The 56,379-nt window shown below is 70.4% G+C and carries 57 protein-coding genes (1 of these 57 only partly in view); 34 read left to right on the plus strand and 23 right to left on the minus strand.

Translation table 11 applies throughout. From position 1 onward, the window contains the following. Positions 1 to 191: 191 nt before the first annotated feature. Entirely contained in the window at positions 192 to 1,337 is a 1,146-nt protein-coding gene (locus ACIG5F_RS33195; RefSeq protein ID WP_396523878.1) for a DUF222 domain-containing protein, read from the minus strand. A 629-nt stretch (positions 1,338 to 1,966) separates the two neighbouring features. Next, positions 1,967 to 2,884: a 2,3,4,5-tetrahydropyridine-2,6-dicarboxylate N-succinyltransferase gene (dapD, locus tag ACIG5F_RS33200; RefSeq protein ID WP_396523879.1), complete on the minus strand. Its 918-nt coding sequence runs from the start codon at positions 2,882 to 2,884 to the stop codon at positions 1,967 to 1,969. A 23-nt stretch (positions 2,885 to 2,907) separates the two neighbouring features. Between dapD and dapE the strand changes: the two genes are divergently transcribed. The 4 genes from dapE to ACIG5F_RS33220 all read left to right on the plus strand — a co-directional run bounded on the left by dapE (position 2,908) and on the right by ACIG5F_RS33220 (position 7,438). Continuing rightward, a complete protein-coding gene (gene dapE / locus ACIG5F_RS33205; protein WP_396523880.1) occupies positions 2,908 to 3,996 on the plus strand; it encodes a succinyl-diaminopimelate desuccinylase in 1,089 nt (362 codons plus the stop codon). Beyond that, positions 3,993 to 4,757 (plus strand): TIGR00730 family Rossman fold protein, encoded by a 765-nt coding sequence (locus ACIG5F_RS33210; protein ID WP_396523881.1) that lies wholly within the window; start codon positions 3,993 to 3,995, stop codon positions 4,755 to 4,757. The genes dapE and ACIG5F_RS33210 overlap by 4 nt, the downstream gene beginning before the upstream one ends. An 82-nt stretch (positions 4,758 to 4,839) precedes the next feature. Next, a complete protein-coding gene (locus ACIG5F_RS33215; RefSeq protein ID WP_396523882.1) occupies positions 4,840 to 6,081 on the plus strand; it encodes a S8 family serine peptidase in 1,242 nt (413 codons plus the stop codon). A gap of 91 nt (positions 6,082 to 6,172) precedes the next feature. After that, entirely contained in the window at positions 6,173 to 7,438 is a 1,266-nt protein-coding gene (locus ACIG5F_RS33220) for a S8 family serine peptidase (RefSeq protein ID WP_396523883.1), read from the plus strand. A gap of 43 nt (positions 7,439 to 7,481) precedes the next feature. Here ACIG5F_RS33220 and ACIG5F_RS33225 read toward each other — a convergent pair whose 3' ends face one another. Together ACIG5F_RS33225 and ACIG5F_RS33230 are read right to left on the minus strand one after the other, a co-directional pair. Next, entirely contained in the window at positions 7,482 to 8,972 is a 1,491-nt protein-coding gene (locus tag ACIG5F_RS33225) for a CocE/NonD family hydrolase (protein WP_396523884.1), read from the minus strand. A 159-nt stretch (positions 8,973 to 9,131) separates the two neighbouring features. Continuing rightward, complete coding sequence (locus tag ACIG5F_RS33230) at positions 9,132 to 10,166, minus strand: hypothetical protein (protein ID WP_396523885.1); 1,035 nt, start codon at positions 10,164 to 10,166, stop codon at positions 9,132 to 9,134. Positions 10,167 to 10,556: 390 nt separating this feature from the next. Here ACIG5F_RS33230 and folP point away from each other — a divergent pair, with 390 nt between their 5' ends. The 6 genes from folP (at position 10,557) to ACIG5F_RS33260 (ending at position 15,173) form a co-directional block, all read left to right on the plus strand. Continuing rightward, positions 10,557 to 11,435, plus strand: coding sequence for a dihydropteroate synthase (folP, locus tag ACIG5F_RS33235; RefSeq protein ID WP_396523886.1), 879 nt, complete (start codon positions 10,557 to 10,559; stop codon positions 11,433 to 11,435). A gap of 1 nt (position 11,436) precedes the next feature. Then, positions 11,437 to 12,411 (plus strand): glucosyl-3-phosphoglycerate synthase, encoded by a 975-nt coding sequence (locus ACIG5F_RS33240; RefSeq protein ID WP_396523887.1) that lies wholly within the window; start codon positions 11,437 to 11,439, stop codon positions 12,409 to 12,411. Beyond that, on the plus strand, positions 12,408 to 12,728 hold the full coding sequence (locus ACIG5F_RS33245; RefSeq protein ID WP_396523888.1) for a DivIVA domain-containing protein: 321 nt from the start codon (positions 12,408 to 12,410) through the stop codon (positions 12,726 to 12,728). The genes ACIG5F_RS33240 and ACIG5F_RS33245 overlap by 4 nt, the downstream gene beginning before the upstream one ends. Next, complete coding sequence (locus tag ACIG5F_RS33250; RefSeq protein ID WP_396523889.1) at positions 12,725 to 13,276, plus strand: DNA-3-methyladenine glycosylase I; 552 nt, start codon at positions 12,725 to 12,727, stop codon at positions 13,274 to 13,276. The genes ACIG5F_RS33245 and ACIG5F_RS33250 overlap by 4 nt, the downstream gene beginning before the upstream one ends. Before the next feature lie 211 nt (positions 13,277 to 13,487). Then, positions 13,488 to 13,655 (plus strand): DUF3117 domain-containing protein, encoded by a 168-nt coding sequence (locus tag ACIG5F_RS33255; RefSeq protein WP_184861929.1) that lies wholly within the window; start codon positions 13,488 to 13,490, stop codon positions 13,653 to 13,655. Positions 13,656 to 13,736: 81 nt separating this feature from the next. Then, entirely contained in the window at positions 13,737 to 15,173 is a 1,437-nt protein-coding gene (locus ACIG5F_RS33260) for a leucyl aminopeptidase family protein (protein WP_396523890.1), read from the plus strand. Between the two features lie 159 nt (positions 15,174 to 15,332). Here the strand turns inward: ACIG5F_RS33260 and ACIG5F_RS33265 are convergent, their stop codons facing one another. The 3 genes from ACIG5F_RS33265 to glgA form a co-directional block, all read right to left on the minus strand. Continuing rightward, complete coding sequence (locus ACIG5F_RS33265) at positions 15,333 to 16,226, minus strand: LysR family transcriptional regulator (RefSeq protein ID WP_396523891.1); 894 nt, start codon at positions 16,224 to 16,226, stop codon at positions 15,333 to 15,335. Continuing rightward, positions 16,223 to 17,704: a hypothetical protein gene (locus ACIG5F_RS33270; RefSeq protein ID WP_396523892.1), complete on the minus strand. Its 1,482-nt coding sequence runs from the start codon at positions 17,702 to 17,704 to the stop codon at positions 16,223 to 16,225. The genes ACIG5F_RS33265 and ACIG5F_RS33270 overlap by 4 nt, the downstream gene beginning before the upstream one ends. 84 nt (positions 17,705 to 17,788) lie before the next feature. Continuing rightward, complete coding sequence (gene glgA, locus ACIG5F_RS33275; RefSeq protein ID WP_396523893.1) at positions 17,789 to 18,940, minus strand: glycogen synthase; 1,152 nt, start codon at positions 18,938 to 18,940, stop codon at positions 17,789 to 17,791. Between the two features lie 39 nt (positions 18,941 to 18,979). On the opposite strand from glgA, the gene glgC reads away from it, so the two are divergent. Continuing rightward, positions 18,980 to 20,197, plus strand: a complete 1,218-nt coding sequence (gene glgC, locus ACIG5F_RS33280) for a glucose-1-phosphate adenylyltransferase (RefSeq protein WP_396523894.1) — start codon at positions 18,980 to 18,982, stop codon at positions 20,195 to 20,197. A gap of 268 nt (positions 20,198 to 20,465) precedes the next feature. Here the strand turns inward: glgC and ACIG5F_RS33285 are convergent, their stop codons facing one another. Continuing rightward, complete coding sequence (locus ACIG5F_RS33285) at positions 20,466 to 21,134, minus strand: O-methyltransferase (RefSeq protein WP_396523895.1); 669 nt, start codon at positions 21,132 to 21,134, stop codon at positions 20,466 to 20,468. 140 nt (positions 21,135 to 21,274) lie between these two features. On the opposite strand from ACIG5F_RS33285, the gene sigE reads away from it, so the two are divergent. The 4 genes from sigE to ACIG5F_RS33305 are packed head-to-tail and all read left to right on the plus strand — an operon-like array spanning position 21,275 to position 24,512. Then, positions 21,275 to 21,880, plus strand: a complete 606-nt coding sequence (gene sigE, locus ACIG5F_RS33290; RefSeq protein ID WP_396523896.1) for an RNA polymerase sigma factor SigE — start codon at positions 21,275 to 21,277, stop codon at positions 21,878 to 21,880. Then, positions 21,877 to 22,506, plus strand: coding sequence for an anti-sigma factor family protein (locus ACIG5F_RS33295; protein WP_396523897.1), 630 nt, complete (start codon positions 21,877 to 21,879; stop codon positions 22,504 to 22,506). Before sigE ends, ACIG5F_RS33295 begins: the two co-directional genes overlap by 4 nt. A gap of 31 nt (positions 22,507 to 22,537) precedes the next feature. Beyond that, positions 22,538 to 24,109 carry a trypsin-like peptidase domain-containing protein gene (locus tag ACIG5F_RS33300; RefSeq protein WP_396523898.1) on the plus strand — a complete coding sequence of 524 codons (1,572 nt, stop codon included), beginning with the start codon at positions 22,538 to 22,540 and terminating at the stop codon, positions 24,107 to 24,109. A gap of 10 nt (positions 24,110 to 24,119) precedes the next feature. Beyond that, positions 24,120 to 24,512 (plus strand): sec-independent translocase, encoded by a 393-nt coding sequence (locus tag ACIG5F_RS33305; RefSeq protein ID WP_396523899.1) that lies wholly within the window; start codon positions 24,120 to 24,122, stop codon positions 24,510 to 24,512. 162 nt (positions 24,513 to 24,674) lie between these two features. Here ACIG5F_RS33305 and ACIG5F_RS33310 read toward each other — a convergent pair whose 3' ends face one another. Beyond that, a complete protein-coding gene (locus tag ACIG5F_RS33310; protein WP_396523900.1) occupies positions 24,675 to 25,154 on the minus strand; it encodes a MarR family winged helix-turn-helix transcriptional regulator in 480 nt (159 codons plus the stop codon). Positions 25,155 to 25,261: 107 nt separating this feature from the next. Between ACIG5F_RS33310 and ACIG5F_RS33315 the strand changes: the two genes are divergently transcribed. The 6 genes from ACIG5F_RS33315 (at position 25,262) to ACIG5F_RS33340 (ending at position 30,744) form a co-directional block, all read left to right on the plus strand. Next, entirely contained in the window at positions 25,262 to 26,398 is a 1,137-nt protein-coding gene (locus ACIG5F_RS33315; protein WP_396523901.1) for an Mrp/NBP35 family ATP-binding protein, read from the plus strand. A 267-nt stretch (positions 26,399 to 26,665) separates the two neighbouring features. Beyond that, positions 26,666 to 27,220, plus strand: coding sequence for a response regulator transcription factor (locus tag ACIG5F_RS33320; protein ID WP_396523902.1), 555 nt, complete (start codon positions 26,666 to 26,668; stop codon positions 27,218 to 27,220). A gap of 96 nt (positions 27,221 to 27,316) precedes the next feature. Continuing rightward, positions 27,317 to 27,865, plus strand: coding sequence for a hypothetical protein (locus ACIG5F_RS33325; protein ID WP_396523903.1), 549 nt, complete (start codon positions 27,317 to 27,319; stop codon positions 27,863 to 27,865). Positions 27,866 to 28,003: 138 nt separating this feature from the next. Continuing rightward, a complete protein-coding gene (locus ACIG5F_RS33330; RefSeq protein ID WP_396523904.1) occupies positions 28,004 to 28,876 on the plus strand; it encodes a hypothetical protein in 873 nt (290 codons plus the stop codon). A 61-nt stretch (positions 28,877 to 28,937) separates the two neighbouring features. Beyond that, the gene (locus tag ACIG5F_RS33335) at positions 28,938 to 29,780 is read left to right on the plus strand and encodes an ABC transporter ATP-binding protein (RefSeq protein ID WP_396523905.1); all 843 of its coding nucleotides are present in this window, start codon (positions 28,938 to 28,940) and stop codon (positions 29,778 to 29,780) included. Further along, a complete protein-coding gene (locus ACIG5F_RS33340; RefSeq protein ID WP_396523906.1) occupies positions 29,761 to 30,744 on the plus strand; it encodes a hypothetical protein in 984 nt (327 codons plus the stop codon). Before ACIG5F_RS33335 ends, ACIG5F_RS33340 begins: the two co-directional genes overlap by 20 nt. On the opposite strand, the gene ACIG5F_RS33345 is transcribed toward ACIG5F_RS33340, so the two are convergent. Both ACIG5F_RS33345 and ACIG5F_RS33350 read right to left on the minus strand, forming a co-directional pair. Beyond that, entirely contained in the window at positions 30,745 to 31,314 is a 570-nt protein-coding gene (locus ACIG5F_RS33345; protein WP_396523907.1) for a DUF1003 domain-containing protein, read from the minus strand. After that, positions 31,307 to 32,581, minus strand: coding sequence for a magnesium transporter MgtE N-terminal domain-containing protein (locus ACIG5F_RS33350; protein WP_396523908.1), 1,275 nt, complete (start codon positions 32,579 to 32,581; stop codon positions 31,307 to 31,309). The genes ACIG5F_RS33345 and ACIG5F_RS33350 overlap by 8 nt, the downstream gene beginning before the upstream one ends. A gap of 31 nt (positions 32,582 to 32,612) precedes the next feature. On the opposite strand from ACIG5F_RS33350, the gene ACIG5F_RS33355 reads away from it, so the two are divergent. Beyond that, a complete protein-coding gene (locus ACIG5F_RS33355; RefSeq protein WP_396524021.1) occupies positions 32,613 to 33,431 on the plus strand; it encodes a PhzF family phenazine biosynthesis protein in 819 nt (272 codons plus the stop codon). An 8-nt stretch (positions 33,432 to 33,439) separates the two neighbouring features. On the opposite strand, the gene ACIG5F_RS33360 is transcribed toward ACIG5F_RS33355, so the two are convergent. Beyond that, positions 33,440 to 34,294: an aminoglycoside phosphotransferase family protein gene (locus ACIG5F_RS33360; RefSeq protein WP_396523909.1), complete on the minus strand. Its 855-nt coding sequence runs from the start codon at positions 34,292 to 34,294 to the stop codon at positions 33,440 to 33,442. Further along, the gene (locus ACIG5F_RS33365) at positions 34,266 to 34,631 is read right to left on the minus strand and encodes a hypothetical protein (RefSeq protein ID WP_396523910.1); all 366 of its coding nucleotides are present in this window, start codon (positions 34,629 to 34,631) and stop codon (positions 34,266 to 34,268) included. The genes ACIG5F_RS33360 and ACIG5F_RS33365 overlap by 29 nt, the downstream gene beginning before the upstream one ends. Positions 34,632 to 34,688: 57 nt before the next feature. On the opposite strand from ACIG5F_RS33365, the gene ACIG5F_RS33370 reads away from it, so the two are divergent. From ACIG5F_RS33370 to ACIG5F_RS33420, 11 genes are all read left to right on the plus strand, one after another. Next, positions 34,689 to 35,690, plus strand: a complete 1,002-nt coding sequence (locus tag ACIG5F_RS33370) for an HpcH/HpaI aldolase/citrate lyase family protein (RefSeq protein ID WP_396523911.1) — start codon at positions 34,689 to 34,691, stop codon at positions 35,688 to 35,690. Positions 35,691 to 35,807: 117 nt separating this feature from the next. Then, positions 35,808 to 36,863 carry an AAA family ATPase gene (locus ACIG5F_RS33375; protein ID WP_396523912.1) on the plus strand — a complete coding sequence of 352 codons (1,056 nt, stop codon included), beginning with the start codon at positions 35,808 to 35,810 and terminating at the stop codon, positions 36,861 to 36,863. 4 nt (positions 36,864 to 36,867) lie between these two features. After that, positions 36,868 to 37,524, plus strand: coding sequence for a DUF4276 family protein (locus ACIG5F_RS33380; protein ID WP_396523913.1), 657 nt, complete (start codon positions 36,868 to 36,870; stop codon positions 37,522 to 37,524). A gap of 173 nt (positions 37,525 to 37,697) precedes the next feature. After that, on the plus strand, positions 37,698 to 37,859 hold the full coding sequence (locus ACIG5F_RS33385; RefSeq protein WP_396523914.1) for a hypothetical protein: 162 nt from the start codon (positions 37,698 to 37,700) through the stop codon (positions 37,857 to 37,859). A 114-nt stretch (positions 37,860 to 37,973) separates the two neighbouring features. Continuing rightward, a complete protein-coding gene (locus tag ACIG5F_RS33390; protein ID WP_396523915.1) occupies positions 37,974 to 39,170 on the plus strand; it encodes an acyl-CoA dehydrogenase family protein in 1,197 nt (398 codons plus the stop codon). A 71-nt stretch (positions 39,171 to 39,241) separates the two neighbouring features. Next, positions 39,242 to 39,772, plus strand: a complete 531-nt coding sequence (locus ACIG5F_RS33395; RefSeq protein WP_396524022.1) for a general stress protein — start codon at positions 39,242 to 39,244, stop codon at positions 39,770 to 39,772. 229 nt (positions 39,773 to 40,001) lie between these two features. Further along, positions 40,002 to 41,279 carry an ABC transporter substrate-binding protein gene (locus tag ACIG5F_RS33400; protein ID WP_396523916.1) on the plus strand — a complete coding sequence of 426 codons (1,278 nt, stop codon included), beginning with the start codon at positions 40,002 to 40,004 and terminating at the stop codon, positions 41,277 to 41,279. Continuing rightward, a complete protein-coding gene (locus ACIG5F_RS33405; protein WP_396523917.1) occupies positions 41,276 to 42,220 on the plus strand; it encodes a carbohydrate ABC transporter permease in 945 nt (314 codons plus the stop codon). Before ACIG5F_RS33400 ends, ACIG5F_RS33405 begins: the two co-directional genes overlap by 4 nt. Further along, positions 42,217 to 43,053 carry a carbohydrate ABC transporter permease gene (locus ACIG5F_RS33410; protein WP_396523918.1) on the plus strand — a complete coding sequence of 279 codons (837 nt, stop codon included), beginning with the start codon at positions 42,217 to 42,219 and terminating at the stop codon, positions 43,051 to 43,053. The genes ACIG5F_RS33405 and ACIG5F_RS33410 overlap by 4 nt, the downstream gene beginning before the upstream one ends. Before the next feature lie 7 nt (positions 43,054 to 43,060). Beyond that, positions 43,061 to 44,245, plus strand: a complete 1,185-nt coding sequence (locus ACIG5F_RS33415) for an ABC transporter ATP-binding protein (RefSeq protein ID WP_396523919.1) — start codon at positions 43,061 to 43,063, stop codon at positions 44,243 to 44,245. 166 nt (positions 44,246 to 44,411) lie between these two features. Then, on the plus strand, positions 44,412 to 45,377 hold the full coding sequence (locus tag ACIG5F_RS33420) for a hypothetical protein (RefSeq protein WP_396523920.1): 966 nt from the start codon (positions 44,412 to 44,414) through the stop codon (positions 45,375 to 45,377). Here ACIG5F_RS33420 and ACIG5F_RS33425 read toward each other — a convergent pair. Beyond that, positions 45,357 to 46,205: a chromosome partitioning protein ParB gene (locus ACIG5F_RS33425; RefSeq protein WP_396523921.1), complete on the minus strand. Its 849-nt coding sequence runs from the start codon at positions 46,203 to 46,205 to the stop codon at positions 45,357 to 45,359. The two genes, ACIG5F_RS33420 and ACIG5F_RS33425, sit on opposite strands and share 21 nt — an antisense overlap. Then, positions 46,195 to 46,860 (minus strand): metallophosphoesterase, encoded by a 666-nt coding sequence (locus ACIG5F_RS33430; protein WP_396523922.1) that lies wholly within the window; start codon positions 46,858 to 46,860, stop codon positions 46,195 to 46,197. Before ACIG5F_RS33430 ends, ACIG5F_RS33425 begins: the two co-directional genes overlap by 11 nt. Before the next feature lie 34 nt (positions 46,861 to 46,894). Here ACIG5F_RS33430 and ACIG5F_RS33435 point away from each other — a divergent pair, with 34 nt between their 5' ends. Next, positions 46,895 to 47,950: a DUF2332 domain-containing protein gene (locus tag ACIG5F_RS33435; protein ID WP_396523923.1), complete on the plus strand. Its 1,056-nt coding sequence runs from the start codon at positions 46,895 to 46,897 to the stop codon at positions 47,948 to 47,950. 23 nt (positions 47,951 to 47,973) lie between these two features. On the opposite strand, the gene ACIG5F_RS33440 is transcribed toward ACIG5F_RS33435, so the two are convergent. The 8 genes from ACIG5F_RS33440 to corA form a co-directional block, all read right to left on the minus strand. Further along, on the minus strand, positions 47,974 to 48,960 hold the full coding sequence (locus tag ACIG5F_RS33440) for a hypothetical protein (protein ID WP_396523924.1): 987 nt from the start codon (positions 48,958 to 48,960) through the stop codon (positions 47,974 to 47,976). Next, positions 48,957 to 49,958, minus strand: a complete 1,002-nt coding sequence (locus ACIG5F_RS33445) for a hypothetical protein (RefSeq protein ID WP_396523925.1) — start codon at positions 49,956 to 49,958, stop codon at positions 48,957 to 48,959. The genes ACIG5F_RS33440 and ACIG5F_RS33445 overlap by 4 nt, the downstream gene beginning before the upstream one ends. Positions 49,959 to 50,022: 64 nt before the next feature. Further along, positions 50,023 to 51,036, minus strand: a complete 1,014-nt coding sequence (locus ACIG5F_RS33450) for a hypothetical protein (RefSeq protein ID WP_396523926.1) — start codon at positions 51,034 to 51,036, stop codon at positions 50,023 to 50,025. A gap of 86 nt (positions 51,037 to 51,122) precedes the next feature. Continuing rightward, on the minus strand, positions 51,123 to 52,085 hold the full coding sequence (locus ACIG5F_RS33455) for a hypothetical protein (protein WP_396523927.1): 963 nt from the start codon (positions 52,083 to 52,085) through the stop codon (positions 51,123 to 51,125). A gap of 28 nt (positions 52,086 to 52,113) precedes the next feature. Beyond that, positions 52,114 to 53,103 (minus strand): hypothetical protein, encoded by a 990-nt coding sequence (locus tag ACIG5F_RS33460; protein WP_396523928.1) that lies wholly within the window; start codon positions 53,101 to 53,103, stop codon positions 52,114 to 52,116. A 190-nt stretch (positions 53,104 to 53,293) separates the two neighbouring features. Next, positions 53,294 to 54,286 (minus strand): hypothetical protein, encoded by a 993-nt coding sequence (locus ACIG5F_RS33465; protein ID WP_396523929.1) that lies wholly within the window; start codon positions 54,284 to 54,286, stop codon positions 53,294 to 53,296. 120 nt (positions 54,287 to 54,406) lie between these two features. Next, positions 54,407 to 55,399, minus strand: a complete 993-nt coding sequence (locus ACIG5F_RS33470) for a hypothetical protein (RefSeq protein WP_396523930.1) — start codon at positions 55,397 to 55,399, stop codon at positions 54,407 to 54,409. 253 nt (positions 55,400 to 55,652) lie between these two features. After that, positions 55,653 to 56,379, minus strand: the 3' portion of a protein-coding gene (gene corA / locus ACIG5F_RS33475; RefSeq protein ID WP_396523931.1) for a magnesium/cobalt transporter CorA. Its footprint extends 359 nt past the window's final position; 727 of the gene's 1,086 nt are visible here — the last part of the coding sequence; its start codon lies off the right edge, out of view; it ends in the stop codon at positions 55,653 to 55,655.

A 56,379-nucleotide genomic window follows, 5' to 3' on the forward strand; every position in this document is an offset into this window, starting at 1 on the left:
GCTCCGCCTGCCTCGATACGCAAGAAGCTTATGCCATCGCCCCCCTCCACACAAAATCCACCCTCCGATTGTCGAAGTGGAAAGTCTGTGTTGCCGACTGCTTTTGCGGGTTGCCGGCTTCGCTTTGTTGGAGGGGGATTTTCGGTCCGCTGTGGAGTTGTCAAAGAACAGGTGCGGCAGGCGGGTCGTGGTCAGTACTGGTGGGGCTGGGTGGTGTAATGCCGACCCTGCGGAGTGACCCAATGCAAGGTCCCGTCCTCGTCGAGGGTGACGGTGTGGTTGCCGTGTTTTAGGTGGTGATGGTGTTGGCAGTAGCCCTTGAGTTGGTCCGGGTTCGTCTTTCCCTGGGGCCAGGGGATGGTGTGGTCGATTTCTTGGATGGGGTTGATGCAGCCGGGGGCGCAGCAGGTGCCGCCGTCACGGAGTTTGGTGAACTCCCGGCACCGGGCTGGGGGCTTGTAGAGGTGGGTGGCCATCGCGGCGGCCCGCTGGTACTCATCGAGCAGGACCCCGCGCCAGGGGCCGAGCATCGCGAGTTCGCGGGCGGAGTCGGCGCTGATGGGGCCGTAGCCGTCGAGCAGGCCCGGGTCCTCGGTAAGGCCCATGAGGGTTTCCATCGAGAGGGTGACGTGGACCTGGACTTTGCGGTCGATGCCGTAGCCCAGGAACCGGTCCAGGAACGCGTCGACCCGCTTCTGGTCGGTGGTGCGGCAGTCCTTGCACAGGGCGCGGGCGTCAGCGGTGGCGATGTCGTAGCACTGCCGGGCGTCGATCGCGGACATGCGGATGCGGAGTTCGGCCATGCCGTTGGGCAGGGGGTAGAACTCGATCCGGCGTTCCTTGTCGCGGGCCTTCTGGCGGCGCTGCTCGTAGCCGAGAGGGTCGGCCTCGGCGACCAGCTTGGTGGTGCGGCGCGCGAGTTGGGTGCGGGTGAGCTCGGCGGCGACCTCGACCAGTTGGTCTTCGATCTGGGGGATCGTGGCGGGGTCGAGGTGGATCACCCGCTCGTCGACGGTCTCCAGGCGGCGTAGGTCGATCTCGCCGCGTCGCAGCTGCTCACACAGCCGAGGCAGCCGGTCTAGGACTTCGGCGCGTTCCTGTTGGCGGAACAGGGACTGTTCGGACTCGTGGGTGGCCATGGACATCTCGGCCAGGTCGTCGAAATTCCGGAGAATGCACAGCCGAGCGTGGTCGGCAACCGCCGTGATCTTGCGGGCCATGACGAATGCGGTGACTTGTTGCTCGGGTGTGAGGGTGGAGAGATCCGCGCCGAGGAGCAGGTCCAGCATCGCTCCCGAAGGCTCAGCGGACTCCAGCTCTCGGGTGATTTCTGACATACCCCAACGATACCCCTATTGAAGATCCAAATCGAACCACTAACGAGTGAACCTGTGTTTCATGCATAATCGTGACGACGCCACAAACAGCATCACGACCCCGCCCACAGCACCACGGCGACAATCATCTACACCTTCACGCTCCGGAGGGTGGATTTTACGCGGAGGGGGGCGATGGCATAAGCTTTTTGCGTATCGAGGCAGGCGGAGCCTGCCCGATAGCGCCTTGATACGCCATCGCCCAGAGGTCTCCGCGCAAAATCCACCCGGAGTAGCTAACCAAAAAGGCCCATCACCCAGTCAGGCAGCGGCCCCCGGCCTCTCAATGCAAATCCCACGCCCCGGCAACCGCGCGGCGCGGGCACCCGAAGCACAACCACACCCACCCGGGAACACGGCTACGCCAGCCCCCCTCGAACCTCGCGCCAACCCCGATGCGAACCCCACTCCCCGGCAACCGCGCGGGGCAAGCATCCGAACCCCAGCCCAAACCAGCCCCCGCCCAACCCTAGGGGGGCGACCCCGCTGCCAGTCTACCCGAGCCAAGCCCCGGATGATCTTGGTTGAGGTTGGCTGTGGATAACCGGAGCGGGCTGTGGACAACGGGACCGGAGACGTCCCCGGCCTGGTCAGTTGGCGTGCAGCGCCGCGTTGAGTTCGATGCCCTGGCCCTGGCGGGGACGGACCTCGACGACGCCGGTGGCGGAGTTGCGGAGGAACAGCAGTCCGGACTGGCCGGAGAGCTCGAGGGCCTTGACGACGGAGCCGGAGGGCAGGGTGACCTTGGTGCCGGCGGTGACGTAGAGGCCGGCCTCGACGACGCAGTCGTCGCCCAGCGCGATGCCGATGCCGGCGTTGGCGCCGATGAGGCAGCGCTCGCCGAGGCTGATGACCTCCTTGCCACCCCCGGAGAGGGTGCCCATGATCGAGGAGCCGCCGCCGACGTCGGAGCCGTCGCCGACGACGACGCCGGCGGAGATGCGGCCCTCGACCATGGAGGTGCCGAGGGTGCCGGCGTTGAAGTTGACGAAGCCCTCGTGCATGACGGTGGTGCCCTCGGCGAGGTGGGCGCCGAGGCGAACCCGGTCGGCGTCGGCGATGCGGACACCGGTGGGGAGCACGTAGTCGACCATGCGCGGGAACTTGTCGACGCCGTAGACGGTGACGGGCCCGCGGGCGCGCAGGCGGAGGCGGGTGGCCTCGAAGTCGGCGACCGCGCACGGGCCGAAGTTGGTCCACACGACGTTGGCGAGCTTGCCGAAGATGCCGTCGAGGCTGAGGCCGTGCGGCCGGACCAGCCGGGAGGAGAGCAGGTGCAGCCGCAGGTAGACGTCGTGGGTGTCGACCGGCGCGGCGGACAGGTCCTCGATCACGGTCTCGACCTGCACGAGCGTGACGCCACGGGCCTTGTCCTCGCCGAGCAGGTCGGCGAAGTCGGGCTTGTCGGCGGCGGGCGAGTCGAGGGTCGGCGACGGGTACCAGGTGTCCAGGACGGTTCCGTCGGCGGCGATGGTGGCGAGGCCGGTGCCGTAAGCGCTGGTGGTCACGGCACAACGGTAACGTGCCGGAGGTGACGACCACCCTGGACCTGACCGCCGATCCCGTCGAACTGACCGCCGCGCTGGTGGACGTGCCGAGCGTCTCCGGAGACGAGGAAGCGCTGGCCGCGGCGGTGCACGCGGCGCTGGCGGCGCAGGCCCCGCACCTGGAGTTGGCGGTGTCCGGGAACACAGTGCTGGCGCGCACGAACCTGGGCCGGCCGTCCCGGGTGGTGCTGGCCGGCCACCTCGACACCGTGCCGATCAACGACAACCTGCCGCTGCGCCGCACCGGCTCGGGTGACGATCTGGTGCTGCACGGCTGCGGCACGGTGGACATGAAGGGCGGCGACGCGGTCTTCCTGCACCTGGCCGCGACGATCGCCGAGCCGGTGCACGACCTGACGTTCGTCTTCTACGACTGCGAGGAGATCGAGGCGGCTCGCAACGGCCTGGGCCGCATCGAGTGGGAGTTGCCGGAGTGGCTGCGCGGCGACCTGGCCATCGTGGGTGAGCCGTCCAACGGCGTGATCGAGGCCGGCTGCCAGGGCACGCTGCGGATCGAGTTGCGCACCAAGGGAATCCGTGCGCACACGGCCCGCGCCTGGATGGGCGAGAACGCCATCCACGCCATGGCCGGCGCGTTGCACAAGCTCGACCAGTACGAGCCGCGGCAGGTGGAGATCGACGGCTGCCACTACCGCGAGGGCCTACAGGCGGTGAAGATCACCGGCGGGGTCGCCGGCAACGTGGTGCCGGACGAGTGCGTGCTGACGATCAACCACCGGTTCGCCCCGGACCGCACGGCCGAGCAGGCGCTGGACCACCTGGGCGTCCTGTTCGAGGGCTTCGACCTGACGTTGGTCGACGCGGCCGAGGGGGCGCTGCCCGGCCTGTCCGCGCCGACCGCCCGGGAGCTGGTCGAGGCGGCCGGCGGCACGCCGGTGGCCAAGCTGGGCTGGACCGATGTGGCCCGCTTCGCGGCGCTGGGCATCCCGGCGGTGAACTTCGGCCCCGGCGACCCGACGCTGGCCCACACCCAGCAGGAAAATGTGGCCGCAGCACAGATCACGCACTGCACGACGGTGTTGCGCACCTTCCTGAGTAGGGTTTCCCGATGAACGAGAACCAGGAGCAGCCGCCACGGGAGCGGCAGCGCGGTCCGGTGACGCTGCGCCGGGACCGCTCCAGCGAGTCCACCACCACCGACCAGCGCCTGCTGGACGCCCGCGGCCCGTCCGACTGGGTGCACACCGACCCGTGGCGGGTCATGCGCATCCAGGCCGAGTTCGTGGAGGGCTTCGGCGCGCTGGCCGAGCTGCCCAAGGCGGTCACCGTGTTCGGCTCGGCCCGCACCAAGCCCGACCACCCCGAGTACGAGATCGGCCGCAAGCTGGGCGGCGCGCTGGCCGAGGCCGGCTTCGCGGTGATCACCGGCGGCGGCCCGGGCTCGATGGAGGCGGTCAACCGCGGCGCGTCGGAGGCCGGCGGCTACTCGGTCGGGCTGGGCATCGAGCTGCCGTTCGAGCAGGGCCTGAACCCGTGGGTCGACCTCGGCGTCAACTTCCGCTACTTCTTCGCCCGCAAGACCATGTTCATCAAGTACGCCCAGGCCTTCATCTGCCTGCCCGGCGGCTTCGGCACGCTCGACGAGCTGTTCGAGGCGCTGACCCTGGTGCAGACCAAGAAGGTCACCAAGTTCCCGGTCGTCCTGTTCGGACGGTCCTACTGGCAGGGCCTCTACGACTGGCTACACGATTCGGTGGAAGCCGGCGGCAAGATCGGGGCCAAGGACATGCGGCTGCTACATCTTACGGACGACATCGACGACGCCGTCCGCGTGGTCCAGGACGCCTATCGGGCGTGGGAGCAGGTGCACTGATTCCCGACTTTCGGACCTGACGGTCGGCGCGGGGCACCCCCTTGAATGGGGCGGAGTCGCTCCGCTGGTCAGGAGGAGAGTCATGGGCCGAGGATCGGTCAAGTCCGCGGGTGTGCTGGTGGTCGGGGCCGCGTTGGCGCTGGGCGGCGTCGCCGCCGCGCCCGCCGTCGCGGCGCCCGCCCCCGATCACGTGACGTCGCGCCACCACACGTTCAGCTCGGCGGCGGCGTCCTTCGTCGGCGCCGACAGCGTGACGCAGAAGGTGCAGCGGCTGGAGACGGCGCTGGCGGCGCTGCCCCGGCTGGCCACCGCGTATGACGTGAAACCGTTGTGGGACAAGGGGAACAACGGGGCCGGCATTACCGTGGCCACGCTGGTCTCCTTCGGTGACAAGGACATCAAGTCGGTCATCGACTCCTACGACCAGCGCAACGGGCTGCCCGCGGCCGACGTGCAGATCCTGGAGCCGGTCGGCCATGTGCCCGGCTGCCACGACGCCGGCGTGGACACCGCCACCTGCCAGAGCTGGGGCGGCGAGACCGACCTGGACGTGGAGATGATCCACACCCTTGCCCCGGGCGCGAAGATCGTCGTGATCGCCACGCCGGTGGCCGAGACCGAGGGCATCGACGGCCTGCCCGAGATGATGCGGGCGGTGGACTACGCCACCGCCAACAAGTCGGCCGACATCATCTCCATGAGTTTCGGCACGGCCGAGGACAACTTCGACTCCAACGCCCAGATCACCGGGCTGGACCCGGCGTTGCAGCGGGCCAGCGCGGCCGGCATCACCTTCACCGCCTCCTCGGGCGACTCCGGCGCCACCAACCACAAGAAGGCCGGCGGCTACTTCAGCACCCGGACCGCCAGCTGGCCGGCCTCCGACCCGAACGTGACCGCGGTCGGCGGCACGAACTCGGTGAGCGGCAAGCCGAACACCACGCTGTGGCCGGACTCCGGCGGCGGCCTGTCCAAGGTGTACAACCGGCCGGCCTGGCAGGACAGCGTCTCGACGATCACCAAGAGCACCAAGCGGTCCTTCCCCGACATCACCATGGAGGGCACCAGCGGCACCTCCGAGTCCTCGCCGCTGTTCGCCGCCGTGCTGGCGCTGGCCGCGCAGGCCAAGGGCGGCCGGCTGGGCCAGGTCAACCCGGCGCTCTACAGCGGCAAGCTGGCCGGCATCGTCGACGTGACCTCCGGCAACAACTCCTTCAACGGGGTCACCGGCTACGCCGCCGGCAAGGGCTTCGACATCGTCTCCGGCTGGGGCACCATCGACGCCGCCAAGTTCGTCCCGTCCCTCGTGGCGGCGCTTCGCTGACCGTAACAACCAAGCTTGGAAGGCGGCATTCCTCCACTCGGGGTGGAGGAATGCCGCCTTCCGCACGTAAAAATGGTGACTAGGAGTGATGATGAGCGGTAGAGGTTGGGCAGGGGTCGTGGTGGGGGCGGCGTTAGCCGCGACGGCGGTGGCGGCGGTGCCGGCGGCGGCGAGTCCGCAGCCGCGGGCGGCGCAGCAGTCGCACCACGCGTTCAGCGCGGCGGCGGCCTCGTTCGTCGGGGCGACGACGGTGGAGCAGAAGGTGCAGCGCCTGGAGGCGGCGACGGCCTCGCTGCCGCGGCTGGCCAAGGCCTACAACACGCCGGCGCTGTGGAACCAGGGCCTGACCGGCGCGGGATCGACCGTGGCCACGCTGGTGTCCTACGGCGACGCCGACATCAAGGCCGTGATCGACGCCTACGACCAGCGCAACGGCCTGCCGCCGGCCGACATCTCGGTGATCGCGCCGTCCGGCCCGGTGCCGGGCTGCGCCGACCCGGGCGTGGACACCGCGACCTGCCAGTCCTGGGGCGGCGAGACCGACCTGGACGTGGAGATGATCCACACCATGGCCCCGGCCGCGCACATCGTGATCGCGGCGACGCCGGTGGCCGAGACCCAGGGCTTCACCGGCCTGCCGGAGATGATGGCCGCGGTCGACTACATGACCAAGCACCGCATCGCCGACGTCATCTCGATGAGCTTCGGCACGGCCGAGGACACCTTCCCGTCGCTGGACTCGGTGAAGAGCCTGGACCCGGCGTTCGAGCGGGCCAGCAAGGCCGGCGTCACGCTGGTCGCCTCCTCCGGCGACTACGGCGCCACCAACCCGGTGCTGACCGGCCCGGGCACCTTCCCCTACCGGGCGGCCAGCTGGCCGGCGTCGGACCCGAACGTCACCGCGCTGGGCGGCACCGTGCTCTCCTTGGACGCCAACGGAAACCGCACCGCGCCGGACGTGCTGTGGCGGCCGTCGGGCGGCGGCGTGTCCAAGACCTACGCCCGGCCGAGCTGGCAGAACTCGGTGAAGGGCAGCACCGGCAGCAAGTTCCGCTCGTTCCCGGACATCACCATGGAGGGCATCTACGGCACCTCCGAGTCCTCGCCGCTGTTCGCCGGCGTGCTGGCGCTGGCCGTGCAGGCCAAGGGCGGCCGGCTGGGCCAGATCAACCCGGCGCTGTACGGCAAGCTCGGTCCCAAGGCCGACAAGTCCGGCATCGTCGACGTGACCAGCGGTGACAACAGCTACGGCGCGGTCACCGGCTACACCGCCGGCCCGGGCTTCGACATCGTGTCCGGCTGGGGCACGCTCGACGCGTCGAAGTTCGTGCCGGCGCTGGTGAAGGCGCTGAAGTAGTGGAAAGGCGGGGGCTCCCGCGCCGGGGCCCCCGCCTTCCAGCTCAGGCGACCGGCACGGTCAACGTGCCGGACAGCGTGACCGTGCTGCCGATCGTGCTCGACGAGCCGTAGCGCGGGTCGACGGTGTCCACGACCAGCGCGAGATGGTGCCCCGCCGGCACATTCCAGGCGATGGGCTCCAGGCCGAGGTCGATGTCCTTGGCCACACCGGGTTTCGCGCCCAGTAGCGAGTACGGCTTGTGCGTGATCAGCGACCCGAGGCCCAGCGGCCCCACGTCGTAGAGGTAGGCGAACAGCGTGGTGTCGGCGGCGCCCGGCGTGACGGTCAGCATGGCGTGCGGGGCACCGTCGACCTCAAAGCCTTGTGCCGCAGCGGGTTCGGACCAGACGGCGGCCGCGGACCGGGACACCAGCGGGATCGAGACGCCGGTCGGGATCTTCAGGTAGCCCTGTAGAGCACCGCTCACGATCGGCACGCCGCTGTCGGCGATGGTGTCCACGCCGGCGGCGAACCTGGTGCTGTCCAGCCGAATCGTCCGCTGCTGGGTCGGGAATCCGGCCGAGCCTTGCCAGCCGCCGCCGTTGGCCGCCTTCACCCGCACCGGCTGCTCCCGGTCGATGCCGTTGTCCACACCACGCAGGTAGTGGTCGAACCAGCGGTCGGCGGCGTCCCAGATCTCGTTGGGCAGCCCGGCCGCCCCGAACACCTCGGCGGTGGCGTGGTCGCCGGGCGTGAGCATGAGCCGCTTGGGGCCGGTCAGCTTCCCGTAGAAGTCGACCAGCTGGCTGGGCGGGAAGAGCGAGTCCTCCCAGGCGTTGGCCATCATCACGGCCACGCCGTGCCGGTTGACGGCGTCGATCTTGGTGGCGACCGAGCGCACCGGCGCGATCGGCAGCACGTCGGCGAAGTCGCCGGCCAGGTAGTCCCTCTCGGCCTGCTGGAGGTCCTTGCCGGGCCGCCCGGTCAGGTGGCCGGCGGCCAACAGCCCGTCCACGGCCAGCGAGCTGACGGTCTGGTTGGGGTAGAGGGAGGCGGCCAGGTCGGTCCAGCCGCTCATCGACACCACCGCGCGGATCCGGGGATCGGCGGCGGCCGCGAGCAGGCTGATGCCCGCGCCGTAGGAGATGCCGCCCATGCCGATGCGGGCCGGGTCGGCGTTCGTGTCGGCCAGCGCCCAGTCGATCACCTTGCTCGCGTCGGCCACGTCCTTCGGGCCGGCCACCTCGATCTGGCCGCCGGAGTCCCAGAAGCCGCGGGCGGTGTAGCTGACCACCACGTAACCCGACTGGTATGCGAGTTTCGCCGCCGCGCCCACGTATTCGATGTCGTTCACGCCCCAGCTGCTCGGCAGCACGACGAGCGGGAACGGCCCGTCGCCGCGGCCGGTCGGGCGGATCACGAACGCGTGCAGCGTCGTGCCGCCGTCGCCGGGAATCGCCTCGTAGCTCGTGCTGAAGCCGGCGGCCGGCGCGGCGGCGGCGGTGGCCGCCAGCCCCAGCACCAGTGCCACAACGGCCAGCAGAGTCGTCATTGACCTGCGCACTTGCCCTCCAGAGTGACCTCGGTCACGACATATCTACTCGGCAGTAAACTTGGACCTACTCTGGAGTAGCAATGAGCTGTGACGCGCGTCACGGCTGAACGGCGGTGTCACTCCCGCAAAGGGGTGACACCGCCGTCTCGGGCTGGGTCAGTGGTTGCCCACGCCGCCGGAGTTGCCGCCGCCGACGGTGTTGCCGGAACCGCCGTTGCTGTTGCCGTTGCCGCCGTTGTTGTTGTTCCCGATGTTGTTGCCGTTGCCGCCCACGTTGCCGTTGCCGGCGTTGTTGCCCGAGCCGCCGTTGTTGTTGCCCGGCAGCGGCCAGTGGTGGGCCGCCCCGGTCAGCGAACGGGCCGGCGAGACCAACGGCGGCACGCTCACGCGGTGCTCGGCGCGGTGGTTGCCGATGCCGCCGGAGTTGCCGCCGCCGACGGTGTTCCCGTTGCCGCCGTTGCTGTTGCCGTTGCCGCCGTTGTTGTTGTCGCCGATGTTGTTGCCGTTGCCGCCGACATTGCCCTGGCCGGCGTTGTTTCCGGAACCGCCGTTGTTGTTGCCCGGGCCGCCGGCCAGGCTGCGCTCGACGAATCCGCCTTCCGGCAGGTTGATCGCGTCCGGCGCGTACGAGTAGGCGTGACCGCCGACGCCACCCGAGTTGCCGCTGCCGACGGTGTTTCCGGAACCGCCGTTGCTGTTGCCGTTGCCGCCGTTGTTGGCCGACCCGATGTTGTTGCCGTTGCCGCCGGTGTTCTCGGCGCCGGAGTTGTTGCCGCCGCCGGCGTTGTTGTTGCCGGGGCCGCCCGTGGGCACCGCAACGCTGCCGCCGAGGAAGTCTGCGAAGGGGACCGAAGCCGTCTGGGCCAGCTTGGCCAGGCCGTTGTGCACACCGCCGGCGTTGCCCCCGCCGACGGTGTTGCCCGCGCCGCCGTTGCTGTTGCCGTTCCCGCCGTTGTTGCTGTCGCCGATGTTGTTGCCGTTGCCGCCGACATTGCCCGTACCGGCATTGTTGCCGTTACCGCCATTGGTGTTGCCGGTCGGCACCACGTTCTGGCTGAGGACATTCACGTTGGAAACGAGTGGCTGTTGGAAAAGGGGGTTGTCCGCCGGTGCTGCCGCCGCGAATGCCGGTGCCCCGATGACCAGCATTCCGGTCGCGGTCACCGCCACGACAAGAGCCTTCTTGGCCACGGTCTCTCCTTTGTGATCTTGTGTTGTGCGCCGGGCGGCGAGCGGAAGTGCGCCCCCTCCTGCTCGTGGATCGCCTCGGCCGGACCGAGGCTAGCCCCGAAATCGCCCAGGTCCGCCCGCGTGCCCACGTTCGGGTGGACCAAAAATCGGTAATCGGTATCACCCGCTGGTGTTGATTCGCTAGGCCGAATGGGTAAAAGCGCAAGTGAGGGCCTTGGCTGGAATACCCGGCCGGGGGACGGAGTCCAACAATGATCGTCCCACCGCGATTTGACCCGTCTCGGACGCCTGTGGCATACAGGAGGATCGCTCATCGCCGGCGGAGATGTTTGTCCCGGCAACAGTGACGGACATTACTCCAAACAGGTGGGCCGGGCTCGGCGTGGCACCATGACCGTTGTGCGACCGTTGCGATTCGGGACGAGGCCGGCCGGCGCGGACCGCGCGCTGGTGATGGCCATCGTCAACCGCACCCGCGACTCCTTCTACGACCGCGGCGCCACCTTCACCGAGACGGCCGCGATGGCCGCGGTGGACGCGGCGGTGGCCGAGGGCGCCGACATCATCGACATCGGCGGCGTACGGGCCGGTTCCCAGGGCGAGACCGTGGACGCGGCCGAGGAGGCCCGCCGCGTGGTGCCGTTCATCGCCGCCGTGCGGGAGCGCCACCCCGACGTCGTGATCAGCGTGGACACCTGGCGGCACGAGGTCGCCGACCAGGCCTGCCGCGAGGGCGCTGACATCATCAACGACAGCTGGGCCGGCGCCGACCCGAAGCTGGCCGAGGTCGCGGCCGAGCATCGCGTCGGCATCGTCTGCTCGCACACCGGCGGCCTGGCCCCGCGCACCGATCCCTTCCGGCCGCGGTATGCCGACGTGGTCGAGGAGGTCGTCACCGAACTGGTGGCCGCCGCCGAGCGGGTGGTGGCGCTGGGCGTGCCGGCCGAGGGCGTGCTCATCGACCCGACCCACGACTTCGGCAAGAACACCTGGCACGGGCTGGAGCTGCTGCGCCGGGTGGACGAGTTGGTCGGCACCGGCTGGCCGGTGCTGATGGCCTTGTCCAACAAGGACTTCGTCGGCGAGACCCTCGGCGTCGACCTCGACGAGCGGGTCGACGGCACCCTCGCGGCCACCGCGGTGGCGGCCTGGGGCGGCGCGCGGGTCTTCCGCGCCCACCAGGTCCGGCAGACCCGGCGGGTGCTGGAGATGGTGGCCAGCATCGCCGGCACTCGACCGCCGTCGGCCGTCCTGAGGGCGCTGGCCTGACGTGTTACCAGTCACCGAGCAGTGGTTTCGCGACCGCACCTGGCAGGAGCCGGCGTGGACGGTGCCGGAACTGGTGCGCGCCAAGGGTGATCGCACGGTCAGCGTGGTGCTGCCGGCGTTGAACGAGCAGGAGTCGGTCGGCGCGGTGGTGACCGCCGTTCGGCCGCTGCTCGGCTCGCTGGTGGACGAGTTGGTGGTGGTCGACTCCGGCTCCACCGACGGGACCATCGCCCGGGCCGAGGCCGCCGGGGCGCGGGCGGTGCGGCGCGGCGACGTGCTGCCCGAGCTGGAACCGTTGCCGGGCAAGGGAGAAGTCCTCTGGCGCTCGCTCGCCGCCACCACCGGCGACCTGGTCGTCTTCCTCGACTCCGACCTGGTCGACCCGGACCCGGCCTTCGTGCCGGCGCTGCTCGGCCCGCTGCTGACCGCGCCGGGAGTGCAGCTGGTCAAGGGTTTCTACCGGCGGCCGCTGCGGCTGGAGAGCAGCGGCGGCGGCCGGGTCACCGAGCTGCTGGCCCGACCGGTGCTGGCCGCGTTGCGGCCGGAGCTGTCCGGGGTGGTGCAGCCGCTGGGCGGGGAGTACGCGGCCACCCGTGAGCTGCTCGAATCCGTGCCGTTCGCCGCCGGCTACGGCGTGGAGATCGGGCTGCTGATCGACACATACGCGATGTATGGGCTGGCTGGCCTGGCGCAGGTGAACCTGGGCGTGCGCAAGCACCGCAACCGGTCGCTGCTGCAACTGGGCGTGATGGCCAGCCAGATTCTCGGCACCGCCCTCGGCCGCTGTGGCATGGACGTCGGCGATGCCACCGTGCTGACCCAGTTCGTGCAGGTGGACGGGGAATGGCTGCCCGATCCGAGCGCGGTGTCGACCGCCGACCGGCCGCCGATGCGGTCGCTGCGCGGGCCCGACTCGCGGGTTACGGACGGCCCCCGTGCACGGGTGGCCCCGGACGTGCCACGATCGATGCCGTGACCACCGTACTGATCTACCTCGTCGTGATGGCCGTGGTGGCCGGCGTGGTGTTCCTGGCCGCGTCGCTGATCTTCGGCCGCGGCGAGGAGCTGGGCCCGCTGCCGCCGGGCGCGTCGCCGACGCGGCTGCCCGCCGACGCGGTCACCGAGCAGGACATCCAGGACCTGCGGTTCCAGCAGGTGTTCCGGGGCTACAAGATGTCCGAGGTCGACTGGGCGCTGGACCGGCTGGGCCGCGAGGTGACCGAGCTGCGGGCCCGCGTCGCCGAGCTGGAGGCCGCCGCGCAGGATGCCGCCGTGGAGGAGAACGCCCGGTGACCGAGCGGGTCCGCTGCCCGTGGGGTGACTCCACAGAGGACTACCGGCGCTACCACGACGAGGAGTGGGGCGTCGCGCTGCGCGGCGTGCCGGAGATGTTCGAGCGGATGACCCTGGAGGGCTTCCAGTCCGGGCTGTCCTGGCTGACCATCCTGCGCAAGCGCGAGGCCTTCCGGGCCGCCTTCGACCATTTCGACCCCAAGAAGGTCGCCGCCTACAACGAGGCCGACGTCGAGCGGCTGATGGCCGACGCCGGCATCGTGCGCAACCGCCAGAAGATCGACGCGGCCATCCGCAACGCCGGCACCGTGCTCGGTCTGGACCAGCCGCTCGACGAGCTGCTGTGGTCGTTCGCGCCGACCGGCCGCCGCGCCCGCCCACGCACCATGGCCGACGTGCCGGCGATCACGCCGGCGTCCACGGCGATGGCCAAAGCGTTGCGCAAGCGTGGCTTCGTCTTCGTCGGCCCCACCACCTGCTATGCGTTGATGCAGGCGACCGGCATGGTCGACGACCACGTGGCCGGCTGCTGGCGGGCCCGCCGCTGACCGTCCACAGCGGACATGTGAAGGACTGGACCACCTCCGCCCGGCGTGCCGGCTCGGCGGCAGGGCCGCTGACTTGCCAAGATGGTGGCGGTGGCGGGAGGCCGAAAAGATCGGTTCGGTTTCACGCCCGATCGCGGATGGGGGAGAATGCAGGGGACCCGACAGGCTGGGAGGCGGTCGGGCCGAGCTGGACAGACGGAGGGAGCACGCTATGGCGGCCATGAAGCCCAGGACCGGCGACGGTCCCCTTGAGGTCACCAAGGAGGGGCGAGGCATCGTGATGCGGGTGCCCCTCGAAGGTGGTGGGCGCCTCGTCGTCGAGATGTCGGCGGAGGAGGCGAGCGAACTGGGCGATGCCCTCAAGGGCGTCGTGAACTGACGCTCCCGCCGCGTGTTCCCCTCAGCCCCGGTTTCCCACGTGGAGCCGGGGCAGAATTCGTTCCCCTGCTGGAGGTTTGACGTGCGCTCGACGGCGCCTGCCGTGCCCACTCCGCTGCCCGCGATCGAGGTCGCGCCGACCCCGCGCCGCGGCCTGCCCACCTCGGTGATCGTCGCCGACGGCCCGGTCTACGGGCCAGGGCGGGACCGTCTCGACGACACCGCACTGGCCGCCTTCGAGCCCACCGGCAAGACCGGCGAGGTGCGCCGGATCGGGCGTGACTGGATCGTCGGCGTCGGTGAGGGCACGGTGAAGGACTGGCGGTCCGCCGGGGCCGCGTTGGTCCGGTCGGCCGACGAGCACGAGGTCGGCAGGCACCAGGTGCTGCTGCCCGAGGACGTCACCGCCGAGCAGGCCGGGGCGTTCGCGCTGGGCCTGGCCCTGGGCGGCTACAAGTTCAAGGTCACCGGCGACACGCCGGCCGCGCGCACGAAGTCCGTGCTGCTGGTCACATCCGCTCCGGTCGCCGATGCCGTCGCCGAATCCGTGACGCTGGCCGCCGCCACCGCCCTGACCCGGGACCTGGCCAACACTCCGTCAAACGTCAAGGACCCGGCCTGGCTCGCCGGCACCGCCGCGCGGATCGTCGAGAGCGTCGCCGGCCTGACCGCCGAGGTGCGCGACGAGGCGTGGCTGGCCGAACAGGGCTTCGGCGGCGTGCTCGCCGTCGGCGGCGGTTCCTCCCGGCCGCCGCGCTTCCTGGAGTTGACGTGGCGTCCGCGTGGGTCGTCGAAGGCCCCGCACATCGTGTTCGTGGGCAAGGGCATCACGTTCGACACCGGCGGCATCTCCATCAAGCCCGCCGACGGCATGCACCTGATGCGCACCGACATGGCCGGCGGGGCCGCGGTCATCGCCGCCTTGACCGCGGTGGCCGCGCTGAAGCTGCCCGTTCGCGTCACCGGTCTCGTGCCGTGCGCCGAGAACCACGTGTCCGGCGCCGCCTACCGGCCCGGCGACGTGGTGCGGCACTACGGCGGCAAGACCACCGAGGTCGGCAACACCGACGCCGAGGGCCGGATGGTGCTTGCCGACGCCATGACCTGGGCCGTGCGCAAGCACTCCCCGGACGTGCTGGTCGACGTGGCCACCCTGACCGGGGCCATGAAGATCTCCCTCGGGCTGCGCACCGGCGGCCTGTTCGCCACCAGCGACTCGCTGGCCGCGCAGCTGATCACCGCCGGCGAGCAGGTCGGCGAGGCCCACTGGCGGATGCCGCTGCTGGCCGACCACGCCGACTCCGTGCGCAGCGAGATCGCCGACGTCAAGCAGGCCCCCGGCGGCCCCGGCGCCATCGCCGCCGCCCTGTTCCTACGCGAGTTCAGCGGCGACCTGCCCTGGGCCCACCTCGACATCGCCGGCCCCGCCCGCTCCGAGACCACCTACGACGAGGTCGTCCCCGGCGCCACCGGTTTCGCCGCCCGCACCCTAGTCAGGTTCGCCCAGAACTACCGCTGACACCCCCTCTTACGCCACATGCGCTTCCCATGTGGCACCTGACGCCACATGGGAAGCGCATGTGACGAATCGGCGGGATTCGCGTTAGCAAATGCCACATGCGCTTCCTATGTGGGCTTCTGCGCCACATGGGAAGCGCATGTGGGGAAAAAGTGGCGGCTAGGGCTGGGCGGCGGTGAACTGGCGGAACAGCTCGGCGGCCGGCGGCAGGGGCGCGCCGGCCAGCCAGACCAGGCCGATGGTGCGGCTGGCCGGCGGGGTGAGGGCCAGCTCGACCACGCCGTTCAGCGTGGCGTCGGACTGCGGGAGCAACGCGAGGCCGAGGCCGGCGGCGACGAGGCCGCGGACGGTGTCGACGTCCTCGCCCTCGAAGGCCAGCGCCGGCAGGAAGCCGGCCCGCTCGCACATGGCGTCGGTGATGCGGCGCAGGCCGTAGCCGGCCTTCATGCCCACGAACTGCTCGCCGGCCAGCTCAGCCAGCCGCACCCGCCGGCGGGCGGCCAGCGGATGCCCGGTCGGCACGGTCAGCAGCAGCGGCTGCTCGTACAGCGGCAGGCACTCCAGGTCCGGCTGGTCGACGGGCAGCGGCGCGGTCAGGGCCAGGTCGACGTCGCCGGCCCGGACCCGGACCAACATCTCCTCGTGCGCGGCCTGCTCCAGCGCGAACCGCACCTCGGGGTGCTCGGCCCGGAACGCCCGCAGCAGCTCCGGCACCCGCACCCCGCCCATGGTGTGCAGGAACGCCAGCACGACCTGGCCCCGTTCCGGATCGGCCTCGCCGACGGCCCGCCGGCAGCCGGCCTCCAGCACGCCCAGCGCCTGCTCGGCGGCCTCGGCCAGGATCTGCCCGGCCCGGGTCAGCCGCACGCCGCGGCCGTTGCGGACGATCACCGGCGTGCCCAGGTCGGCGCTCAGCGAGGCCAGCCAGCGGCTGACCGTCGGCTGCGGCACGCCGAGCCGGTCGGCGGCCCGGGTCACGTGCTGCTCGGCGGCCAATGCCCGCAGCAGGGCCAGCCTGGGGGCCAGGCCGGCGGCCAGTTGCTCGTGCGTCATCCGAAGTCCAGGGGCAGCTCGACCGGCGCGCCGGTCGCGGTCAGGTCCACCCGCCCCAGGGCCGAGACCTGCACGGGACCGGTGCTCACCCCGATCTTCACCGACTTCACACTGGCGGGCACCTCGAACACCAGCGCGGCCGGCAGCAGGTCGCCGTCGTAGCGGACGCCGACCAGCTTGGCCTTGCTCCCGTCGGGCAGGGTCAGCGCGAACGAGTCCTTGGTGACGGTCCCGCCCATGATCGCCGGCAGCTGGCCGCCGGCCTTGATCGCCACCTCCAGCAGCGCCTTGCCCGGCGTCACGTCGGTGACCAGCTGGTAGTTGCCGCTGTCGAGCTTGATCGGCCGCTGCCGTCCGAACCGCACGCCGGTCACGGTCACCTGCGCGCTGTGGTCGCCGGCCGCGACCCCGCCGTACGGCTTGACCGTCTTGACGGTGATCTGCTGGCTCGCGTTGGCCGGCACCTTGCTCACCCCGCTCGGCGTCAGCAGCGCGTCCGGCACCCGGGTCAGGGCCTTGCCGCCGGGCACCTCCCGCTGCTGCTCCAGCGAGTTGGCGCCGACGCTGGACAGGATCAGCGACTCGGCCGGGGACGGCTGGTCCGGCACGGAGTAGATCAGGAACACGTCGCCGGAGTCGGGCAGCCGGTCGGCCGACAGCACGGTCCGCCGACCCTCCACCGCCAGCGTCAGCGTGGAGGGCTGCGGCCGCCAGCCCGCCCACTGCTGGGCCGCGAACGCCGGGTCGGTCTTACCGGGCCGCTCCACGTGCAGGCGCAGCACCCGCAGCTGCACGCCCTTGTCCGGCACGAGGGTCGCGCCGTCGCCGAGCGGGAAGCTGGCCGGGCGGCCGTAGCCGGTGGCGTTCACCGCGAGCAGATCGTCGTGCACGCGCAGGGACACCGGGTCGGTCAGGCCCAGGTCGGCGTTGGACTTGTGGTCGGTGTCGGCCATCACGGCCACGAAGTTGGCGCTGGCCGTCCGGTTGACCACAGCCTTCGGGTCCAGGGACGAGCCGTCGGCCCGCAGCAGCCGGTCGCCGACGGGCGTGCTGCGGTTGCCAGGCAGCGGCACGTCCGGCGGCTGGGTCTGAAGCTGGACCTGGGTGGCGTTCTCGCCGGTCTTCTTCAGCGGGATCGGCACCCAGGCGTTGATCGGCGAGGTGCTCGGCACCTGCACCGGGCCGCACCACAGCCGCCCGTCCACCTGGTCGGTCAGGCCGATCCGGGCGAACCAGCAGCGGGGCAGCCCGGTGCCGGTGGGCGAGACGTAGCCGAAGCCGACCGTGTAGGCCAGCTGGCGCTCGCCGTCGGCCTCCAGCTGGGCCGCGTCGAGGATCTGCTTTCCGTCGAGGGTCAGGGTTCGTGCGTCCGAGCTGCCCGCGTGCGAGGTCGAACAGGCCGCCGTCCCGACCAGCAGCGCGGCGATCGACAGCAACAACGCGGCACGCCCCCCAGGCCCGTGCACGGTGAGTGACACCGGTCCTCCGATAGCTCGATCAAAGTCGCTCTATCGGGTAAAGGTGGTTGGCCGCGCCTCCGGGTTGCCGTGATCGGGAATGTCCTAGATCACACTTCGGTAAACATCGACCGTCTGGGCCGCCACGCCGGACCACGAGAACTCCCGCACCGCCCGCTCCCGGCCGGCCGTGCCCATCGCCGTCGCCCGGCCCGGATCGGCCAGCAGCCGCGAGATCGAGGCGGCCAGCCCGTCCCGGAACGCCTCCACGTCGGCCTCGTCGTAGTGCACGAGCAGCCCGGTGACGCCGTCGTCGACCACCTCCGGGATGCCGCCCACGTCGGAGGCGACCACTGCCGTGCCGCAGGCCATCGCCTCCAGGTTCACGATGCCCAGCGGCTCGTACACGGAGGGGCACACGAACACCGTCGCGTGGCTGAGCACCTGCTTGACCTCGTCGGTCGGCAGCATCTCCTGGATCCAGAACACGCCCGGACGGGCCTTGGCCAGCTCGGCCACCGCCGCCTCGGTCTCGGCCGCGATCTCCGGTGTGTCCGGCGCGCCCGCGCACAGCACCAGCTGCGCGTCCTCGGTGATCCGGTGGGCCGCGGCCACCAGGTGGCCCACGCCCTTCTGCCGGGTGATGCGCCCGACGAAGGCGACGATCGGCTTGGCCGGGTCGATGCCGTGCCGCTCCAGCGCGTCGGTGCCGGTCACCGCCTCGTACAGGGCGGTGTCGATGCCGTTGCGGACCACGTGCACCCGGGCCGGATCCAGCGACGGGTAGCAGTCCAGCACGTCGGCCCGCATGCCGTCGCTGACCGCGATGATCGCGTCCGCCGCCTCGTAGGCCGTGCGCTCCACCCACGACGACAGCCGGTAGCCGCCGCCGAGCTGCTCGGCCTTCCACGGCCGCCGCGGCTCCAGCGAGTGCGCGGTCACCACGTGCGGCACGCCGTGCAGGACCTTGCTCAGATGGCCGGCGAAATTGGCGTACCACGTATGTGAATGCACCAGGTCGACGCCTTGGACCGCGGCCGTGATCTCCAGGTCCACCGACAGCGTGGACAGCGCCGGATTGGCGTCGCGGAGGTTCGGCGCCGGCTGGTGGGCGACGGCGTCCGGCCGCTCACCGCCGAAACAGTGCACGTCGACGTCGACCAGCTCGCGCAGCCGAGGCACGAGGAAGCCGACGTGGACGCCTGCCCCGCCGTACACCTCCGGCGGGTATTCGCGTGTCAGTAATCCGATGCGCACAGCTGACAACCTAGTGCCCGGCGGATAGGGTCACTGATCGTGAAGGGGCAGCCCCACGTTCTGGGAATCGTGTTGGCCGGTGGCGAGGGCAAGCGCTTGTGGCCCCTGACCGCGGACCGGGCCAAACCGGCGGTGCCGTTCGGCGGCAACTACCGGCTCATCGACTTCGTGCTGTCCAACCTGGTCAACGCGGGCATGGCCAAGCTGTGCGTGCTGACGCAGTACAAGTCGCACTCGCTGGACCGCCACATCTCCACCACGTGGCGGCTTTCCAGCGTGCTCGGGCAGTACATCACCCCGGTGCCGGCCCAGCAGCGGCTCGGCCCGCGCTGGTACACCGGCAGCGCCGACGCGATCTTCCAGTCCCTCAACCTGGTGCACGACGAGAAGCCCGACTACATCGTGGTGTTCGGGGCCGACCACGTGTACCGGATGGACCCGGGGCAGATGGTCGAGCAGCACATCGACTCCGGCTGCGGGGTCACCGTCGCCGGCATCCGGGTGCCGCGGGCCGAGGCCAAGGCCTTCGGCTGCATCGACTCCGACGCCGACGGCCGGATCACCCGGTTCCTGGAGAAGCCCGCCGACCCGCCGCACGTGCCCGACGACCCCGACGTGACCTTCGCGTCCATGGGCAACTACGTGTTCACCACCGAGGCCCTGCTCGACGCGCTGCGCACCGACGCCGCCGACCCCGACTCCGACCACGACATGGGCGGCAACATCATCCCCATGCTGGTCGACGCCGGCAGCGCCCACGTCTACGACTTCGACGACAACGTCGTGCCCGGGGCCACCGAGCGGGACCGCGGCTACTGGCGGGACGTCGGGACCCTCGACGCCTACTACGACGCGCACATGGACCTCGTGTCCGTGCACCCCGTGTTCAACCTCTACAACCAGGCCTGGCCCATCCGGACCGCCACCCCGCCGCTGCCCCCGGCCAAGTTCGTCAACGGCGGCTTCGCCCAGGAGTCCATCGTCGGCCCCGGCTCCATCATCTCGGGGGCCACCGTCCGCGACTCCGTGGTCAGCTCCGACGTCGTCGTCGAGTCCGGCGCCATCGTCGAGGGCAGCGTCCTGCTCCCCGGCGTCCGCATCGGCAAGGGCGCCATCGTGCGCAAGGCCATCCTCGACAAGAACGTCGTCGTCGCCGACGGCGCCATGGTCGGCGTCGACCGCAGCCATGACCTGGAGCACTACACCGTGAGCAGCAGCGGCGTGGTCGTCCTCGGCAAGGGAGCCCGCGCCGAGTGACGGCCACCTGACCGCCGCCCCGCCCGGCCGCCGTCACCGACGCGACACCGTCGGCTTCCCGCTCCCACGCCCCCCTCTTCCCCGCACGTGAGTGGCTCATTTCGCCCCAGAGCCCACCTAAGCCACTCACGTGCAGGCGGGCGCCCCACCCTTGAGCTACGTGAGTGGCTCATTTCGCTTCTGGGCCCACCTAAGCCACTCACGTGCGGCGGGTTCTCGGCAAGTGAGCCACTCACGTGCGGCGGTGAGGGGGCGAAACCGCGGGGGCTCAGCGCTTGGCGGCCACCAGTAGGCCGTCGCCGACCGGGAGCATGATGGAGACCAGGCGGTCGTCCTCGCGGACGGCGCGGTTGGTCTCGCGGATGGCCTGGGTCTCGGCGTCCCGGTCGGTGGGATCGGCGACCCGGCCCTTCCAGAAGACGTTGTCGAAGGCGATGACGCCGCCGGGGCGCAGCATGCGGACGCCGTGCTCCAGGTAGCGGGGGTACTCGGACTTGGCGGCGTCGACGAAGACCAGGTCGTAGCCGCCGTCGGTGAGCCGGGGCAGCACGTCCAGGGCCTGGCCGTTGATCAGGCGGGTGCGGCCGGGGCTGATGCGGGCGTCGGCGAAGGCCCGGCGGGCCACCCGCTGGTGCTCGGGTTCGACGTCGATGGAGGTCAGCACGCCGTCGCGGGCCATGCCGCCGAGCAGCCACAGGCCGCTCACGCCGGCCCCGGTCCCGATCTCCACGACCGCCCTGGCCTGCAGGGACGCGGCGAGGAAGCGCAGCGCGGCCCCGCCGGTGACGCCGATGGGCACGCACCCCAGCTCGATCCCCCGGGCCCGCGCGGCCGAGGCGACCTCGTCCTCGGCGGCGAAGCCGTCCACGTACTCCCCGAGCGTCACAAGGTGCGAGGTTAGCGGCGAGAAGGGCCGTTCTGGGTCAACAACCCGCATCGGAGCATTCTCAGTCTGCTCTCAGGCGTCTCTCACCATGGTTATAAGCAGGCCCGCGACAGTAGTGGGGAACAACGGGGACGTCCGCCACGTTGTCCCCAACCGAAGGGCAGCCGCCCGCTGGAGGTGCCGCTACACCGATGCGCACGCAGACGACTGAGCCGGCCACGGAGCCGGTCGCCGCCGCCACCGTCGACATCGCGCCGGTCGAGGCTGCCTGGACACCGCCGTCGTGGGACGAGGTCGTGCGGGAGCACGCCGACCGCGTCTACCGGCTCGCCTACCGCCTGTCGGGCAACCAGCACGACGCCGAGGACCTGACCCAGGAGACCTTCATCCGGGTGTTCCGGTCGCTGGCCTCGTACAAGCCGGGCACCTTCGAGGGCTGGCTGCACCGCATCACCACGAACCTGTTCCTGGACATGGCCCGCCGCCGCTCCCGGCTGCGCATGGAGGGCCTGCCCGAGGACACCGACCGGCTGGTGGGCGACGACCCGAGCCCCGAGCAGGTCTACTCCGACACCCACCTGGACCCCGATCTGCAGGCCGCGCTGGACGAGCTGCCGCCGGAGTTCCGGGCCGCTGTTGTTCTTTGTGACGTCGAAGGCCTGTCCTACGATGAGATCGGCGCCACGCTCGGGGTGAAGCTGGGCACCGTCCGCAGCCGCATCCACCGGGGTCGCCAGGCCCTGCGCGCGAGCCTGGAGCGCCGCGCCGAGCTCGCACGGAAGGACGTCGTTGGATGACCGAGCTGCGCGGGTGGAGTCTGCCGAGCCTGCCGGAACAGCATCTGCTGCCGGACGCGGTGGTGGCCTTCGTCGACGGTGAGCTGTCGGCCACGGCCCATGACCGCGCCGCCGCGCACCTGGCTCGCTGCCCCTTCTGCGCCGCCGAGGCGGCCACCCAGCGCCACGCCCGCTCGGCCATGAAGGCCGCGCCCGCGCCGGCCGCGCCGGCCGGCCTGCTCGCCACCCTGATGTCCATCCCGCAGGACGTGGACCTGCCCAGCGGCCCGGACAACCTCGCCGTCACCGAGGACGGCCAGCTCGTCACCGTGCAGCGGCTGGGCAAGGGCTCCGAGAAGCTCCGCCCGTTCGGCAGCGGTCCCGCCTTCGGCTCCTCCGCGCCGCTCGGCAGCGGCGCCGCCGTGCTGGGCAGCGGCAGCCGCCTGTCCCGCCGCACCAAGCAGGGCGCCGGTGTCGTGGTGTCCGGCATCGTGCTGGGGGCCCTCGCCATCGTGACCATGCACGGCGACACGCCCGCGTCCGGCGACACCTCGGGCGCGCGGGTGGACGCCAACCACCCGATCTCCACGGTCCAGCCGGCCAGCTCGTCGGCCCCGACGACCGTCACCGACCTGCCCACACGGTGAATTCACCGCTGGTGAGGCACGCTTTCCCCTGATGAACGAGCAGCAGCCCAGTCCCGATCGGCCTGGCCCCGAACAGCCGCCGGCCACCCCGGTGTCGGGCGTCGACGACGGTCAGGGCCGCCGCATCGGTCCCCGGCCGCTGGACCGGCCGCCCGTCGATCCGACGCAGGCCGCCGAGTTCGCCCGCCCGGACGGTGTGGACAGCGCCTTCGCGCCGCGCACCGCCTCTCCGGCCACCAACGGCGCCATCGCGCTGGCCCCGCCGCCGCCCGAGGCGCTGAGCATGGCCTTCGGCCGCCCCGACGGCGGCGACGTGCTGTTGCAGCGCGCCCCCGGTGCCGTCCCATACGGCTCCGAGCCGGCGGTGGAGCCGGTGTTCTGGCCGGACTCCGCCGACCGCGACCCGTGGCGTGACCCGGGCGCCGGCGCGATCCTCGGCCCGCCGGCCTCGGACTCCACGCCGGAGGGCGAGCAGGAGGGCAAGCCACCGGCCAAGACCGGCCCGCTGCTGTCCGTGCCCGAGCTGTTGTTCGGCCGCCGGGTCAAGCCGGTCGCGCTGGCCTCGCTGGCCGGCGTTGCGCTGCTGATCGGCGTGGCCGGCGGGGTCGCCGGCTGGGCCATCGCGCAGGCCGGCAACCCGCTGACCAGCTCGGTCACCCTGGCCCAGGTCGACAGCCCCGGCAAGCAGGTCACGCCCGGCTCGGTGGCCGACATCGTCAAGCGCACCCAGGCCGCCGTCGTGCAGATCGAGGTGCAGGTCGGCAGCGGCGGCGGGCTCGGCTCCGGCGTCATGATCGACAGCGCCGGCTACATCCTGACCAACAACCACGTGGTGTCGGCGGCGGCGTCCGACCCGTCGGCCACGCTGCGCGTGGTCTTCGCCGACGGCGCCAAGACCGACGCCAAGATCGTCGGCCGGGACCCCAAGACCGACCTGGCCGTGGTCAAGGTGTCGGTGACCAACCCGACCGTGATCCAGCTGGGCAAGTCCAGCTCGCTGGCGGTCGGCGACGAGGTGATCGCCATCGGCTCGCCGCTGGGCCTGTCCAGCAGCGTCACCAGCGGCATCGTCAGCGCGGTCAACCGGCCGCTGCAGGCCGCGGGCGAGGGCGGCGACCCGCCCGTCACCTATGACGCCATCCAGACCGACGCCGCCATCAACCACGGCAATTCCGGCGGCGCGCTGCTGGACTCCACCGGGGCGCTGGTCGGCATCAACAGCGCCATCCTGTCGCCCGGCGGCCCCGACGGCGGCTCCATCGGCATCGGCTTCGCCATCCCCATCGACTTCGCCCGCCGGATCGCCGAGAGCCTGATCCGGGACGGCCAGGTCAAGCACGCCGACATCGGCCTGAACGCCCGCTCGGTCTCGGCCGTGTCCACCGACGGCGCGCAGGTGCAGAACGTCAAGGAGGGCGGGGCGGCGGCCAAGGCCGGCATCGCCGAGGGCGATGTGATCACCAAGTTCGGCGATCGCCCCATCCGCACCGCCGACGAGCTGTCGGTCGCGGTGATCGAACGCAACATCGGCGACACCGTGCCCGTGCAGGTCGTGCGGCAAGGGCGGCAGATGGTGCTACAGGTGACCACGCAGTCGGATTAGGCTGGGAGACGTGTTCGGAATCAGCGGGGGCGAGCTGCTCGTCCTGATCGTCGCCGGCCTGTTCATCCTCGGGCCTGAGCGGCTGCCGTCCGCTGCCGCCTGGCTGGCCAAGGGCATCCGGCAGGTCCGGGACTACGCCAACGGCGCCCGGGACCAGCTGCGCTCGGAGCTCGGGCCGGAGTTCGACGAGCTGCGCAAGCCGCTGGAGGACCTGCGGACGCTGCGGGAGTTCAACCCCAAGCGAGCGATCACGCGGCACCTGCTGGACGACTATCCGGGCGAGGACAACGGCTACAAGCCCAACGGCTTCGCGTCGGCGCCCACACCGCCGACCAACCAGCGTCCGGAGCAGCGTCCGCTGTCGCCGGGGGAGCGTCCTCCGTTCGACCCCGACGCAACCTGAGTTGCGGGGGAACGACGCTCGCACGGCGCGAATTGCCGTGAATTAGAGCGCTCTTATTTCCGCGCACGGCCGGTGCGAACGATTGCGACACCGGGATCGCGGCGCCCCGGGGGCAGGGGCCCGGGCGGCGATGCCGGGGGCGGAAGCCCGGCAAAGGCCAGGTCAGGGACCTTCGGGCAGCGGCGGCGATGCCGCGGCGAGCTGCTCGCAGGTGCGGCCGAAGGTGGCGATGGCGGTCTCGTCCAGCGCCTCGACGAAATGACGGACCACGCCGGCCAGATGGGTGCCGGACGCGCTGCGTAACCGGTCGAGCCCCGTCTGGGTGAGCACGGCCACCACCCCGCGACCGTCGCCGTCGGCCCGCTCCCGGGTGACGAGGCCGGTCCGCTCCAGCCGGTCGACCAGCCGGGTGACACCGGAGCGGGACAGCAGCACGGCGTCGGCGAGCTCCGTCATCCGCATCCGACGCCCGGGCGCCTCGGCGAGCTGCACCAGGACGTCGTAGGACGCCAGCGACAGACTCTGCTCGGCGACCAGCTCGGTCTCCAGATGTCGGACGATGCGGGCGTGCGCCCGCAGGAATGACCGCCACACGGCTAACTCGGTCCGGGTGGGCAGACGGGTCCTACCTGTGTCCAGCACGACCCCCCATGTTACGGAACGCGTCCAGATGGTCGCGCAGTGCCCCTATCGTGATTCGACGAACGCCGGCTGACCGATCGGTAACAACGGCTCGTAGCATGGGACTCGTGACTTCTCTCCCGAGTGCCGACGCTGTGCGGGCCGCGCTGGGCTCCGTTCAGGATCCGGAAATCCGCCGCCCGATCACCGAGCTGGGCATGGTGAAGGACGTCACCATCGGCGACGGCGGCGCCGTCACGGTGGCGGTCTACCTGACCGTCGCCGGCTGTCCGCTGCGCGACAAGATCACCGCCGACGTCACCGCCGTCGTGAGCAAGGTCGACGGCGTCACCTCCGTCAGGGTCGAGCTGGACGTGATGAGCGACCAGCAGCGCAGCGAGCTGCGCAAGTCGCTGCGCGGCGACGCGGCCGAGCCGGTCATCCCCTTCGCCCAGCCCGGGTCCCTGACCAGGGTCTACTGCGTCGCGTCCGGCAAGGGCGGCGTCGGCAAGTCCAGCATGACCGTCAACCTGGCCGCCGCCATGGCCCGCCGGGGCCTGTCCGTGGGCATCGTCGACGCCGACATCTACGGCCACTCCGTGCCCCGCATGCTCGGCGCCACCGGCCGGCCCACCCAGGTCGAGAAGATGATCATGCCGCCGCAGGCCAACGGCGTGAAGGTCATCTCCATCGGCATGTTCGTGCAGAACAACGCCCCCGTCGTCTGGCGCGGGCCGATGCTGCACCGGGCCCTTCAGCAGTTCCTGGCCGACGTGTTCTGGGGCGACCTGGACGTGCTGCTGCTGGACCTGCCGCCCGGCACCGGCGACATCGCCATCTCGGTCGCGCAGCTCATCCCCAACGCCGAGATCCTCGTCGTCACCACCCCCCAGCAGGCCGCCGCCGAGGTCGCCGAGCGGGCCGGGGCCATCGCCATGCAGACCCGCCAGCGGGTCGCCGGCGTCATCGAGAACATGTCGTGGATGGACATGCCCGACGGCAGCCGCATGGAGCTGTTCGGCTCCGGCGGCGGCCAGACCGTCGCCGAGTCCCTCACCAAGGCCGTCGGCGCCGACGTGCCCCTGCTCGGCCAGGTCCCCCTCGACGCCCGCCTGCGCGAGGGCGGCGACGCCGGCACCCCCCTGGTGCTGTCCGACCCCGAGACCCCCGCCGCCAAGGTCCTCACCGACGTCGCCGCCAAGCTCACCGTCCGCTCCCGCGGCCTCGCCGGCCGCCTCCTCTCGGTCAGCCCCGCCGGCCGCTGAGTTGGAATTCGTCGACACCGTGGCCGGTCTCCGGTCACGGTGCTAATCTCGCTCGGCGTCACGATGTATTGCGGTCATCGTAGGACGTCAGGGGGGATGATGGTTCATTCGGGCTATTGGTCCGATGATGGACGGGATCGATCCACGAACATTGTGGTCTGCGCCAGAAGTGGCCCTTTTCGTGCGGGGGTGCGGGCGGTACTTGACTCAGCGGAAGGGTTCGCCGTCTCCGGATCTCGAGAAAGCCTCGATTTATTCCCTGTCGGGATGCTCGACGAGGCGGACGTGGCCGTGATCGACATTGAGGCGCGGGGTGCCGCGCTGGTGGACGTCGTTGACGGTATGACCTCGTCGCTGCCGGATTTGTCGGAAAGACTGCTGCTCGCCGTCAATGATGTGGACGTGCCGATCCTCGTGCAGTTGATGCATCGCGGTGTGCGGGCGTTCGTGCACCGTGATGGTGACGGGGAGTTGATCGTGGTCGCGGCCCGCGCGGTCCGTCAACGCAAGATGTTCCTGTCGCCGGACCTGTCGGAGCCGGTGCGGCTGCATCTGGCCGCCTCGGCCGTCGAAGGTAAGGCCGTCGCGGTCGGCGGCCTCACCGCGGTCGAACGCGAGGTGTTCCGACTGGTCGCGCGCGGCCTGCCGAACGCGCGGATCGCTGACCAGCGGGCGACCACGGTGCGCACCGTGAAGTACCACGTCTCGAACATTCTGAGGAAGCTGGAGCTGAGCGGTCGGAGCGAGATCATCGCACTGGCCCATGGAACGGGTGACCCTGTACCGATGGGGTCACCGGTGGGCGGGAAGACTGATCCCTAGGACGTGGTGTTGCCCGCGCGCGAGTTGTAGCGTTTTCATGCCGGCCCCGTTGGTGGCCGTTGAATCTCCTCATTATGTGTGAGATTAGGGGTGGAAATGCGTAAGTTCAATCCGTTCGCCTTGGCCAAGAGGATCGCTCTCGTCGTCAGCCTGCTGGCCGTGGCGCTGTTCGGGTCGACCGCGATGGCCAGCGCCGCCGATGCGCCGCAGCTGGTGAAGGTGGCGCTGACGCTCGATTGCGCCCACATGACCGCGCAGGCGCACGACTACGCGGTCGATCACGGGCTGTGCACACGGAGCGGTGGCATCACGCCGCAGGGTGTGGTGACCGGCGACTGCGGGGACAGCTACATCTGGGTGACGAATCGCGGTGGTGGCACCGCGAACATTTCCTACGGATTCGATTCCAGCCTCGGCACCGTTGTCTACCGGGGCCTGCACGTCTCCTGGTACAACTGGGGCACCGGTGGCGCCAGCGGCTGGGACGACAGCGGATTCATGTTCAGTTCCTCCTACGGCACGAACAGCAACATCCGTACCGGCGCGGGCTGGGTGACCGCCGGCCTCACCGGCTACGTCGAACTGGTCTGGGGCGGCGAGTGCACGCTGCTCCAGCCGACCGCCGGCGGTCAGATCACTCCCTGAGCACCTGACTTCGGGTGTGCGCCTGCCGGGGACGGTCACCGTCCCCGGCAGGCGTGCGCGGACACCGCTCCACTACTCGACAACTGGTTGGGGACAATGAGCATTTCCGTGTGGAATTCCCTTTCGGAGACGATCGACGTGCTGCGGCAGGTGCCCACACCACCGGCGGACGGGCTGTTGGGCGCCGTCCTGGCTGGTCCGGTGGACGTCGATCCGGTGGAGTTCATGGCAGGCGCCCGCGCCGCCGACTGCACACGGGTTGCCCTGGGCTCGGAACTAGCGCTACTGGACTCGGCGTTCGAGGCATCGCCCCACGACACGACGGCTGCTTCCGCCGTAGCGGGGCTGGAGCGGCCGGCGCCGGACGAGGACATCGCGGCGAGGGTCGCGACCCTTCGCCACGGCGCGACAGCGACGACGTCGATCGATCCGGAGTCGTACCCGTTGTTGGCCCGCCTGCTTGAGACCGGTGACGACAGCGATCCGGTCGAGTGGGTCGTGGTCAATGCCGCGCCGATCGCGGCGGACCGGGCGCTGCGGGTTGCCGTCGACGAGTTTCGTTCTTGGTGCCGAGACGTCGGCGAGGGCCTGCGCGTGCCACTGGACCTGCCGTTCAGCGGCACCGGCGACTTTCAGGTGCGGCCGACCGGGATTCTGCGTGGCACCCGGGGCCTGAGCATCGAATCGACGGCTCGGCTCCCCCGGGTGGAGTCCGCGCCGCGGACCACCCGATCGGCGACCTGGCAGGGCTTCGCCCGAGTCACCGACGATCGTGGGATGCGCTACCTGATGACGGACTTCGAAAGTCGGCCCACCGGTGGCGGTGTCGCGGTCAACCAGAAGTTCTGGCCCGTGCCCGCCGAGGGGGCCGCTCGGTTGACACTGGAGGTCGACGGTTACGAGGTGACCGAGTTGCGCGGCGGCGGAGACGGCGACCCGGCCGTCACCTTCAGCCTGACGCCCGCGCACATGGTGATCGGGATCGAACTGCCCGGACTCGCCGATGCCTGACAGCCTGCTGGGCTGTGCCGGACTGAGCAAGAGCTACGGCGATGTGCGAGCGCTGGACTCGGTGGACCTGACCGTGCGCGAAGGCGAGATCTTCGGGTTGCTCGGGCCCAACGGCTCCGGGAAGACGACGCTGCTGCGGCTGTTTCTTGGCCTGGTCGAGCCAACCGCCGGCCAGCTGTGGTTGTTTGGCGAGACACGCCCGACGCCGGCCGCGTTGGCCCGGATCGGTTCGCTGGTCGAGGAACCGGCCTTCTACCCGTGGTTGTCAGGCCGACGCAACCTGGAGGTGATTCTCGACGCGGGCGCGCCGGTCGCGCGCCACGCCGTTCGAGACGCTCTGGACCTCGTGAGCCTTGGTGGGGCCGCGGGCCGGCTGGTCACGACGTACTCACTGGGCATGAGGCAACGACTGGCACTGGCCCTGGCTCTGGCTCGCCGACCGGACGTGCTCCTGCTCGACGAGCCGACCAACGGACTGGACCAGCCAGGGATCCGGCGGCTCCGCACGGTGTTGCGCGAACTGGCGGTCGGCGGCACGACGATCCTGTTGGCCTCCCACACGCTGACCGAGGTCGAGCGCCTGTGCGGTCGGGTGGCGGTGCTGCGCGCGGGCCGGCTGCTCGTGGTCGACGAGCCGGACAAGATCGGGCAGCGGGAACCCCGCGTGCGGGTGGTCGTGAGTCCAGCCGAGCAGGAGCGCGCCGAGGCGCTGTTGTGCCGTTGGGGGCCAAGCATGCTCGCCCCGGGCATGATGACGGTTCCGGTCACGACCGGCCGCGAGGTCAACCGGGTGCTGGCCGAGGGTGGCGTGTTCGCGGAAACCGTCGTCGCCGAGACTCCCGATCTGGAGGAGCGGTACCTGAACCTGGTGACGGGAGACGGCCGTGCGCCTGGTTCTCGCTGAGCTTCGCAAGCTCGACCGACCGCTCACCCGCTGGCTGTTCGGCGGGTTTCTGGCCTTCTGTCTCTTCTGGGGGGCGATCCAGCAGTTCAACGGGAGCCAGCAATGGGCGGGGCTGACGAGCCAGAGCCCATTGGTGCCGGCGCCGACCGGGACGCCGTCGGCGCCACCGTGCGCCGTGTTCCAACTGCCGGACGGTCCACAGTGTCGCCAACGACAGCAGGAGTTCCTCGCCGACCAGCAGAAGACGCCGGCGGTGATGTCCCAGGTGCACGCGGCGCAGCTGCACGACGTTCGCACGGCATTGGTGCTGCGGAGCTCGATCGGTGCGCCACTGCTGGTGGCCGGCCTACTGGCGTCGCTTCCCGGTGCCGTTGTGGTCGGGTTGCTGGTCAGTGGCCACGTGTCTGGCGAATGGTCCGGCCGGACGCTGAAAGTCCTGCTCGGGCAGGACGGCCGCCGGCTGCGGTTGCTGCTCGCGAAGCTGGCCAGCGCCTGGCTGGCCAGTGGCACGGTGCTGGTGGTGGCCGTGCTGGCCAGCCTCGCGGTCGGGCCGATCCTGGGCGCGCTGTTCCCGTTCGACGGTGGCAGCGTGCCCCATGATGTCGGCGTGGGCTTTGTCTTCGGGCAACTGGCCACTGCGTGGCTGGTCATCGCCTTCTACATGGCGCTCGCCACGCTGGGTGCGGTCCTGACCAGGAATCCGCTCGGTTCGTTCTTCGTCTTCGTCGCGGTGCTCGTCGCGTCGTTCAGCGTCGGCGCCGTGCCGGGCCTGGCCGGGGCCGCGCCGACGAGTTGGGTCGCTGATGCCATGGGCTTCACCGCAGACTCGCCCACTCCGCACCTGTTCGCCGGCTCGACTACCGGCACCGCACCGGTGATCGCCGTAGTGGAGTTGGCGGTCGTGTCCGCCGCCGCGGTCGCGACCGCGGCGGCGCGGTTCCGGCGGGCAGACGTGGTCGTCTGATCAGCTCTTCTGGGGGACGGATTCCTCGTCGTCCCAGCGTGGGTCGTCGCGGATGTCCTCGGCGGAGGGGCTGGACTTGCGGTGCTTGTCGCGCTGCCTCTTGCCGCCGGCCAGTTCGGCGCGGAGGCGGTCGAGTTCGCTGCGGAGGTAGTCACGGGTGGCGACCTCGCCGACGGCGATGCGGAGGGCGGCGAGCTCGCGGGCCATGAACTCGGTGTCGGCGGTGGTCTGGGCGGCGCGGGCCCGGTCCTCCTCAAGGGAGATGCGGTCGCGATCGTCCTGGCGGTTCTGGGCCAGCAGGATCAGCGGCGCGGCGTAGGCGGCCTGGGTCGAGAAGGCCAGGTTGAGCAGGATGAACGGGTAGGGGTCCCACTGCAGGCTCAGGGCGAACAGGTTCAGGCAGATCCAGATGACGACGATGAGCGTCTGCCAGAACAGGAACTTGCCGGTGCCCAGGAACCGGGCCAGCCGCTCGGAGAACCGCCCGAACGCCTCGGGGTCCACCTCGATGGACCACCGCCGCGGGGCCCGGGGCTGGTCGAGCCGCCGTCGTGAGGTCAGCTCAGGCATTGGCGACGTCCTCCTCATCGTGGTGCAGGGTCTCCCGCCAGTCCTCCGGCAGCAGGTGGTCCAGCACGTCGTCGACGGTGACGGCCCCGACCAGGTGATCCTCGTCGTCCACCACGGGGGCGCACACCAGGTTGTAGGCGGCGAAGTACTTGGTCACCTCGGTCAGCGACGCGGTCGGCGGCAGGCGGGGCAGGTCGGTGTCCAGGGCCCCGGCGACGAGGCTGGACGGAGGCTCCCGCAGCAGCCGTTGCAGGTGCACGCAGCCGAGGTAGCGGCCGGTGGGGGTGGCGGTGGGCGGCCGGCAGACGAACACCATGCTGGACAGGGCCGGCGTGAGCTCGGGGTTGCGCACCCGGGCCAGGGCCTCGGCGATGGTGGCGTCGGGGGTGAGCGCGACGGGCTCGGGGGTCATGAGGCCGCCGGCGGTGTCGTACGAGTACTCCAGCAGCCGCTTGACCGGCGCGGACTCCTCGGGCTCCATCAGCTCCAGCAGCCGGTTCTTGTCCAGCTCGGGCAGCTCGGCCAGCAGGTCGGCGGCGTCGTCGGGGTTCATCGCCTCGAGGATGTCGGCGGCGCGCTCGTCGTCGAGGTGGGCCAGCAGGTCCTTCTGGTCGTCCTCGGGCAGTTCCTCGATCACGTCGGCGAGGCGCTCGTCGTCGAGGGCGTCGGCGACCTCGAAGCGACGCTTGGCCGGCAGATCCCGCAGGGCGTTGGCGACGTCGGCGGCACGCATGGTGTCGAAGACGGCCAGCAGCTGCTGGACGCCCTGGGGTTGTGAGGAGAGCTCGGCCATGCCCAGGCCCAGCACCTCCTCCCAGCGCAGCACCTGCACCGGGCCGCGACGGCCGAGCCGGCCGGTGCGCTCGCGGACGGCGACCCGGCTGATCGTCCAGTCCCGGGTCCGGGTCGGCTCCATGGCCGCGTCCACCACGACGGCGCTGACCGACCCCTCCTCCAGCCTCACCCGGGCGTCCAGCAGCTGCCCGACGACCACGACCTCGTTGGGGCGCTGGTGGAAGTGCCGCAGGTTCACCGAGCCGGTGGACAGCACGACGGCCTGCGGCTCGATGGTGGCCACCCGCAGCATCGGCACGAAGATGCGCCGACGGGTGACCAGCTCGACCACGATGCCCAGCACCCGGGGCGGCTGGCGGTCGGTACGGAGGCTGGCCACGACGTCGCGAACCTTGCCGATCACCTCCCCGTCGGGGCCGAAAACCGGCAATCCGGCCAGCTGTGCGACAAAAATCCGGTCTGTGGCTGCCACAGGCAAAGGCTAACGTCGTCCGGTGCCGACCATGCGATTTGACGTGCTCGACGTGTTCACGGACACCCCGTTCGCGGGTAACCAGCTGGCGGTGGTGCACGGGGCCGACCAGCTCTCGGCCGACCAGATGCGGACCATCGCCGTGGAGTTCGGGTACTCGGAGACGACCTTCCCGCTGCCGCCGACCCAGCCCGGGGCCGACTACCGGGTGCGGATCTTCACCATGAGCGAGGAGTTGCCGTTCGCCGGCCATCCCAGCGTCGGAACCTCGTGGCTGCTGGCCCGGGACGGGGTCATCGGGCGCGGGCCGGTCGTGCAGGAATGCCTGGCCGGGCTGCTGCCGGTGGTGGTGGACGAGCGGGGTTCGCGGATCAGCGGCGGCCAGCGGACGGTCGGCCCGCGACTGGACCGGGCCGCGCTGGCGGCGGCGGTCGGGCTGACCGTGGACGATCTGTCCGATGTGGACCCCGGGGTGGCGGGGTGCGGCCTGGAATTCGCCTACCTGGGGGTCAAGCCGGACGCCGTCGCCCGGGCCGAGCCGGATCGGCGGGCCATGCGGGACGCCGGCATCGACCACGGGGTGCAGGTGTTCTCGCTGGCCGACGGCCAGGCCCACGTGCGGGTCTTCGTCGAGGGCACCGAGGACGCCGCCACCGGCTCGGCCGCGCTGGGCCTGTGCGTGTTCGCCATCGACCGCGGGCTCATCGGGGACACGGCTGACGTCGTTGTGCGGCAGGGCATCGAGATGGGGCGACCGTCCACTCTGTACTGCTCGGTGAGCCCCGACGCCGCCACCGTCCGCGGCGACGTCGTGCACGTCGCCAGCGGCCAGCTCACCTTCCCCGCATGACCCGGGGGTTACAGGCCGGCCAGGGTGGTGGCGATGACCTCGCAGCGGTCGGAGGTCCAGTCGTCGGTGTCCTCGTTGGCCCAGTTCACCACGGCGGTCACGAAGGTCCAGGCCCGGGCCCGGTCGGGGTCCAGCTCCTCGATCTCGACGAGCATGTCCAGGCGGTGGCGCAGGCGGTCGGGCTCGAAGCGGTTCCAGAGCAGGGTGGCCAGGCCGAACTCGGGGTCGGCGGCGATGACCTTGGGGTCGATCACCAGCCACGGCTCGCGGTCGCCGGCCAGGATGTTCTGGAAGTGCTGGTCCTCGTTGACCATCTGGCTCAGTGCCAGCGGGCCGAAGGTGCGGCAGTGGTCGATGGCCTCGTCGAGGATGGGCGCCGGCACGCCCTCGGCCCGGGCCAGCTCCTCGGCCCAGCGGGCGGCGGTGGCCCGCAGCGTTCGGATGCGGCGGGGTGCCGGGCGCAGCAGGCGCTTGCGCAGCAGGCCGGCGATGGTCAGGGCCTGCTCGATCGGTTGGGTGGCAAGGGTTTCCGGGTGCAGCCGCTCCAGCAGCAGCACGCCGTCCTCGGCGTCGTGGTCGAGCAGCCGGACCGCGCCGTGTCCGTCCCATATGGACAGTGCGAGCCATTCGTGCTCGGATTCCTCATGCAGCAGGCCGAGTTTGAGCATCGCCGGCGTGGCGTCGGGCAGCCGGACCGGCTGCACCACGCTGCAGAACCCGTTCAGTGGCGTGCCGTCGGGCGCGAGGTCCCAGCGGTCGAGGTACTCCGCCGCCAGTTCCGGCAGACCGAGCAGCCAGCGGGTGGCCTCGTCGTCCCCCCAGCTCAGCACCGTGTCACTGAAGTCCTTGGGTATCCGGATCAAGTCGGTACACCTCTGTCCAGGCCGGCTCGGCATTGAGTCTGGCCGCCCGGAGCGCGTCCGTCACGTCTTTTTCCGGCTGGACCAGCGCGGCGGTGGCCGGCACGTCGGCGAGGTGCGAGTGCGTGGTGGGGGAGCGAACGGTGATCGTGCAGGTCACGCCGTCGCGCAGGCCCGGGACGGCCTGCTCGCCGCCGCCGGTCGCCACCCAGAGCGCGCCGTCCCGCCACAGCGCCCACACCAGCCGCGGCCGGCCGTCGACCGTGATCCAGACGGCCGCGGCCTTGCGCAGTGCCCGGTCCAGAAGCTGGGCGTTGTCGAGCAGACGGGTGATCTCCACCGGTTCAGCTAACCACGGGCCTGTGACGGCTGACTCAGCGAATGGCGGGCACTCCCGATGCGTGCCAGCATCGGCCCAAGTTACCGGTCAGTACAAGGAGGTACCGCCGTGCCGCGTGTCCGCCGCTCCTGTCTCGCCGTCCCCGGCTCCAGCCAGAAGATGATCGACAAGGCCCGGACGCTGCCGGCCGACCAGGTCTTCCTGGACCTGGAGGACGCCTGCGCCCCGCTGGCCAAGCCCGGGGCCCGCAAGACCATCGTGGCCGCGCTCAACGAGGGTGGCTGGGGCGAGCGGATCCGGGTGGTGCGGGTCAACGACTGGACCACCGAGTGGACCTACCGGGACGTCGTCGAGGTCGTCGAGGGGGCCGGCGCCAACCTGGACTGCGTCATGCTGCCCAAGGTGCAGACCGCCCAGCAGGTGCAGGCCCTGGACCTGCTGCTGACCCAGATCGAGAAGACCATGGGCTACGAGGTCGGCCGCATCGGCATCGAGGCCCAGATCGAGAACGCCCGCGGCCTGGTCGAGGTGGACGCCATCGCCACCGCCTCGCCCCGGGTCGAGACCATCATCTTCGGGCCGGCCGACTTCATGGCCTCGATCAACATGAAGTCCCTGGTCGTCGGCGAGCAGCCGCCCGGCTACGACGTCGGCGACGCCTACCACTACATCCTCATGCGCATCCTGATGGCCGCCCGGGCCAACGACGTGCAGGCCATCGACGGCCCCTACCTCCAGATCCGCGACGTGGACGGCTTCCGCCGCGTCGCCGGCCGCGCCGCCGCCCTGGGCTACGACGGCAAGTGGGTCCTGCACCCCGGCCAGATCGAGGCGGCCAACGACGTCTTCAGCCCCGCCCAGTCCGACTACGACCACGCCGAGAACATCCTGGACGCCTACGAGTTCTTCACCTCCGACGCCGGCGGCAAGCGCGGCGCCGTGATGCTCGGCGACGAGATGATCGACGAGGCCTCCCGCAAGATGGCCCTGGTCATCGCCGGCAAGGGCCGCGCCGCCGGCATGGACCGCACCGACAAGTGGGTTCCGCCGGCGGAGTGATCATCGAGCGGTGGGGGGGGGGGGGGGGGGGGCCCGCGGGGGGGGGGGGGCGGCCCCCCCCCCCCCCCCACCGCGTTGTGTCGTTCGTGTCCACAACAGGGCCGTAGAGTGGCGGCCATGTCGCGGCAGTTGGTGCGGTCCCTTCGGGTCGAAGGATTCCTCTCGATACGCGAAGCAGAGGTCGAACTCCATCCTCTCAACGTCCTCGTCGGCGCGAACGGTGCGGGAAAGTCCAACTTCATACGCGCGATCGAACTCATGGGCCGCATCGGTCGCTGGGACCTCGGTCTCTACGTCGGGCGAGCGGGCGGCGCGTCGAAGCTTCTCCACGACGGCTCACGTCGCATGCTCCTCGAGATGGATGCTGTGGACATCGGCTACACAGCGGTGCTCGAGCTGACCAGTGAGGACTCTCTGATCTTCTCGAGCGAAGACGTGCGAGGCATCGGGACGCTCGCGGCCGGTCATCCGGAGTCGAGGATGCGGCCCCAGGTAGCCGACTACAGACCTGTTTTCGGGCATCTGAACTCCTTTCGGGCCTATCATTTCCATGACACGAGCTCCGACGCGCCGGTGAAGCTGTTCACCGATGTCGCCGACAACATCGTGTTGCATGACGACGGGTCCAATCTTGCGGCGATTCTGCTGCGCCTGCGTGATGCCGACGAGCCTGCCTACGGCCGTATCGTGGGCGCGATTCGTTTGGTGGCCCCGTTTTTTGATGACTTCGTGCTCGACCCTGAGGGCAACGAGGACCGGATTCGGTTGCGCTGGCAGCAGGTTGGATCGGACTCGGTCTTCAGTGCCAACCAGATGTCCGACGGCACAGTGCGCTTCGTCTGTCTGGCTACCCTTTTGCTGCAACCGAATCGGCCAGGTCTGGTGGTGCTGGACGAGCCTGAGCTCGGTCTGCACCCGTTCGCCGTCATCCAACTCGCGGACCTGCTTAGGCAGGCTGCCATCGCGTCTCAGATTGTGATCGCGACCCAATCGGTGACCTTGATGAACCAGTTCGACCTGGACGACCTCATCGTTGTCGAGCGACGGCGCGGCACGTCGGTGTTCTCCCGGCCTGATCCTGAAGGTCTACGGGGTTGGCTGGAGGACTACTCTCTCGGTGAGCTGTGGGAGAAGAACCTCCTCGGTGGTCGTCCGAAGCGCGAGGATGTCTGAGTAGATGGATCATCGGCGGCTGCACGTGCTCGTCGAGGGGCAGACCGAAGACATCCTGATGGATGCGTTGTTCGCGCCGCATCTGGAGCGGCACGGCTGGTGGGTGCGCTGGTCGGTGCTGCCGAGCAAGCGGGTGATCGGTGGCCAGGACCATCGGGGCGGCGTCACGAGCTGGGCGAAGATCGAGCGGGAGATTCGGCGGCTACTTGACGACCGTGGTCTCACGGTCACGACGCTGTTCGACTACTACGGCTTCCCGGACGACGCGCCGGGAATGGCTGATCGGCCTACCGGTGCGCCGACCGGGCAGGTTGAGCATGTGCAAGGGGCGATGGCCAGGAAGATCGGTGATCACCGATTTCGCCCGAACCTTGTGCTGCACGAGACCGAGGCCTGGGTGTTCGCCGCTGCCGGCGAGTTGGGCGAGCTGAGAGGTCTCCCTGAACTGGCCGAGCGCTTGCGCGCGGACAGCGCTGAGGCCGGCGGTCCCGAGCTCGTCAACTCTGGCCGTGAGCGAGCGCCGTCCAAACGGCTGTTTGCCTATCTCTCCGATTACGCGAAGCTGAACGATGGCCCACTCGCTATCTGCGCGCTGGGGCTGCCGGGACTCCGTGCCGTGTGCCCGCATCTGGATGGCTGGCTCCGCGGTTTGGAGGTCTGATCCCTTCCCGGGTAGGCGGCTGGGAATGTGTTACCGTTTGTGAGCCGGATCAAAGATCATGTTACACAAATCGCGGTATTCGGCTACGCTCCGCGTTTGATCACGGTGAGATAACACACAGAAGGCAACCTTCGTTTGCGTCGGACCCCGGGGTGCGGTTCAGGCTGGAGCCCATGTCCAAGCAATCGAAGGGGATCCACCTGTTCCGCCGGCGGCGTCGTGACGACCTCCTGGAGCGCAGCTTCGTGCCGTGCGGGGGATGCAGCGAGCCGGTGTACGTGTTCGCCGAGCAGTGCCGCTCCTGCGGCGACGCCGTGGTGGTCCGGGCGAGCTAGCCGTAGGGCCTGGTCGAACACCTGAACCGATCGGGTGAGCACCTTCACAGGGTGAGACGTCGCGGGGTTGGGGATACTCACCGGTAACCAGTCAGCGACGACAAGGGGACCACCATGGCCCGCCTCGCCCAGACCGCCGGTCTCACCGACGTGCAGCAGGAGATCCTGTCCACCGTTCGCGACTTCGTGAACAAGGAGATCATCCCGCACGCGCAGGCGCTGGAGCACGAGGACGAGTACCCGGCCGACATCGTCGATGGCATGAAGGAGATGGGGCTGTTCGGCCTCACCATCCCCGAGGAGTTCGGCGGGCTCGGCGAGTCGCTGCTGACCTACGCCCTTGTGGTGGAACAGATCGCGCGCGGCTGGATGAGCGTCTCCGGTGTGATCAACACGCACTTCATCGTCGCTCACATGATCAAGCAGCACGGCACCGACGCGCAGAAGGCGCACTACCTGCCCAAGATGGCCACGGGGGAGATCCGGGGCTCCTTCTCGATGTCCGAGCCGGACCTGGGCTCCGACGTCGCCGCGATCAAGACCAGGGCGCGCAAGGACGGCGACTCCTACGTCATCGACGGCCAGAAGATGTGGCTGACCAACGGCGGCACCTCCAACCTGACCGCCGTCCTGGTCCGCACCGACGAGGGCGCGGACAAGCCGCACAAGAACCTGACCGCGTTCCTGGTCGACAAGCCGGTCGGCTACGGCGAGGTGGCCCCCGGCCTGACCATCCCGGGCAAGATCGCCAAGATGGGCTACAAGGGCGTGGACACCACGGAGATGGTGTTCACCGGCTACCGGACCGACGCCGGCCAGGTGCTCGGCGGCGTCACCGGCCAGGGCTTCGCCCAGATGATGGACGGCGTGGAGGTGGGCCGGGTCAACGTGGCCGCCCGCGCCTGCGGCATCTCCATCCGGGCCTTCGAGCTGGCCATCGAGTACGCCCAGCAGCGCAGGACCTTCGGCAAGCAGATCGCCGACCACCAGGCCATCGCCTTCAAACTGGCCGAGATGGCCACCAAGGTCGAGGCTGCGCACCTGATGATGGTGAACGCGGCCCGGCTCAAGGACTCCGGCCAGCGCAACGACGTCGAGGCCGGCATGGCCAAGCTGATCGCCTCCGAGTACTGCGCCGAGGTGACCCAGGAGGCGTTCCGCATCCACGGCGGCTACGGCTACTCCAAGGAGTACGAGATCGAGCGCCTCATGCGGGAGGCCCCCTTCCTGCTGATCGGCGAGGGCACCAGCGAGATCCAGAAGACCATCATCAGCCGGGGGCTGCTCCGGGAGTACCAGTCCCGGGGCTGATCCGGCACGCCCGGTTCGCGTGGTTCGTTGGTCGTGAGGACAATGGGAGATCAGCGACCGCGAACGGGGTGATATCGGTGACGAGTTCGTTCTCATCGCAGGACAGGTCCGCCGGCCCGCCGCGGCTGCCCACCAGGCCGACCGGGTGGCCGATCGGCTCGTACGAGGAGTACGGGCAGGCGCAGCGTGCCGTCGACTTCCTGGCCGAGAGCGAGTTCCCGGTCCAGGACGTGACCATCGTCGGGGTCGACCTGATGCTGGTGGAGCGGGTCACCGGGCGCCTGTCGTGGCGGCGGGTGCTGGGCGCCGGCGCCGCGTCGGGCGCGTGGTTCGGCCTGTTCGTCGGCGTGATGCTGAGCCTGTTCACCGGCGGCCAGTCGGCGGGCCTGCTCCAGATCGCCGTCTGCCTGGTGCTGGGCGTGGTGTTCTTCATGGTCTTCGCCGCCGTCGGCTACGCCTCCACCCGCGGCCGCCGGGACTTCCAGTCCTCCAGCCAGCTGGTGGCCGGCCGCTACGACGTGCTGTGTCAGCCCCGCAACGCCGAGCAGGGCCGTGACCTGTTGGCCAAGCTGGCCATGCGCCCCGCCGGGGGCGCCGCCTAGCCGGGCATTGGTACATCCGGGCAGAAGGCCCGCCCGGTGTCTGAATCGTTGCCCCAATCGCTTGCGGCTGCCAAAACGCCGGTCATAGGTTGCCTGCACCGGTCCGTCGGACGTGATCGCCCGGCCGGACCGGGGCACGTCGGGGTGCCGGAACCGGGTCGGCGGACGTCGTGGTGTCCGCCGGTAGCCGCGCGGGTTCGGCCCCCTGAGGCGAAGGGAGGCAGGACCGATGGCACAGCCGACCGGTCGGCGCCCGCGGTGGCGTCGGGGCCTGGTGGCCACCGCCGCCGCGGCACTGGCCGCACCGCTGGTGGCCGCCTGCGGGGCGGGCGCGGGCGGGGGAGTCACGATCAGCGTGTACTACCCGCCGGAACAGCACTTCCAAAACGTCATCGACCAGTGCAACCAGCAGGCGAACGGGGCCTATCACATCGAACTGCTGACCGCCCCGCGAGCGGCGGACGGCCAGCGCGAGCAGATGGTGCGAAGACTGGCGGCCGGCGACACCAGCCTGGACATCCTGGGCGTGGACACGACCTGGACGCCGGAGTTCGCCGGGGCCGGCTGGATCGTGCCGTGGACCGGCGCGAACGAGGCCGAGGCGCGCAGGGACGTGCTGGCCGGGCCGTTGGCCTCGGCCACCTATGACGGCAAGCTGTACGCCGCCACCAAGCACACCAACGTGCAACTGCTGTGGTACCGCGACGATCTGGTGTCCACGCCACCGTCCACTTGGGACGAGATGATCGCCGACGCGCAGAAACTCAAGCAGCAGGGCAAGTCCTACAAGATCGCCTTCACCGGGGCCCAGTACGAGGGCCTGGTGGTCGGCTTCAACACGCTGACCGCCTCGGCCGGCGGGCAGCTGGTCTCCGACGACGGCGCCAAGGCCGTTGTCGACGACGGCGCGGTGAAAGCGTTGGCAATGCTGAAGAAGTTCGCCACCGCGGGCGTCACCGACGCCGGCCTGGCCAGCGCCCAGGAGCAGCAGGTGGCGCTGCTGATGGAGGGTGGCGACGCGGCGTTCGAGCTGAACTGGCCCTACGTCTACGCCTCCATGCAGCAGGACAAGCCCGACCTGTTCAAGCACTTCAAGTGGACGACCTATCCGAGCGTGATCCCGGGCCAGCCGGCCAAGGTCACCATCGGCGGCGAGAACCTGGCCATCAGCGCCTACTCGCTGCACAAGGACGAGGCGTTCAAGGCGGCGCTGTGCCTGCGCAGCCCGCAGATGCAGGACTACTCGGCGGTCAATGACGGCGTGCCGCCGACCGTGGCCAGCGTCTACGACGCGCCGGACATGGCCAAGGCGTACCCGATGAAGGACGACATCAAGGCCGAGCTGGCCGACGCGGCCAGCCGCCCGATCACGCCCGCCTACCAGAACGTCTCCACCATCATGCAGAACCTGCTCTCGCCGCCGTCGGCCATCGATCCCCAGAGCACGGCCGACCAGATGCGCCAGGCGATCCAGGACGCGCTGGACTCCAAGGGGGTGCTCCCGTGAGTCGGACGACCGAGGCGGCGCGGCCCGCCACCACCCACCGCGCGAAGACCAAACCCGTGCTCAGCGAGGGAAAGCGGGCCGAGCGCCGGCTGGGCCTGCTGCTGTGCGCGCCGGCGGCGATCGTGATGCTGGCCGTGACCGGCTGGCCGATCATCTACTCCGTCTGGCTGTCCTTGCAGCGCTACGACCTGAGGTTCCCGGACAAGCAGGAGTTCGTCGGCCTGGCCAACTATGCCACCGTGCTGGGCAACGGCTACTGGTGGACCGCCTTCGGCACCACCGCGGTGATCACCGTGCTGTCGGTGGTGATCGAGCTGGTGCTGGGCATGGCGCTGGCGCTGATCATGCACCGGACACTGGTCGGCCGCGGCCTGGTGCGCACGGTTTCCCTTGTCCCGTATGGCATCGTGACCGTCGTCGCCGCGTTCAGCTGGAAGTTCGCCTGGACGCCGGACACCGGCTACCTGGCCAAGCTGGTCGGGCCGGACACCGCCGTGCTGACCGAGAAGCTCCCGGCGCTCAGCGCGATCATCCTGGCCGAGGTGTGGAAGACCACGCCGTTCATGGCCCTGCTGCTGATGGCCGGCCTGGCGCTGGTGCCCGACGACCTGCTCAAGGCGGCCTCGATGGACGGGGCCGGGCCGTGGCAGCGGTTCACCAAGGTGATGCTGCCGGTGATGAAGCCGGCGATCCTGGTGGCGCTGCTGTTCCGGACCCTGGACGCGTTCCGTATCTTCGACAACATCTTCATCCTCACCGGCGGCTCGCAGGGCACCGGCTCGGTGTCCATGCAGACCTACGACAACCTGATCCGCGGCCTGAACCTGGGCATCGGCTCGACCATGTCGGTGCTGATCTTCATCGCGGTGGCGGTCATCGCCTTCGTGTTCATCAAGGTGTTCGGCACCGCCGCGCCCGGATCCGACTCGGGGAGGCGATGATGGCCGTCATCACACCGGGCAAGCGCCTGCAGTGGACGCTGATCGACATCGTGGTGGTGGTGTACGCCCTGGTGCCGGTGCTGTGGACGCTGTCGCTGTCGTTCAAGTCCAAGGCCACCATCGGCGACGGCAATCTGCTGCCGAGTCAGTGGTCGATCCAGAGCTACCTGGACATCTTCCAGACCAACGACTTCCTGCTGGCGCTGCTCAACTCCATCGGCATCTCGCTGATCGCCACCGCGATCGCCGTGGTGCTGGGCACGATGGCCGCCTACGCCATCGCCCGGCTGGACTTCCCCGGCAAGACCCTGCTGGTGGGATTCTCCTTGCTGGTGGCCATGTTCCCGCAGGTGTCGCTGGTCTCGCCGCTGTTCTCCATCGAGCGGTCGGTCGGCATCTTCGACACCTGGCCGGGGCTGATCCTGCCGTACATCACGTTCGCGCTGCCGCTGGCCATCTACACGCTCTCGGCGTTCTTCCGGGAAATCCCGTGGGAGCTGGAGAAGGCGGCGAAGATGGACGGGGCCACGCCGGCCCAGGCGTTTCGCCGGGTGATCGCGCCGCTGGCCGCGCCGGGCGTGTTCACCACCGCGATCCTGGTGTTCATCTTCTGCTGGAACGACTTCCTGTTCGCCATCTCGCTCACGGCGACCACCCGTTCCCGCACGGTGCCGGCGGCGCTGCAGTTCTTCACCGGCGCCTCCCAGTTCGAGGACCCGACCGGGCAGATCTGCGCGGCGGCGGTGGTGATCACGATTCCTATCGTGCTGTTCGTGCTGTTCTTCCAGCGCCGCATCGTCGCGGGGCTGACCTCCGGCGCCGTGAAGGGGTGAGGCCGCGATGGCCGAGATCGTTCTGGACAAGGTGACCAAGCGGTACCCGGACGGCGCGCTCGCCGTCTCCGAGGTGAACGTCGAGATCGCCGACGGCGAGTTCATCATCCTGGTCGGGCCCTCGGGCTGCGGCAAGTCCACCACCCTCAACATGATCGCCGGCCTTGAGGACATCACCGGCGGCGAGCTGCGCATCGGGGGCCAGCGGATGAACGAGCGGGCGCCCAAGGACCGGGACATCGCCATGGTGTTCCAGTCCTACGCCCTGTACCCGCACATGACCGTGCGGGAGAACATGGCCTTCCCGCTGCGACTGGCCAAAGTGGACAACGCGACGGTCAAGGCAAAGGTGGAGGAGGCGGCCCAGATCCTCGACCTGATCCCGCACCTGGACCGCAAGCCGGCCAACCTGTCCGGCGGCCAGCGGCAGCGGGTGGCCATGGGACGGGCGATCGTGCGCAGCCCCAAGGCGTTCCTCATGGACGAGCCACTGTCCAATTTGGACGCCAAGCTGCGCGGGCAGATGCGGACCTCGGTGTCGCGGCTGCAGAAGCAGCTGGGCACCACCACCGTGTACGTCACCCACGACCAGACCGAGGCGATGACCCTGGGCGACCGGGTGGTGGTGCTGCGGGGCGGCGTCGTGCAGCAGATCGGCGCGCCGCAGTTCCTCTACGACCACCCGGCCAACCTGTTCGTGGCCGGCTTCATCGGCGCGCCGTCGATGAACTTCCTGCCGGCCACCCTGGAGGACGGGGCACTGTCCACACCGCTGGGCAAGGTCACGCTCACCGACCGGGTCCGGCGGGCCGCCGAGGCCGCCGACGCGCCGCGGGAGGTGATCCTGGGCGTGCGGCCGGAGCACTTCGAGGACGCCGCCCTGGTCGACCCGGCGGCGCTGGCCCGCGGCACGACCTTCGAGGCCCGCATCGAGGTGCTGGAGTCGATGGGCTCCGAGAAGTACGCCTACTTCTCGGTCGAGGGCGGCGAGGCGCAGTCCAGCGACCTGGCCGACCTGGCCGCCGACGCCGGTTCCGCCGGCGTCCCGGACAGCGGCAGCCAGGTGGTCACCCGCCTGTCCGCGGCCTCGGCCGCAGTCGAGGGCCAACCCACCACCTTCTGGTTCGACCCCGACAAGCTCCAGCTCTTCGCCCCCACTTCCGGAGCAAACCTCACCTACTCCGAATCCTGACCCCCGTCAACCCTTTAGCGCTTGGAAGGGGGCCTTCCTCCACTCCGAGTGCAGGAAAGCCCCCTTCCAAGCGTTGGGGTGTCACTCGATGGGTGGAGTTGTGGGGACCGGTTGGGCGCTGATTTCCGGGGAGGGGCGGGGGACCATCGGAACCGGGGTGATCCACATGGCGATCGGCGACCGGGCCCGGTTGACGGACTGGCAGCTCACGGTGGAGGCCCGGGCCCGTCGGACCCGGGCCGATCTGGCCGAGCTGGACGGGGTGCCGGGCGTGGACCGGGAGCGGCGGTCGGCGCTGGAGTCGCTGGACGTGGTGGACCGGGTGCTGGCGCTGAAGGAGCGGTTCTGGCGGCTGCCGGCCTCGTGGTGGTCGGGCTGGCACATCGAGCGGGCCTGGCGGGCATTGCACGAGGCCGAGGTGTGCACGGCGGCCGGCCTGCCGGATCTGGCCGGCCGGATGCCGAGCCTGCGCCAGCGGGTCGCCGGCTACCTGCCGGAGGAGGACCTGCGCCGGCAGGCGTTGGAGACGCTGCAACCGGGTCGGCCGGCGGGGCCGACCGACCGGGCCATCGTGGTCGACGCGCTGAGGGCGGCCTTCGACGCGTCCGACGACGCCCACGCGGCGGCCCGGGCCCTGCGCAACAAGATGGTGGCCGCGGCGCTGCTGCTGTTTGTGGTCAACACCGTGCTGGGGCTGCTCGGCCTGTTCCGGCCGGAGTTCCTGCCGATGTGCGCGCACATGCCGGAGAGCAACTCGGTGGTGGCGTGCGCCTCCGGCGGCAAGGTGCCCGGCCAGCTGGACGTGTGGATGGTCCAGCTGCTGGGCGCGTTCGGGGCGACCGTGTCCGCGGTGGTCTTACTGACTCGGCGGCGGCCCAGCCTCTCGCCGTACGTGCTGGTCGGCTACCAGGCCCTGATCAAGGTGCTGCTCGGCTCCGCCCTGGCGGTGATCGGCGTGCTGGCCCTGAGCGCGCACGTGGCCGAGGGCCTGACCTGCGTCACCTCCCAGGCCGCCCTGCTGCTGTGGTCGGCCCTGCTGGGCTACTCCCAGCAGCTGGGCACCCGGCTGCTCGACAACTACGCGGACCGGGTGATGAACCACGTCCGGCCGCTACCGGACGTCGCGCGCTGAGCGGAGGGCGGCGATCACGTCGTCGTCCCAGCGGTGGGTGCGCATGAGGCGGTAGCGCTCGCCGGCCACGCGCAGGTAGGTCTCGGTCTCGGTGCGGCCGTCGAGCAGGTCGGCGGCCTTGAGCATGGCGACCACGGGCAGGTATTCCTCGGTGTACCAGCGGCGGGCGACGGTGGGGCGGTCGAGGAATTCGGCGGTGTCCTGCATGAGGCGGAATCCCCAGGCCTCGACGTGTTCGCCGAGGCGGGCGTAATCGAGGGGATCGGTGACGAGAACGGCGGCGCGGGCCTCGCCGGTCAGGGGGACGCGCTCCAGGAACAGGCGGCGGTGGTCCTTGACGATCAGGTCGCCGCGATAGCGAATTCCGGCGGCTGACAATCGGGTTCGCACCTCGGTCACGTACGCCTCGATGACGTCGAGACCGAGGGCGTGGGCGACGGAAACGCGGTGATGGCCGTCCTGCACGAAATGCAGCTCGCCGATGCGATAGACCTCGATGGGCGGCACGGCCTCGCCGCGCCGCTGGGCCAGGGCCAGCCGCTCCCACCGTTCCCGAACCCGGGCCGAGGTGGGCCGGAAGCGGCGGTCGAAGTCCCGGGTGCGGTCCACGCTGCCGACGATCGAGTCCAGCGGGATCACCCGCAGGCCGATTCGCCGTTCGCCCTGATATCCCAGCGCCGCAACGACTTCGTCGAAGGGCAGCATGATGTTGACGTCGTCGGGCTCGCGCCGCAGCCACGCCGCCAGCCGGGACAGCACCTGCCCGCGGCGGGCCCGCAGGAAGTCGTTCTCCGCGTCGGCACGGGGAAAGCCGGTGTCACGGGCCATCGGGCGTCACCTCGAACACCTTGTAGCCGACCACGTTGACCACTCGCGTGTCGCCGAGCCGGCGGTCCGGCGTCTCGGCCCCGTGCGGGTGGATGTGCCCGTGCAGCAACAACTTCGGCCGCAGCCGGCGCACGGTGTCGTGCAGGCAGGCGAAGCCGCGGTGCGGCGGGTCGTCGGGGAGGTCGCCGCAGCCGGCCGGCGGCGAATGGGTCAGCAGCACGTCCACGCCCCGACCGTCCCGCAGCCGCCGCCAGCCGGCCAGCCGGGCCATCCGCCGGGCCCGCCGCGCCTGCTGCCGCTCGGTCCACTGGTTGGGGCCCCGGTTGTAGCGGATGGAACCGCCGAGGCCGGCGATGCGCAGCCCGGCCACGTCGACCACACCCGCGTCCACGTTCACGCCGCCGGCCGGCCCCGGCCAGTCCGCCGGCATGCCGGCCCGCGTCCACAGCCCGCGCACGTTGGCGTAGCCGGTCAGGTCGGCGTCGTGGTTGCCGGGCACGAACACGCACGGCCGGTCCAGCGCGCTGGTCAGGTACTCCAGGTAGTCGAAGGGCAGGTCGCCCGCGCCGACCATGAGGTCGACGTCGAGCCGGCGGACCCGGTCGGTCCACAGCTGCTCCACCACCTCGTCGGACACCGCGAGCACTTTCGCCATGACCGGAAGCGTACGAGCGGATAGCGTGCACGGTGTGCTGGCGAAGCTCTTCCGCGACATCTCGACCTCGTGCCTGCCGGGCAGTCCCCTGACTCATGCCCTGCTCAACGCCGCGGCCGACGACCTCGACGCCGGCGGCGTCACCGGCCGCGCGATGGCCGGCTCGGAACGGGACCGCCCGGGCACGGTGCCGGGCCTGCGTTTCGCCGCCGCCCTGCACCACCTCGTGCTCGACGGCCGCGCGCCGGCGCTGGCCAAGCACTACCCGAGCGTGGGCGGTGAGCCCCGGCTGGAGACGCTGTGGACCGATGCCGAGGCCACGGTGCGCGAGCACGAGGCCGAGGTGCGGCAGCTGGTTCGGGCCAATGCCGTGCAGACCAACGAGGTCGGCCGCAGCGGGCCCCTCTACGGCGGATTGCTGGTGGCTTCGGAACGGGTTGGCGAGCTGCCGGTGCGGCTGCTGGAGGTCGGGGCCAGCGGCGGTCTGAACCTGCGCCCGCACAAGGTGGCCTACCGGCTGGCCGACGGTTCCGTGCTCGGCGATCCGGACAGTGAGCTGCAACTGGATCCGGAGTGGACCGGCTTGCCGCCGGCGAACCTGAGCCGGCCACTGGTGCTCCACAGCCGCGCCGGCTGCGACGTGGATCCGGTCGACGTGACGACCAGGGCCGGGCAGCTGCACCTGTCCTCGTTCGTGTGGCCCGACATGGCGTCGCGGGTCGACCGGCTGCGGGCCGCCATGCGGCTGGCCGTCGCCGACCCGGTCAAGGTCGAGCGCGCGGGCGGCGCGGAGTGGCTGGAGCGGCAGCTGGCCGAGCTGCCCGAGGGCGTGCTGACCGTGGTGTGGCATTCGGTGATGTGGCAGTACGCGTCCCCGTCGGAACGGGAACGCGGGCGCGCCGCCCTGGCCGAGGCGGCGGCCCGCGCCACCGGGAGCGCCCCGCTCGCGCTGCTCGTGTACGAACCGCGACGGGCCCGCGGCAACTTCGAGCTGCTGCTGAAGCTGTGGCCCGCGGGCCTGTCGGTGCGGCTCGGCCATGGCTGGGGCCACGGCCTGCCGTTCACGTGGGCGGAACAGCCCTGGGGCTGATCACTCCCCGAAGGGGTGGATGGTCATTCTCCGGCCAGGGAGATGTCGCCGACCGACGTGGCGCCGGCCGCGCCCTTGACGTCGCCGAAGCGCTGCCAGGTGCCGTTGGCGGCCCGAATGGTGTGGTACAGCCCGCCATCGGTGGTGCTGGCGACCAGTTGTAGGGCGCCGCGCGAGCTCGTGACGGCGATCTGCTGGACGGCCGTGATGTTGCCGGCCTCGGCCTCGACGGCGCCGAACACGTCCCAGCTTCCGTTGGCGTGGCGGATGGTGTGCCACACCGCGTACGGGGCATCGAAGCTGGTGGCCGCGACGATGTGGAGGTCGGCGCCGACCTGCGCCACCGCCACTCGCGGGGTGGCGGTGCTGTAGAACGACGTCGAGTCCTGCGACCAGGCGCCGTCGGCGGCCCGGTCGTGGTCGGTGACCAGAGAACCGTCGAAGTTGGTTGTGACGACCCGCAGCACCCCGCCGTTGGCGGTGGCCGAGAAGCTGCCGATCGGGCCGCTGGTGGGCACGGTTTCCCACGCCGACCAGCTGTCGTCGCTCTGTTGGATGGACAGTGCCAGCACGTCGCCCTGCTGGCGCACCAGGGCGAGATGCCCGTTCAGGTTGGCGGCGGCCTGGCGGTCGGTGCTGCTGGGCGTCCCGGGCATGGCGTCGGGCAGGCTGCCGTCGGTCCAGTTGCCGGCCGTGTCCCGGACCAGGTGGTGGTAGGCGTACACCACCGGCGGGTGGTGCTTTTCCGGGCCGTAGTAGATGACGTGCTCGGCGCCGTTGATCACCGCCGACGCCACCGCCACCGGTTGGGGGCCGACGGATTTGATCGTCAGGGTGCCCCACGGCTGCCAGGTGCCGTCGGCGTGGCGGATGGTGTGGTCCAGCGTCTGGGCGTGGGACGTGATCAGGTGCACGTCCCCGAGAGCCTGCGGCGCGGCCTGGGCCGGCGCGACCGCGCCGGCGGTCAGCAGGGTGCTGACCGCCAGCGGGACCAACAGGGCGCGCCTCACTGGCTCGCCACCGTGACGAGGCCGGAGTCGGTGTACCCGGCGACCGGGCCGACGGCGGCGAAGCGCTGCCAGCTGCCGTCGGCGTGCCGGATGGTGTGGAACATGAAGTCCCCGGAGGTGGGGTTGCCGTTGGTGATCACGACCTGGAGCTCGCCGGCGACCTCGGCCGTGGCCACGTCCACCGGCTGCTCGACGAAGCCGGCCACGCCGGCCAGGTCGCCGAAGCCGTCCCAGGTTCCGTTGACGTGCTGCTCGGTGTGGTACATCCGCTCCACGTCGGACAGCACCACGTGCAGGTCGTCGCCGATCTGCGTGGCGTCGATCCGCAGCGCGCCGCCGGGAGCGCCGATCGGGCTGGTGTACGGGACCGTGGTCGGCGAGCCCCACGTGCCGTTGGTGCGGTCCATCGTGATGAAGCCGCTGCCGTCGCCCTTGAGCGCCACCAGCCGAGCGGTGCCGCCCTTGCTGGTCAGGGCCACGTCCCGGAACTGGCCGGTCAGCGGCACGTCCTGCCACGCCGACCAGTTCGTGCCGTCGTAGGTGGCGAGTTGGAACTTGCTGTCCTGCAAGCGAACCAGGGTCAGCGTGCCGTTCACGTCGGCCACCGCGAGCTCGTCGCCCGGCTGCGCGCCGCCCGACGGCGGGGTGGCGTTGAGCCACGTGCCGTCGGCCTGCCGGATCAGGAAGCCCATCCTGGGGGTGTGGGTGGAGCCGGCCAGGTAGTCGAACACGACGTCGTTGCTGCCGTTGACGATGGCCGAGTCCAGCGCGTAGGTGCCGTAGAAGTTGTCGTAGCCGCCGAGCCAGCCGAAGCCGGCCCAGTTGCCGTGGCTGTCCCGGATGGTGTGGGCCATCCCGGACTCGACGCCGACCCCGATGACCTGGAGCTGGCTGGTGGCCGCCGGCGCCGCCGGCGCGGCCTGCGCCGACGGCAGGGCGGCGGCCACCACACCGGTGGCCAGCGCCAGCGGTATCAGCGTGCGAACGATGCGCGACATGACGGATTCCTCCCCTTGTGATGCTTCTGGTGGTGAACACGCCATGCCGCGTGTTCGGCTTGCCTCAGAACACGTAGCCGGCGATGGTGACCTGGCCGGCGGTGGCGTTGCCGGCCACCGACTCCACGTCGCCGGCGGCCTGCCAGCTGCCGTCGTAGTGCCGGATGGTGTGGAACAGGTCGCCACCCGTGCTGGAGAAGGTCAGCTGCATCTCGCCCTCGGACGTCGTCATCGAGAGGTCCTGGACGGCGTAGTAGTTGTTCAGCACGTTCGCGACCGACTGGAACCGGTCCCAACCGCCGTCGTTGTGCAGGATGCTGTGGTACACGCCGACGTTGTAGTTGAAGTAGTTCTCGACCAGCCCGATCTGGACGCCGTTGTAGTCGGCGGCCACGGCCACGTCGGTGGCGGTGTAGTTCGGGTCGGGGTTGGCCGCCGAGGACCGGCCGGCGCTCCACGAACCGCTGGAGTACTGGTCGTACTCAGTCACGGTCTTGCCGTCCGAGGACAGCTCGACCAGCCGCAGGCTGCCGTTGAAGCCGGAGGCCGCGGCGCTGCGCACCTTGCCGTTGCTGGGCACGTCCGCCCACGCCGACCAGGAGCCGTCGGTGGCCTGGGTGGTCTCCTTGAGCACGCCGTCCTTCTGCTGGAACAGCACGATCTTGCCGTTGACGGTGGTGGCCGACAGGTCGTCCACGCTCGCCCCGGCGGCCTGCGCCGGCGTGCTGGCGGCCCAGTTCCAGGTGCCGTCGGCGTGCCGGATGAAGTGGGCCAGCTGCGGCCCGTTCGACCCGTTGTACTGGAAGAACACGTTCTCCTCGCCGGTGAGCAGCGTGGAGGTCAGGCCGGTGACGCCGTTGTAGCCGTCGATCCGGCCGAATCTCTGCCAGCTGCCGTCGCTGTGCCGGATGGTGTGCACGAGACTGGCGTTGCCGTCGGTGGTCAGCAGCTGCACGTCGCCGTAGTCGGCGGCGTTGGGCTTGAGCGGACCAGCCTGGGCGACGCCGGCGATGGCCAGCGTGGCGGTGGCGGCGAGCGCGGCCGCGGCGACCGCGCGCATCTTGATGGTGAACAACACTTCCGATCCCTCCCCTGTCCGGATGTGGACACACTTCTCACGCCCACCGGGCGGAAACGGTTGCCCGGTGGGAAAAAGCTGAACCGTCAGAACGCTGTGCGGGCGGCGACGGCCACCGCGCCGGCGGCCGGCGCCCCGCTCTCGCGGGTCACGTCGCCCCACGGCTGCCAGGAGCCGCTGCTCAGCCGGAGCGAGTGTTGGATCCGGCCTTCCCTTGTGGTGTAGACGAGTTGCAGGCCGGTCAGCCAGGCCGTCACCGACACGTGCACCGCGTAGCCCGGGGCGTCGAGGCTGTCGGGACCGACCCAGGCGCCCGGCCCGATGAGTTGCCCGTGCCGGATCGTGCCGGCGTCGATGGCGGCGAACTGGAGCGTGTCGCCGACCTGCGCCGCCGAGATTTCGCTTGGGTGGAAATGGATGTCGGTGTGGCCGACGTCCGTCCACCGGCCGTCCGCGGCCCGGTCCCGGACGTCGAGCGTCTGTCCGCCGGCCACCGCCACCACGCGCAGGGTGGTCCCGTCGGCCGTGGCGGCGACTTCGGTGACCGGGCCGGTGGCCGGCACGGCCATCCATGGCGACCAGGTCCCGTCAGGCTCCTGAATGGACAGTGCCGGCCTGGTGTCGGTGACGGCCACCATGGCCAGTTCGCCGGCCAGGTCGGTGACCGCCAGCGCGGTCGGTTTGCTCTGCTCCGGCGGGGCGGTGGCGGTGTCCCACGTGCCGTCGTTGTGCCGCACGAGGTGCGCCAGCCGGCCGCCGTCCTCGTCGGTGTGGAAGAAGACGTTGTCCTCGCCGAGGTGGTACGTCGAGGTCAGCCCGATGATCTGCCCGAACGGGCCGGTCTGGTCGGCCGGCTGCCAGTTCCCCCAGAAGTCCCGGGTGGTGTGGACCAGCCGGCCGCCGCCGGCGGTGACGACCACCTGGGCCTGGCCCGGCGGGTCGGGCGGGGGCGCGGGCTGCCGCGTGGCCGACACCGGAACCCCGGTCAGGGCCACGGCCACCAGCGCCAACGGCACCAGCAGCCGCCCCTTGCTCCCCCGCGACAACACCCCTCAGCCCCCTAGTGGGGCCGGCGGGTCAGACTCCGGCGATGGTCACCGGCCCCGTCACCAAACCGCCACCAGCAGCATCCTGCACGGAGCCGGGCTCCTGCCAGGTGCCATCGGCGTGTCGGATCGTGTGGTACAGCGCGCCGGTCTCGGTGATGTAGGCCAACTGCATCTCGCCGTTGGCCGGCGTCATCGCCACCTGGTTCGGCCGACCATAGGTCCACACGCCGCTGAAGGTGGACCAGTTGCCGGACTTGTTCATGGTCGCGTGGGCGATCGAGGGCACTGCCTGCGGGTTGGTCGCCGAGTCGACCACCACGGCGACCTGGAGCGTGTCGCCGACCTGGGCCGCGCCCAGCTGGGTCGCGATGTTCCCGTTGCCCACGTTGATCACCGTCGAGTTGACCGGGGACCAGCCGGTGGCGGTGCGGTCGATGACGCTGACGACGTTGCTGTCCCCGGACAGGCCCACCACGCGCAGCGAGTTCCCGTTGGCGACCGCGGCGATCGCGCGCAGGTGCAGGTTCACGGGCAGGGGCACGGAGGTGAACGCCGACCACGTCCCGTTCGCGCCCAGCTCGGCCGTCACCGGGCCGTCCGGGGTCAGCGAGACCAGGTTGAGGCGGCCGTTCACGGTCGTCGCGACGATCGGCTCCGGGTAGACCGGGATGAGCGGCAGCGAGGCGTGGTAGTCCCAGGTGCCGTCGGTGTGCCGGACCAGGCGGTCGACCCGGATGTCGTCCTGCCCGTGCTGGTACTCGACGACGACGTTCTCCTCGCCGCCGACGATGGCGGAGGTGACGTAGTCGATCTGGCCGTAGCCGGGGATGGTCCCCATCTTCTGCCAGCTGCCGTCCGCGTGCCTGATGGTGTGCAGCAGGTTGCCGTTCTGGTCGGCCGTGACCAGCTGCGTGTCCCCCTGGGCAGCCGGCGCGGCCTGCGCCGCCGAGCCGAGTCCGAGCGCGGCCACGGTGGCCAGCGCGATCGGCGCCAGAACGGCAATTCCCTTGTGCTTCATTGCTTTCTCCCCCTCATTGGACCGCTGAAGTCTGACACGGTGCAAGACGCGGCCGAAAGCCTCCGGATACCGCCAATCCGGATCTTCTTTTTCCCGTCGCCCAGCGGGAAAAGTTTGGGCGACAAGGAAAAGCGGCCGTCGACTCGAAGTCGACGGCCGCTCGGGAAATCCCCCCCGGGGATCGCGGGCCTCAGCCGGCGATGGTCACCGCGCCGAAGGCGTGCCCGCCGGTCACGTCGAGCACGTTGCCCGGCGTCTGCCAGGTGCCGTCGGGGTAGCGGATGGTGTGGTACAGCTCGTAGTTCAGGCCGGAGAGGTAGGCCAGCTGCATGGCGCCGTTGGACGTGGTCATCGAGATGTCACACGGGTTGTCCTTGCCGTGCAGGTCGACCTGGGCGAACCCGCTCCACTTGCCGCCGCCGTCGACGATCCCGTGCTCGATGTAGTGGTTGCCGGGCTCGTCGGTCGGGCTGTTCATGGTGGCGATCTGGAGCAGGCCGCCGGTCTGGGTGGCCACGATCTTCTCGGCGGCCTGGCTGGCGGGCAGCCCCTCGGTGGTGATGTTGAGCGGGGTCCAGCCGGTGGCGGTGCGGTCGGTGACGCCGATGGTCAGGCCGTCGTCGAGCAGCTCGGCCACCCGCAGCGTGTGCCCGTCGGTGGCGGCGGCGACCGACACCAGCTTGTGGCCCTCGGTCGGGATCGCGCTGAACGCCGACCACGAGCCGTCGCCGTTCAGCACCGACACCTGCGGGCCGGAGTGGCTCTGCACGACCAGGTTGAGCTGCCCGTTCACGTTCACCGCGGACATCGGTGCCGGCTGGTCGGGAATCGCCGGCATCGAGGCGTGCTGGGTCCAGGTCCCGTCGGTGTGCCGGACCAGCCGGGCGGTGTACAGCCCGGACTGCCCCTGGCTGATCGCCCCCTCCACGAGGATGTTCTCCTCGCCGTTCACGATCGCGGAGGTCAGGTAGATGGCGCCGTCGTAGCCCGGGATGGACCCCATCTTCTGCCAGCTGCCGTCCGCGTGCCGGATGGTGTGCTGGAGGTCGCCCTGAAGGTCGATGGTGACCAGCTGCGTGTCGGCCTGGACGGCCGGCGCGGCCTGCGCCGCCGCGCCGATGCCGATGGCCGCCACGGTGGCCAGCGCGAGCGGAACCAGAGCGGTGAATCCCTTGTGGGGCATGACTTTTCTCTCTCCCCCTACGTGCCAGCGGCTGCTGACATAGAGGAGACGCTCCCACCCGTCCGCGGTTGCCCGGGTTCTGGATCTTCTAATTCCCGTTGGGGCGACCGGGAAACCGGGTCAGGCGCCAGCCATCGTGACCGGACCGGACGCGGCGGCCGCGCCGGTCGCCGCCAGCACATCGCCGTACGACTGCCAGGTGCCGTCCGCGTGCCGGATGGAGTGCAGCAGCCTGCCGTTCCAGTCGACACAGGCGAACTGAAGCTCGCCGTTCACCGCCGACGTCGCGACGTGCCGCACGTCGCAGCCGGGATTGTTCAGGACGGTGCCCAGTTTTCCGGGCTCGGACCAGGAGCCCGATCGGTCCAGGATGGTGTGCGCCGTGTCGAAGGTCTTGTGGATGTCGGTGAGATCGCCGTACGCGATGGCGACCTGGAGGTTCGGGCCGATCTGCGCGGCGGCCAGTTGGGAGCCGCTGTCGTGCTGGCCGAGCACGCCGGTCCAGGGGCCGATGGTCCAACCGGCCGGCGACCGGTCGGCGGCGGTGATGAACCAGCCGTTACCGGTCAGCGCCACCACTCGCAGCGTGTCCCCGTCGGCCGTGGCCGCGATGGCATCCAGCGGCCGGCCGTTGATCGGCACCGGGCTCCAGAACGACCACTGCCCGTTCGCGCCCAGCTCCGACACCGCCGGCCCGGCGGCGTCCAGACGGACCAGGTCCAGTCGCCCGTTCACGTCGGCCACGGCCAGATCCGTGGCCGGGCCGGTGGTCGACTGCGTGGGCGTCGACGCGCCGAGGTCCCAGGTGCCGTCCGCGTGCCGGACCAGGTGGCCGATCAGCGGGCCACTTCCGTTGTCGTACTGGAGGAACACGTGTTCCTCGCCGCCGACCAGTGCCGAGGTGAGCGCCGAAACCGTGTGATAGCCCGGGATGTAGCCCATCGGCTGCCAGGTGCCGTCGGCGTGACGGATGGTGTGTTCGAGTCCGAACTGATCCACGGTGACCAGCTGGACCTCGCCGGGCCCGGCGGCCTCGGCCGGGACTCCCGTCGCCGAGGCCGCGGCGGTGGCGAGCGCCATCGCCGCGAGAAGACGAATTCCGCTGTGTGTCATGATTTCCTCCCCTTCGCCGGCGAGCCTGGCACGGGGGAGCGGGGTGGGAACAGGTACTGCCGGTAAGTTGCCGGTTCGTCGAATTCCCGCCGGTCCGGCGAGAATTCCTTGGCCGAGCGGGGAATTCAGCTCTGGCGGGCGATGATCAGGGTGATGGTGGCCAGCCACAGCAGCACGGCGGTCATCACCCAGAACAGCGGGTTGCTCAGGATCTTGGACATGGTGGGACTCCGGTCGCTCGATGGGGTGAGGGTCACAACCAGCGGTTGCGGCGGAGTATTCGGTAGAGCAGCAGGCAGGTGAGCAGAATGACGCCGAGCACCAGCGGATAGCCGAAGCGCCACTTGAGCTCGGGCATGTCCTCGAAGTTCATGCCGTAGATGCCGGCGATCATGGTCGGCACCGAGATGATCGCCGCCCAGGCGGTGATCTTGCGCATGTCGGTGTTCTGCTGGAGCGTGATCTTGGCCAGTGCGGCGTCGATCAGGGTGCTGAGCAGCTCGTCGAAGCTGGCGATGTGCTCGGACACGGTGGTGAGGTGGTCCTCGACGTCCCGGAAGTAGGAGCGGACCTCCTCCGGCACCAGGGTGATGTAGCCCTCGGACAGCCGGCGCAGCGGCGCCGCCAGCGGCGTCACCGCCCGCTTGAGCTCCAGCACTTCCCGCTTCATCAGGTAGATCTGCTCGGAGTCGACGGCGGTGCGCGGCGCGAAGACCTGCACCTCCATCTCGTCGATGTCGTCCTCGATGGCCTCGGTCACCGCGAGGTAGTTGTCCACCGCCATGTCGGCGATGGCGTGCAGCACCGCGGCCGGGCCCATGGCCAGCCGCTCCGGGTCGGCCTCCAGCGACCGGCGCAGCGTGCCCACGCCGGCGTGCTTGCCGTGCCGCACCGTGACCACGAAGTCCTTGCCCAGGAACACCATCAGCTCGCCGGTCTCGACGATCTCGTTGGCCGTGCTCGGCGAGTCGTGCTCGATG

Origin of the sequence: Kutzneria sp. NPDC052558 (assembly GCF_044547355.1) — a bacterium.
Classification (GTDB): Bacteria; Actinomycetota; Actinomycetes; order Mycobacteriales; family Pseudonocardiaceae; genus Kutzneria.

Coding starts and splice junctions, on each gene's coding strand:
- ACIG5F_RS33195 (WP_396523878.1), bottom strand. CDS start 1,337: ATGTCAGAAATCACCCGAGAGCTGGAGTCCGCTGAGCCTTCGGGAGCG.
- ACIG5F_RS33210 (WP_396523881.1), top strand. CDS start 3,993: ATGAACGAGAACCAGGAGCAGCCGCCACGGGAGCGGCAGCGCGGTCCG.
- ACIG5F_RS33215 (WP_396523882.1), top strand. CDS start 4,840: ATGGGCCGAGGATCGGTCAAGTCCGCGGGTGTGCTGGTGGTCGGGGCC.
- ACIG5F_RS33220 (WP_396523883.1), top strand. CDS start 6,173: ATGAGCGGTAGAGGTTGGGCAGGGGTCGTGGTGGGGGCGGCGTTAGCC.
- ACIG5F_RS33225 (WP_396523884.1), bottom strand. CDS start 8,972: ATGACGACTCTGCTGGCCGTTGTGGCACTGGTGCTGGGGCTGGCGGCC.
- folP (WP_396523886.1), top strand. CDS start 10,557: ATGACCGTTGTGCGACCGTTGCGATTCGGGACGAGGCCGGCCGGCGCG.
- ACIG5F_RS33255 (WP_184861929.1), top strand. CDS start 13,488: ATGGCGGCCATGAAGCCCAGGACCGGCGACGGTCCCCTTGAGGTCACC.
- ACIG5F_RS33265 (WP_396523891.1), bottom strand. CDS start 16,226: ATGACGCACGAGCAACTGGCCGCCGGCCTGGCCCCCAGGCTGGCCCTG.
- ACIG5F_RS33285 (WP_396523895.1), bottom strand. CDS start 21,134: ATGCGGGTTGTTGACCCAGAACGGCCCTTCTCGCCGCTAACCTCGCAC.
- sigE (WP_396523896.1), top strand. CDS start 21,275: ATGCGCACGCAGACGACTGAGCCGGCCACGGAGCCGGTCGCCGCCGCC.
- ACIG5F_RS33295 (WP_396523897.1), top strand. CDS start 21,877: ATGACCGAGCTGCGCGGGTGGAGTCTGCCGAGCCTGCCGGAACAGCAT.
- ACIG5F_RS33300 (WP_396523898.1), top strand. CDS start 22,538: ATGAACGAGCAGCAGCCCAGTCCCGATCGGCCTGGCCCCGAACAGCCG.
- ACIG5F_RS33320 (WP_396523902.1), top strand. CDS start 26,666: ATGCTCGACGAGGCGGACGTGGCCGTGATCGACATTGAGGCGCGGGGT.
- ACIG5F_RS33325 (WP_396523903.1), top strand. CDS start 27,317: ATGCGTAAGTTCAATCCGTTCGCCTTGGCCAAGAGGATCGCTCTCGTC.
- ACIG5F_RS33345 (WP_396523907.1), bottom strand. CDS start 31,314: ATGCCTGAGCTGACCTCACGACGGCGGCTCGACCAGCCCCGGGCCCCG.
- ACIG5F_RS33355 (WP_396524021.1), top strand. CDS start 32,613: ATGCGATTTGACGTGCTCGACGTGTTCACGGACACCCCGTTCGCGGGT.
- ACIG5F_RS33370 (WP_396523911.1), top strand. CDS start 34,689: ATGCGTGCCAGCATCGGCCCAAGTTACCGGTCAGTACAAGGAGGTACC.
- ACIG5F_RS33375 (WP_396523912.1), top strand. CDS start 35,808: ATGTCGCGGCAGTTGGTGCGGTCCCTTCGGGTCGAAGGATTCCTCTCG.
- ACIG5F_RS33380 (WP_396523913.1), top strand. CDS start 36,868: ATGGATCATCGGCGGCTGCACGTGCTCGTCGAGGGGCAGACCGAAGAC.
- ACIG5F_RS33385 (WP_396523914.1), top strand. CDS start 37,698: ATGTCCAAGCAATCGAAGGGGATCCACCTGTTCCGCCGGCGGCGTCGT.
- ACIG5F_RS33390 (WP_396523915.1), top strand. CDS start 37,974: ATGGCCCGCCTCGCCCAGACCGCCGGTCTCACCGACGTGCAGCAGGAG.
- ACIG5F_RS33400 (WP_396523916.1), top strand. CDS start 40,002: ATGGCACAGCCGACCGGTCGGCGCCCGCGGTGGCGTCGGGGCCTGGTG.
- ACIG5F_RS33410 (WP_396523918.1), top strand. CDS start 42,217: ATGATGGCCGTCATCACACCGGGCAAGCGCCTGCAGTGGACGCTGATC.
- ACIG5F_RS33415 (WP_396523919.1), top strand. CDS start 43,061: ATGGCCGAGATCGTTCTGGACAAGGTGACCAAGCGGTACCCGGACGGC.
- ACIG5F_RS33420 (WP_396523920.1), top strand. CDS start 44,412: ATGGCGATCGGCGACCGGGCCCGGTTGACGGACTGGCAGCTCACGGTG.
- ACIG5F_RS33425 (WP_396523921.1), bottom strand. CDS start 46,205: ATGGCCCGTGACACCGGCTTTCCCCGTGCCGACGCGGAGAACGACTTC.
- ACIG5F_RS33430 (WP_396523922.1), bottom strand. CDS start 46,860: ATGGCGAAAGTGCTCGCGGTGTCCGACGAGGTGGTGGAGCAGCTGTGG.
- ACIG5F_RS33445 (WP_396523925.1), bottom strand. CDS start 49,958: ATGTCGCGCATCGTTCGCACGCTGATACCGCTGGCGCTGGCCACCGGT.
- ACIG5F_RS33460 (WP_396523928.1), bottom strand. CDS start 53,103: ATGAAGCACAAGGGAATTGCCGTTCTGGCGCCGATCGCGCTGGCCACC.
- ACIG5F_RS33465 (WP_396523929.1), bottom strand. CDS start 54,286: ATGCCCCACAAGGGATTCACCGCTCTGGTTCCGCTCGCGCTGGCCACC.
- ACIG5F_RS33470 (WP_396523930.1), bottom strand. CDS start 55,399: ATGACACACAGCGGAATTCGTCTTCTCGCGGCGATGGCGCTCGCCACC.